Origin of the sequence: Gordonia sihwensis NBRC 108236 (assembly GCF_000333035.1) — a bacterium.
In the GTDB taxonomy this organism is placed as follows: domain Bacteria; phylum Actinomycetota; class Actinomycetes; order Mycobacteriales; family Mycobacteriaceae; genus Gordonia; species Gordonia sihwensis.
In genome coordinates this window covers 1-41875 of the sequence record NZ_BANU01000031.1, presented here as the reverse complement: position 1 = coordinate 41875, position 41875 = coordinate 1, and the positions used below count along the sequence as shown (strand labels likewise).

The following is a 41875-nucleotide window of genomic DNA, read 5'->3' as shown; positions in this document are numbered from 1 at the left end:
CGGCCTTGGGGGTGACGTCGGCCTGCTCGGCGGGCCTAGAGGTGGCGTGGACCTACTCGACGAACGTGAGCTGTGACGACAACGCTCAACCCATTCCGACCTTCTGCACCGTCGGTTCGATCACCGCGACCACCCTCGGGTCCTCGCGCGGGTAGGGTACCGGGATGTACTTGGCCGCGACGCGGTCGACGATCTCCCAGCCGGCGTCGCCGTCGATCCAGTCCACCACTCGACCGCGGACCGTCACCGGCGTGAACGGATCGTCGGCGGTGGCGATTGAGAGCGCGACGCGCGGATCGCGCCGCAGGTTGCGCGCCTTCACCGAGCCAGGGCCGGTGAAGACGACGATGCGATCGCCGTCGGTCCCGACGAAGACCGGGACGACGTGCGGTGAGCCGTCGGGAGAGACGGTGGCGACGTGGGCGATCGGGGCGCCGTCGAGGACGCGCCGGAGGTCCGAGGTGAGCATGGCTGGTCCTTTCACTCTGCCCTGGACGCTAGTCGCCGCGGAGCCCTGCTGAAATCAGTTCGCACAACCAATGCCGAGGGAGAATTCACCCCGCGCGGCACTGTGCGGACTGATTTCAGCAGGGCCCCGTGATTACTCCGAGGTAACAAGGGCGGCGTTTCGGCCGGTGGACCGTCTCCGGCCCTGCGATAGTCGAACCATGCGCCCGACATGCAGCTTGTACATAGACACCGGATACCTCCTCGCGTCGGCCGCCACCCGCGTCGCCGGAACATCGTTGCGCGGCAGCATCAACGTCGAGTACTCGCGTCTGATCGACACACTGGTCGACACCGCCGAACACCTCTCCGGCCTCCCGACGCTGCGGGTGCACTGGTACGACTCCGCCGACAACGGCGTTCCCAATGCCACACAGCAACGCATCGGCGAACTGGCCAAGGTGAAGCTCCGACTCGGCCGCTTCGGCGTCAACGGCGAGCAGAAGGGCGTCGACCTCCGCATCGGCCTCGATCTCGTCGCGCACGCCCGCAACAGCACCTCCGACGTCTTCTTCCTCGTGTCCGGCGACGACGACCTCACCGAGGCCGTCGAAGAAGCACAGGTACACGGCGTGCAGGTGATCCTGCTGGCGGTGCCGAACGCCGACGGCAAGTCGCACGGCGTCAGCAGGCACCTGATCCGCGCCGCGGACGACCTGCACCGGATCGACGGACCCGCGATCGACCGTTCCGTTCTCAGCGTGGATCGCCAGCCCGCCCCGAAGCCGTCGGCGCCGGTCACCGCCAAACCCGGGCCGGTCGCACCCAAACCCGCCGCGCGCACACCGCTCGACGCCGCCGCCGCGTCGGTGGCCGCACGCGCCACTCCCCCGCCCGCACCGACCGGCGTGCTGGCCTACAGTTCCACCACCGGATCGGTGGCACACGTGATGCCGGAGTTCGACGACGCCGAGCAGGAGCAGATCATCGGCGACGTCGTCGGCCGCGTGCTGGCGGCCTTCCGCAAGAGCGCCACCCCGCAGGAGACCGCGGAGCTCGAGCGCGCACGACCCTCCATCCCGCGCGACATCGATCGCGCCCTCCTGCTCGACGCCTCCGAGGCGATGGAGCGCTACACCGTCGACGAGCCCGTCCGCTTTCGCCTCCGTCAGCGATTCTGGGACGAGTACGACGCCGGCTGACCCACCCTCCGACAGCTCACCGTGAGCGCATGAGGTGCTTCTGGATCTTGCCGGTCGCCGTCTTGGGGAGAGCGTCCACCACGACCACGCTCTTGGGCGCCTTGAATCCGGCGAGGCGCTCGCGCGCCCACGACTGAATCTCCTCCGACCGCGCCTCACCGGAGTCGGCCGGCTCACCGAGCACGACGAACGCGGTCACCGCCTCACCCCAGTGTTCGTCGGGCACGCCGACCACCGCGACTTCGGCGACCGACTCGTGTCCGAGCAGCACCCGTTCCACTTCCACCGACGAGACGTTCTCGCCGCCGGATTTGATGATGTCCTTGGCGCGGTCGGTGAACCACACGACGGCCTCGTCGTCAAGATAGCCGATGTCGCCGCCGTGGAACCAGCCATGCGCGAAGGCTTCAGTGTTCGCGTCGCGGTTGTTCCAGTAACCCTCCATGAGTTGCGGTGCGCGATAGACGATCTCGCCCTCCCGACCGGTCGGCAGGAGGGTGCCGTCGCCGCCCATGATGGCGATGTCGGTGCTGACCGTCGGCGGCCCCCACGAGGCGTCCTTGACACCCTGGTGGCCCGACCACTGCAGCTCCGAGGCCGGCGTGGTCTCGGTCTGCCCCGAGCCGAGGATGATCGCGGCGTTGGGGAACCTCGACCGCAGCGCCGCGAGCAGTTCGGCGGGCATCGGCGCCATCGCGTACAGCCCGGTGACGAGGCTGTCGGTGTCCCCCTCCGCCAGCGCGGGCTGCTGCAGGAGAGCGGCCCACATCATCGGGAGCATCGTCAGGTGCGTCACCGCACGCCGGGTGAACACCTCGGCGAGCGCGGCGGGGTCGAAGCCGCGCAGCAGCACCACCGTCGCGCCGACGGTCAACGACGGCAGCAGCAGCGCATCCAGGGCCGTGACGTGGAACAGCGGCAGCACGATGGGCTGCACCGCGGGGCGGGTGTCCGGCCGCAGACCGAGGCCAAGTGCCGAACTCAGCACCGAGATCTGCACGGCCACATGCGAAGTCACCACGCCCTTGGGCCGCGACGTGGTTCCGGAGGTGTAGAGGCAGTGCAGGATGTCGCGGTCGTCGACGATCGTCTCGACGACGGACCGGTCGGCGGCGAAGATCTCGTCGAAGGCCACCGACCGCAACCCGGCCACCGTGTCGGGTGCCGTGCCGGCCACGATCACCTCACCGAGGCGATCCGATGAGGCCTCCGCGACCGCCGGCTCGAGCACTCCGAGGAACACATCCTCGGTGACGATGGCGCGGACGCCGCTGTCGGCGAGTTGGTAGGCGATGTCGGACGGCGAGAGCAGCAGATTGAGCGGCATCGCCACCACGCCGATCTTGGCGAGTGCGAAGAACGACGTGACGAACTGCCAGCTGTTCTGCAACTGCAGCGCGATGGCGTCACCCCGCTCGTAACCGCGTTCGAGCAGCCCCCGCGCCAGCGCGTTGGCACGTGCCTCGAGTTCGGCGTACGAGAGTTCGAGGTCGCCGTCCACCAGGGCTGTGCGCGTGCCGTAGTGGGCGGCGCTGCGAGTCAACAGGTCGCCGACGCAGACGCGATGCGTCAGGTTGACGGTCAGCGGGTCGACACCGGACAGGTCGGGGCGCATTCCGGACATCAAGAACTCCTTGCAGTGGATCGCGGGGACACGCGGTCGGCGTGAGGCGACCGTAGCGCAAAAACAATCGTTCGTGACTGTTTTCCGCGGATGTGCTGGTCACACACGTCGAAGCACCGTCGCCGCGGCACGCCGCCGATCCCGACTACGCTGGATCCGATGACCTCCCCCGACTGGACCGACGAGCAGGTCGACGCCGTCCTCGGCGCCTTCGACACTCGGACGCTGCAGCGTGCGCGGTCGTACGCCACCAACGGCATGATCACCGGTATCGACTGGTCCGACGGCGTCCTCACCGGCGTCTCACTCGGCTCCGGTGAGCAGCGCTACCGGTGCAAGGTCACCGCCGTCTGGGAGGGCCCGAAGCCGCGGGTGTCCGCGAGCTGCACCTGCCCGGTCGCGATCCGCTGCAAGCATTGCGCGGCGCTGGTCATGGCCGCGACCGCCGAAGGCACGGCCGTCGCCCGGCGATCGTCGTCGGCGCAGTCGGCCCTCCCGCTCTCACGATGGCGCACTCTGATCGACGAGATCTCGAAGTCGTCGCAGTCCGTCGAGCACACCCCGGACGGTCCGGAACTGCCACTGGCACTTCAGTTCTCCGTACACCGCAGCTATCGCGACGCCGACTCCGTCCGTCTCCGGCCGCTCACCATGAGCGAGCAGGGGCGGTGGGTCAAGACGCGCGTCACCTGGAAGACGATCCTGTCCGGAAAGACCGCCGACCGCCATCCGGAGAAGGCCCTCGACGTCCTGACCCGATTGGCCTCGGCGCTGGCGATCAGCGGACAGAGCGCCTCCATCGGTGACGAGATGTCGCTGCTGATGGCTCCGCCGAGCATCTGGGTCCTGCTCGACGAGGCCCGCGACGCGGGCGTGGAGTTCGTCAACGCGCGGTCGTCGAAGAGCACGACCGTCGAGTACGGCGATCACCTCAGCACCCGACTGCACGTCACCGCTCAGCGTGCCGGCGTCCATGTGGCGCTCGAGGTGCTGGTGGACGGTCGGCCCGTTCCGCCGGACGCCTTCCAGTTCCCGATCGGCAGGCCCCGCGCGCACGGCATCGCGCAGGAGGTGGGCGACGTCCTGTACATCGGCCCGCTGCGCAGGCTGACCACCACCGAATCGATGCTGCTGGTTAGCCGGGTCCCACTGGAAGTGAGCGACGACGAACTCGGCGACTTCCGCGAGGCGCTGCCGACCCTGCAGGCCGACCGCGCCGTGGTGGTGGAACCCGGAGCGTTCCCGGCCGCCGACCTCGCCGGTCCGTTCCCGGTACTGCGCATCGAGACCGGTGAGCACCCGTGCGCCACCTGGTCGACGGCGTACGAGACCGACGGCGAGGTCCACGAGTTCCCGGCGCAGGGCACCGAGACCGGCCGGTTCCGCAACGCGGCGGCCGAGCGCGCGATGTGGGACGAGGTGCGTCCCGAGCTGGAGATGGTCGCCCGCAGCAGCGCCCACTGGGTGGCAGCCGCCGCCGATCTCCTCGAACGTCGGCTGCCGAAGTACCGCTCCGACTACCGTCGCTTCAATCGGGTGTACGCCGTCCTGCGTCAGCTCCGCGGCGGCTGCACGGTCGCGGCGGCGTTCGATTCTCTTCCCGACTTCCGCACCGTTCCGGTGCCGCTGTCACAGCTCGAAGTGGCGATCCTGTGCGCGGAGACGGTCCCGAAGATCACCGAGCTCGGCCGGGTGCGCGTCGACGTGGTCGGCACGCCGCCCGACTACCGTCCTGCCGAGGCGCCGCCGGTCCTGAGCTTCTCCGGCGACGGCGACGCGCGCAGCGACTGGTTCGACCTCCGCGTGGCACTCGACGTGGACGGCCACAAGATTCCGATCACCACGATCATCTCCGCCCTCGCGTCCGGCGAGACGCACATGGTGCTCGACGACGGTACGTACTTCGCCCTCGACATCCCCGCGCTGCAGACCCTGCGCGACCGGCTCGACGAGGCCCGGGAGATGGGCGAGCTCGACGACGACCGCGTCAGCACGCACACCCTCAACGCATCACTGTGGGACGAACTGCTCGAACTCGGCGTGGTCGACGAGCAGCTCCGCCGATGGCGTGAACGCATCACCCGTCTGGCCGCGGCCAGGCCGCCGCACTCGGTACCGCCGCCCGCGGGTCTCGACGCCCGGCTGCGGCCGTACCAGCAGGAGGGCCTGGATTGGCTCACGTTCCTCTGGGACAACGAGCTCGGCGGCGTGCTCGCCGACGACATGGGGCTCGGCAAGACGGTGCAGACTCTCGCGCTGATCCAGCGCGTAGTGGACGAGCGACCCGACGCCCGGTTCCTGGTGGTCGCGCCCACCAGCGTGATCGCCAACTGGGCCGCCGAGATCCACCGGTTCGTACCCGGCCTCGAGATGCTGACCGTTCCCGCCACCGAGAAGCGGGTCGGGACGCCGCTGGCCGATCGGATCGCCGACGCCCGGATCGTCGTCACCTCCTACGCGTTGCTGCGGATCGACTACGACGCCTTCGCCCGGGTGCCGTGGACGGGTGCGATCTTCGATGAGGCGCAGTTCCTCAAGAACCACAACTCCAAGACCTACCAGGCCGCACGGCGGCTGCAGGCCCCGTTCAAGCTCGCGATCACCGGAACCCCGATGGAGAACCGCGTGATGGAACTGTGGTCGCTGGTGTCGGTGGTGGCGCCGGGACTCTACAGTTCACCGAAACTGTTCAAGGAGCACTTCGCCGACGCCATCGAAAGCGGGCAGGCTCCCGAGCGGCTGGCGATTCTCCGACGCCGGCTGCGGCCGATCATGTTGCGCCGCACCAAGGATCAAGTGCTCGTCGACCTGCCCGAGAAGCAGGAACAGTTGCTGCCGATCGAGCTCGAGCCCAAGCATCGAAAGGTGTACGACACCTATCTGGCCCGCGACCGCCAGCAACTCCTCGGGCTCCTGGAGGACTTCGACGGCAACCGCATCCAGGTGCTGCGTGCGCTCACGCGGCTACGGCAGTTGAGTCTGCATCCGGCGCTGGTGGACGACGAGCACGCCGCGGTGAACTCGGCGAAGATCGAGTACCTGTCCGAGCAGCTCCCGATCCTCATCGACGAGGGCCACAGTGCGTTGGTCTTCAGCAGCTTCACCGGCTTCCTGAAACTGATCGCCGCCCGGCTCGACGCGGCCGGGATCGCCTACAGCTATCTGGACGGCTCCACCGCGATCACCCGGCGCGGCGAGCAGATCGAGCAGTTCACCCACGGCCGCACCCGGGTGTTCCTCATCAGCTTGAAGGCCGGCGGCTTCGGATTGAACCTCACCGCCGCCGACTACTGCTTCATGACCGATCCCTGGTGGAATCCCGCCGCCGAGAATCAGGCCGTCGACCGCGCGCACCGCATCGGCCAGCACCGCGCGGTGACCGTCTATCGAATGGTGTCCACCGGCACTATCGAGGAGAAGGTGATCGACCTGCAGAACCGCAAACGCGAACTGTTCGACGCGCTGCTCGACGACGGCGCCGCGTTCTCCGGCGCAATCACCGCCGAGGACGTCCGCGGTCTGCTCGGATAGGCACGATGCCACACTGGTGAGCGACCGCTCACCGACCACGAGGAACCGCATCGCCGATGACGACGACAGCCGACCGCCGAAACCTCTGGACCGTGCTCGCGCTCCTGTTCACCACCGGCTGGGCCACCAACCATTTCGTCGCGATGATGCCGGTCCTTCACGACCGCAACGGAATCGGCGACGCGGCTCTCGAAGGGGCGTTCGGTGTCTACGCGATCGGTCTGCTCCCCGGGCTGCTGACCGGCGGCGGGATCTCCGACCGCGTCGGACGCAAACCCGTGGTCCTCGTCGGCGCGACCGGAGCCGCACTCGGCAATCTGCTGATGCTCCTGTGGCACACCGAGCCCGGCGTCTTCGTCGGACGGTTCGCGGTGGGACTCGGCGTCGGGCTGGCCGTCAGCGCAGGGACCGCGTGGAGCGCCGACGTCGGCGGTTCTCGCGGCACGGTGTTCGCAGGCGCAGTCCTCACCAGCGGCTTCACCGTCGGTCCACTCGCGTCGGGACTCATTGCTCAGTTCACCGACGGCGCCGCGCTGATCGCCCCCTTCGCGGTCACCGTCACCGGCTCGCTTCTGGCGGTCGTCGCGGGCCTCGCCGTGCCGAACTCGCGGCGCACCGTCGCGGAGAGCACCGTCATGGAGAGCACCGACGCCGAGAGCCCCGACACGGAGAGCACCGACGTCACCGACTCGACCGTGCGCGGACCGCGGAGCCTGTCCCGCGCGCTGGTCACGAGCCTTCCGATGTCGCTGTGGGTGTTCGCATCGGTCACCATCAGTGTGGTGACGATGGCCGGGCGGATGTCGAGCTTCAGCGGTCCGTGGGTGCCGGGCGTCGCCGCCGTGCTCGCGCTGGGATCCGGCGTGGCCGTGCAGGTGATCGCGCGCCGAAACTCCTGGGGTGCGCGCGCCGGAGTGTGCGGCGCCTTGCTGTCGGCCGTCGGATTCGTGATCGTCGCGGCGTCCGGGTCCGACCCGGCGCCGGTCGCCTTCGTCGCCGCATCCATCGTTCTCGGCAGCGGCTACGGGCTCTGCCTCCGCGAAGGCCTGCTCGACGTCGAGACCTTCGCTCCCGCCGACCGGATCGGGCTGGCCACCGGGATCTTCTACGTCGGCACGTACCTCGGGTTCGGGTTGCCGGTCTTGCTGCGGGTGATCGCACCCACGGTGGGGATCGTCGCACCGATCGTCGTGCTGGCGGTGATGGCCGCCGGCTGTGCGGGGATTCGCGGGATGCAGTTGCGGAGTGGGGTGCTGGCCGGCCGGTGATGCGGGGGTGGGTGGGGGTTTGCTTGGTCTCGATGCGCGGAGTCGCTACGCTCCCCCGCTTACTCGACGAGCCTGCCCGGGTGGAGATCACTCGACGAGCCTGACAGGGAAGACGTGCGAGACTGCGGTCTCGATGCGCGGGGTCGCTGCGCTCCCCCGCTTACTCGACGAGCCTGACAGGAGAAGCGTGGCGGGAGTTCGACGGGCTAGCCCAGGTGTGCCTGGACTTCGGCGCTGGACTTGTCGAGGCGCTCGAGGCGGCCCTCGGTCATGGAGGCGATCTGGTCGATCACCACGCGCATCCGGGCGTCGTCGTCGGCCGCGGCATTCCACGCGGCGGCGAAGATCGGGTCGAGGCCGCCCGGGGCGGTCACCAGGAGCATCTCGGCGACGCGGTGGATGCGCTCGCGCTGACGGTCCTGCTTGGCGCGGTGACTCGGGTCGGAGAAGATGAACCGCAGGGCGAGCGTCTTCAGCACGGCGACCTCGGCCGCCACATCGGCCGGCACCGAGAGATCCGCGTCGTACCGGCGCAGCGGACGTGCGCCCTCCACCCTGCGCGTCCGGGTGATCGCGGCCGAAGCGAAACGCCCGATGAGCTCGCTCGTGAGTCGCTTGAGCCGCGTGTACGCCTCCAACGAACCGTCGAACTCGCCGAGCGAGGCGAAGATCTCCATCTCCGACAACCGCTGCGCCGCCCCGACCAGCGGATCGGCGGTGAGCCCGTCGAAGTACTGCATGCCTAGCTGCGCCAGATCGTGCTGATCGGTGGGCGAACTCAACTGGCGCAGATCGATCCGCCCGCCGATCACTCCGTCTTCGAGGTCGTGCACCGAGTATGCGACATCGTCGGACCAGTCCATCACCTGGGCCTCCAGACAGCGCCGGCCGTCGGGCGCACCGTCACGCACCCAGTCGAGCGCGGGGCGGTCTTCGACGTACGCGCCGTACTTGGTGCCGGGCGCCGTGCGCGACCACGGGTACTTGAGCGTTGCGTCGAGCGCCGCCCGGGTGAGGTTGAGACCGGCGCTGACCCCGTCCGGGCCGACGATCTTCGGTTCCAGCGCCGTCAGGATGCGCAAATTCTGCGCATTGCCTTCGAATCCGCCACGGTCGCGGGCCACTTCTTCAAGAGCCCGCTCGCCGTTGTGCCCGTAGGGCGGGTGGCCGATGTCGTGGGCGAGTCCGGCGAGTTCGACCAGATCCGGGTCGCAGCCCAGACCGACCGCGATACCGCGGCCGATCTGGCCGACCTCGAGCGAATGGGTCAGACGAGTCCGCGGGTTATCGCCCTCCCGCGGACCCACCACCTGCGTCTTGTCCGCGAGTCGCCGCAGGGCCGCGCTATGCAACACCCGGGCGCGGTCGCGGGCGAAGTCGCTGCGATGGTCGGTCGCGGGATTCGCGCCCGCGGCGATCTTGGGCGCCTCGACGACCATCCGTTCCAGGTCGTGAGCGTCGTACATCGCCACGGGCGGGCCGCCCGCGGACCGATCGGCGTCGGTCAAACTACTCCGACCAGCCGCGCTGGGATGCCATGTCCAGAAGACCGGATCGGATCGCGACGATCTGACGAGCGGTCAGGTCCGGCGAGGCGTCGAGCAGCAGCTCGGTGATCTCGTTGAACAGACGGCCGCCGCCCCGATTGCCGAAGCGTCGCGGTCCGCGGTCATCACGGCCGCCGCGCCGGTCGTCACGGCGGTCGCCGCGATCGTGCCGGTCGCCGAAGCGGCCGCGGCCCTCGTCACGGCGCTGGGCGCGCTCGGCGGCGGGCGACTCGCCCTCCGGAGCCTCCTTGGTCACCTTCACGTTCAGTGCCTTCGCGCCACGATCGGTGCTCTCGACGTCGAACTCGACCTCGGCGCCGGGGCGCAGCAGGGTCTCATCGATGCCCACGTCGTTGATGTGCAGGAAGACGTCGTCTCCGCCCTCCGCGGGCGCCAGGAATCCAAAACCACGATTGGTGTCGAAATGCACGACCTTGCCGTTGACAGCCACCACAAACTCTCTCTCCAAAGCACGCCCACACCGCGAACCCCTTGCCCGCGCGACGCACTCCCCTACTACTATGCCTCAAAACCGTCAGCCGACCGAGCTGAAATGCCTGGTAGTGATCGGAATGTCAACCGGTCGACGACCACCGCGGCTCCTACTGACGCGTCGCATTCGTCCCGAGGCTCACCTCGACCACCGTGCCGGTGATGACGCCGGGGTCGTCGACCAGATACATCACCGCGCGGGTGACGTCGGCCGGTGCCAGCCACGGCACGCCCAGCGGACTCCAACCGGCGAAGACCTGAGCGAGATCGTCCTGCGTCGGATGCTCGATCGTCGGACAGAATCTCTTCATCGTCGCGGTGTTCAGCACCATCGGCGTCGCCACCGACGCCGGGCACACCACGTTCGCGGTGATGCCGTACGCACCCACTTCCAGGGCCAACGACTTGATGAATCCGATGATCCCCCACTTGCTCGCGGCGTAATGACTCAGATGCAGCATGCCGCCGCGGCCGGCTCCCGAGGAGATCCCGACGATGCGACCGAACCGGTTCTCCTTCATCAGCGTGAGAACGGCCTGCGCGCAGTTGAACGTACCGGTGAGATTGGTGTCGATGACGTCGGCCCATTGTTGGTGGGTCAGCGACTCGACCGGTTCGAACGAGCAGACGCCGGCATTGCACACGAGGATGTCGAGGCGTCTGCGTTCGTCGCGGATCCGCGAGACGAGCCCGTTCACCGCGGCCCGGTCGCGAACGTCCACCTGCGCCGATGTCACCGAGCCGCCGGTCGACTTGATCTCTCTCGCCGTCTCCGCGAGGTCGTTCGGATCGCTCATCGGGTAGGCGATCGTGTCGACCGGCGCCGCGATGTCGGTGACGACGACGTGCGCGCCCGCCGCCGCCAGGGCCAGTGCGTGCGATCGTCCCTGCCCGCGCGCCGCACCGGTCACCCAGGCCACTTTTCCGGTGAGATCAGTCATTGCCCGCCTCCTCGAATCGTCGACTCCATTGTCTCGCTTCGGCGGAGGGGTGTGCACGCGATCGGGAGACCTTTTCCCGACCGGCTACTTCACGGTCGCGATTCCCAGCGACGGGAAGAAGTAGCACGTGACCGGCGCGTCCTCGCTGCCGCCGGCCTTCTGCATCGTGCCGTAGATCGCCGAGAGAACCGTGCCCGAGCCGGTCTTGACGATGCCGCCTCGAGCGCCGTTGGCCGGAATCGCCGCGACGACCGAGCCGAGCGTCTTCCGGGCGAGGGTCCGCACCAAGGCGCTGGCATCCGCTTCCTTCAGGCGTGCGTCCACGGCGTCGACGATCGAGTCGCCGAGCCCCTTCATGGGCTCGCCGAACCCGCCGTCGAGGGTGTTGACGTTGAACCACGCGACACGCATGCCGCTCTTGTCCTTGGTGTCGGAGAACTTGTCGACCGGCACGAAGCCGTAGAGCACCTCGCCCTTCTGAATCGCGTTGATGTCCTTGTCCTTGACGCGAAGCGACTTGTTCAGGTCACCGAGGAGCGGAGTGATCGATCCGGGCATCGCGCCGCCGACCGCCGACGGCATCGACAGATCGGTGCACAGTCCCTTGGTCGGCGTGAACGGAGTGATGCCGAGCTTCTTGAGGACCGCGTTGGCCTCGTCGATCGAGTCGATCACCGATGCGGCGTCGTTCGGCTGAGCGGCGACCTCGTGGAGTGCGGCACGGGCGGCAGCCGCGTCGCGGGAGGTGTCGGCGTGTGCGGCGGGTGCGGCGACCGCGCCTCCGACGAGTGCGGCCGACGCGGCGACCGACGCGATCGTGAAACGAAATGACCTGGACAATGTGACCTCCGGGGCTGAAGTGACTGGTGTTTCGACTGAGTATGGGGCCACTTCGCTCCGAAACAGCGCCCTGAGACCGAGTTGAGACCCGCAGATCAGCGCACGAGAACGGCGGCGGGTCCCCGACCGAAGCCGAGGACCCGCCGCCGTTGCGAACTGGCGTTCAACTGCCCGAACTGCCGCGCACCTTCTCCACGATCCACAGCAGGATCACCGAACCGAGCACTGCCGTCAGGAGGGTGAACCACCAGCCGCCGGACGCGGTGTCCAGGAAGAAACTCAAGAGAAAACCGCCGATCAGCGCGCCGATGACGCCGATGACGATGTTCATCAGGATCCCGGCACCGCCGCCCTTGACGATCTTTCCGGCGATCCAGCCCGCGATCGCGCCGATGACCAGATAGCCGATCCATCCGACATTGGTGGTCGTACTCGAGCGCGCCAGGATCTCACTCACTGCAATTGCGTCCATTTGCCCATCCTTTGTGTCGACTGCTGTGCCTCCACGCTACGAGACAAGGGATAACGGTCGCTCCGATGACATGAAGCGTTATCTGGATGTCATCTGCGCACCACTTCCGAGAAGTGACGGCGCTCGGATGACCGGCCACCGACACCTCATGGCATAGTGATCGCAAATGCAACATGTTCTAGTTCCTGGGGCTCCGGGAACGAAGGGGCGACCTATGAATCCTGCTCGACGAGACCTGACCGCCGCGCGCGCACCGCGAGTCCGGCTGCCGAGAGTCGACATCCCCGCGGGCCGTCTGATCGAACTGCCCGGCCGGGGCTCCACCTACGTCACCGACACCGCCGGTCCCACCGCCGACGCACCGGCGATCGTTCTTCTGCACGCGCTGACGACCACCGGCCTGCTGACCTGGTTTCCGAGCATCCCGGAACTGTCGAAGCGGTTCCGGGTGATCACTCTCGACCTGCGCTGGCACGGTCAGGGCATCAAATCACCCGAGTTCAGCCTCCGCGACTGCGCCGACGACGCCGTGGCACTGCTGGACGTCCTCGGAATCGATGAAGCGATGTTCGCCGGCTTCTCGATGGGATCGCTGGTCGCTCAGCGTGTCTGGCGGCAGCATCCCGACCGGGCGGGCGGGCTGGTGCTCTGCGCCTCCACCGACGCCTTTCAGATGACCGCGACCGAACGGGTCTTCCACAACGGGATGGCGGGCATCACCTCACGCGTTCCCGGATCCGGTTCCCCGCGCCGCGCCGGCCGAGTTCAGGCGTCGCAGGTCGACCCGGCCGTCGACATCAACCGGTGGGCGCTCAACGAGTTCCGCTCCACGTCGCCGATCGCCGTCGGCAAGGCGGTCGGCGCCATCGGCAGGCACCATACGCGACCGTGGATCAGCCAGATCGATGTGCCGACCGCCGTCGTGGTGCCCCTGCGCGACCGCGCGATACCGCCGGCCCGGCAGATCGCGATGGCCCGCCGCATCCCGGGCGCCACGGTGCACGAGGTGGACGGCGGTCACTCGTGCTGCGTGATCGATGCCGACAAATTCGTGCCGGTATTCGCGCACGCCTGCAGCGTGGTGCGGGCGCGGTGGCGCGAGCGCGCCGAGTCGTGATGCCCGCCGCGCCATTCGCCCACTTCGCGCCTACCCCGCGGGCGCGACCTGTTCTTTGAGCCGCCCGAGTTCCTCCGGGAAGTGGGCGACGAGCTTCTCCGGGCTGCGCATGCTGTCCTCACACGCGATGACGCCCACGTGGACGACGCCGTTGTTCGACAGCACCGTGATGTTGACGCCCGCTCCGTGGAAGACCGGGCCCAGCGGGTACATCCCGTCCATCCGTGCCCCCATGAAGTACAGCGGGATCGGCGGACCGGGGACGTTCGAGATGACCAGGTTGTGCACCACCGGATGCCGGTCGGCCAGGCGCAGTCCCGCATATGCGCGCACGGCGAGCCCGAACGTGCGCGGCGCGGCGAACTCGGCCCAGTCCTGCAGGGTGTCCGCGGAGATCGCGTTGTGATGGTCCTTCGCGTGCTTGTTCGCCTCGGTCATCGCGGTCAGCCGCTCGAGCGGGTCGGCGATGTCGGTCCCGAGCCGGGTGAACAGCGCCGAGACCTTGTTCGCCCCCTCGTCACGCTTGGACTCTCCGCGCACCGAGACCGGCACGGTGGCCAGCAGCGACGAGTCGGGCAGCTCGTCGCGTTCCAGGAGATAGTCGCGCAGAGCGCCGCCGGCGATGCTCAGCACGATGTCGTTGACCGTCGCACCGGTCGCGCGCCGGACCGCCTTGACGTCCTCGAGGTCCATATCGCCCACCGCGATGGTGCGGTGACCGGTGATGGTGCCGTTGAACGAGGTCCGCGGCGCGGTGAGCGGAGGCGCCATCGCGGTGCCGTGCTGGGCGCGGCTCACCGTCTCGGTGATCAGCCCCAGGGTCGGACTCAGCATCTTCGGGATCGACAGCGGTCGCGACAGCGTGCTCACGATGCCGCGGCCGAAGAGTTCGAGCGACCCCGGCGACCGTCCGTCCATGGGGATCTCGTCGGTGGCCAGCGGTGGCGCATCCGGTTCGAGACTGCACAGGTATGAGATCAGATTGGCGCCCGACGCGCCGTCGACCGTGGCGTGATGCATCTTCGTGAAGACGACCAGTTTCTCCTCGCCGTCCTCGCCGCGGTATCCCTCGATGACGTTCATCTCCCACAGCGGGCGGCCGCGGTCCATCGGGAGTCCGGCCAGATGACCGCACATCTCCATGAGTTCGGCGTGGCCGGCGGGTGCGGGCAGTGCCATCCGGTGCAGGTGGTGGTCGATAGCGAAGTGCTCGTCCTTGACCCACACGGGGTGGCCGAGATCGAGCGGAACGCGTCGCACCCGCCGAGTGAACTGGGGAACTCGGCGCACACGCTCGTCGAGTGTGGCTCGGAAGGTCGCGAACGAATACCCGCCGGGAACCGTGGACTTGTCCATGACCATCACCGAGCAGACGTGCATCAACTGCTCGGGTGTCTCGAGGTAGAGGAAGCTGGCATCCAGGCCGCTCAATCGTTCCATGACCATGGAGAATAGCGGAGAATTAGAACCTGTTCTAATTACTGGCGAGTATCGGATGACGCGGTTCCGGTGGCCCCGCCTAGCCTGGAGACCGTGGGAGATCGGTATCAGCACATCGCGTTCGGCGACGCAGCCGTTGCGCGGCAACGCATCACCGGCAGCGTGGTGGCCTACGGCGCGGGTCTCGACACACCCGATTCGGGCCCGCAGCGGGTGACGCCGCGGGAGGTTCGGATGCTCACCGGGGTGTTCGCCTTCCACATGGCGACGGTGACCCCCTCGGGGTGGCCTTACGTCCAGTACCGCAGCGGGCCGACCGGATTCGTCCACCACCTCGGCGGCAATCGCTTCGGATTCGCCGATTTCCGCGGCAATCAGCAGTTCGTGTCGGTCGGCAACCTGGAGACAGACGGTCGTGTCGCGCTCTTCGTCGCCGATCATCCGAAGAAGATGCGGCTCAAGGTCTTCGGGCGTGCCACTGTGATCGACGGCGACGCCGATCCCGAACTGCTCGAGCGCCTGTCCCAGGTCGCGGACGGCCGGATCGCCGCACGATGCGAGCGCAGCATCGTCATCGACGTCGAGGCCTTCGACTGGAACTGTGCGCGGTCGATGGTGCCCTTGTACACCTCCGAACAGGTCCGTGAACGGGTGCAGCCGTATATCGATCAGATCCACCAGTTGCAGGACCGGGTCGACGAACTGGAACGGCGACTGTGGTGATATCGCGGAGGTTCTCGACTCGCCGGTACCGCGACCGCGCGCACGCCGGGCGGGTCCTGGCCGAGAGGCTGTCGTCCGATCTCCGCGGGCGCGACGACACGATCGTGCTCGCACTCCCCCGCGGCGGAGTGGACGTGGCCGCACCGATCGCCGAGGACCTGCGGGCGCCGTTGGACGTCTACCTGGTGCACAAGATCGGCGTGCCGTGGGAGCCGGAAGTGGCGGCCGGCGCCATCGGCGCCGACGATTCGGTGGTGATGAACGACGACGTCCTGCGCGCCACCGGCCTGACCCCGGCGAGGCTGGCCGAGGCCGTCGACGCGGCTCGCACCGAACTCCGGCGACGTGACGCCGCCTATCGGGACCGACGCCCGCAACCCGTCGTGGCCGGCCGCACCGTGGTGCTCGTCGACGACGGTGTCGCCACCGGCGCGACGATGAACGTGGCCGTCCGCGCGCTCCGAAGCCGCGGGGCCGGACGGATCGTGGTGGCAGTGCCCGCCGGCCCGGTCGGCACCGCGGACATGTTTCCCGAGGCCGACTCCGTCGTCTGTCCGTACACGCCGGAGGACTTCATCGGAGTCGGCGGCGCGTACGACGATTTCGCACAGCTCACCGACGCCCGCGTGCGTTCGGTTCTGGATCAGTTCACGGACCGCTGAGCCGGAAGCCCGGTGTGGGGTATGAGGATCGAGGCACTACCGACTCCGCTGGCGATGCCACCACACGCCGAGGATGATCAGCCAGATCGGCAGGACCACGGCGAGCATCACCCACTGCTTCTGCCCCACCATCAACCCCAACGCGATGATCATCAGGACACCGCTGAACAACATGATGAGCCTCGGGTTCACTGCGGTCCTCTCGTCGGGGGTTGCACTACAGATACCCGATGGCGCGGACATCCATCACGCGACCCACCGGAACAGGACTTCCCGCCCACGTCGATCGCCGACGGCGCGAGACAGTCCGCACATCGCGCACTAGGGTCGTCACATGGCACTCGTTCACCAGGCGACCCTCTCGCCCACCAAGCTCGAACTGGTCACCGCCTACCTCGACAGCGTCCCGTGGGGCGGGACCGGAGAGGTGGAGATGATCGGCGGCTACCGCTTCGACGATCCTGCGGGCGAGGTCGGTGTCGAAGCTCTGCTGGTCTCGCGCGACGACCGCAGCCTGCACATCCCGCTGACCTACCGTGGCGCTCCGCTGCCGGAGGCCGACGAGTTCCTCGTCTCCACGATGACTCACTCGGTGCTCGGCGATCGCTGGATCTACGAGGCCGCCGCCGATCCCGTCGCCGTCGACTGCTTCGTGCGGGCATTGCGCGGGCGACAGGAACAGGCACGTCTCGAGATCCAGAGCAGCGACGGGTCCGTGACGATCCAGGAACCGCCGGTGCGCATCCGCCTCGAAGGCGCACCGGCCGACGCGACGGCGCTCGCCCTCAGCGACGACCTCGCCTCCCCGGTGTCGGGTGCGGCGTGGCTCGTCGCCGAATGGGACGGCGGCGCCGGCGTCGTGGCGGCACTGCGGTAGCGCCGCCCGCGCCCGTCAGACGCCGATCAGTTTGCCGCCGAGGTACTCCACGACCTTGTCGAGCGCGACCCGCTCCTGGCTCATGCTGTCGCGCTCGCGGATGGTGACCGCCTGATCGTCGAGGGTGTCGAAATCGACCGTGACGCAGAACGGCGTGCCGATCTCGTCCTGGCGGCGGTAGCGCTTGCCGATACCCTGCGCGTCGTCGAACTCGATGTTCCAGTGCTTGCGCAGGTCCGCGGCGAGGTCGCGCGCCTTCGGGGACAGCTTCTCGTTGCGGGACAGCGGGAGCACCGCCGCCTTCACCGGCGCGAGCCGACGGTCGAGCTTGAGCATGGTTCGGGTGTCGGTGCCGCCCTTCGCGTTGGGCACCTCCTCCTCGGTGTAGGCATCGCACAGGAAGGCCATCATCGACCGGCCCAGTCCCGCCGCGGGCTCGATGACGTACGGGGTGTATCGCTCACCCGAGGCCTGGTCGAAGAACGACAGGTCCTCACCCGAAGCCTTGCTGTGGGTCGACAGATCGTAGTCCGTGCGGTTCGCGACGCCCTCGAGCTCACCCCACGGGTTGCCGCCGAAGCCGAACTTGTACTCGACGTCCACCGTGCTCTTGGAGTAGTGCGAGAGCTTCTCCTTGGGGTGCTCGTACAGCCGCAGGTTCTCGGGATCGATCCCGAGGTCGATGTACCAGTTGTGCCGCGCGTCGATCCAGTACTTGTGCCACTGCTCGTCCTCGCCGGGCTTGACGAAGAACTCCATCTCCATCTGCTCGAACTCGCGGGTGCGGAAGATGAAGTTGCCGGGCGTGATCTCGTTGCGGAAGCTCTTGCCGATCTGCGCGATGCCGAACGGGGGCTTGCGGCGCGCCGTGGTCATCACGTTCTTGAAGTTGATGAAGATGCCCTGCGCGGTCTCGGGACGGAGGTAGTGCAGCCCCTCCTGGTCGTCGACCGGCCCGAGGAAGGTCTTGAGCAGCCCGGAGAAGGCCTTGGGCTCGGTCCACTGCCCCTTCGCGCCGCACTCGGGGCACGCGATCTCCGACATCGGGACCGAGTCGGGATCGTCGATCCCCTTCTTGAGCGCGTACGCCTCCTGCAGGTGATCCTGGCGCTGACGCTTGTGGCAGTTGGTGCACTCCACCAGCGGATCGGTGAAGACCTCGACGTGCCCGGAGGCCTCCCACACCCGCCGCGGCAGAATCACCGACGAGTCCAGTCCGACGACGTCCTCGCGCGAGGTCACCATCGTCCGCCACCACTGCCTCTTGATGTTGTCCTTCAGCTCCACGCCGAGCGGACCGTAGTCCCATGCGGAGCGTGTTCCGCCGTAGATCTCACCGCAGGGATACACCAGACCCCGCCGCTTGGCGAGGTTGACGACGGCATCGACTTTGGACTGCACAGCCACGGTTTTCTGATCTCCACGACGTAGGGGGTCGGACTTCTGTCACGGTGCTCGACGGTGGTCGTGCACGTCGCAGTACAGCGTAGTCGGTGCCGGGACGAGTGCGCCGGTCACCCGCACGGGGAGGCTCGGCGCGGGACTGCGCCGGAACCACCGCGGTATCGCCGGGTCAGTCGCACTGGCCGGAATTGTCGTAGGTGCCGCGTACGTTCGCAGCACCCGATGAGGCGCAGCGCCTCGTCGCCGACTACGAGGAGCAACCATGAAACTCACCAAGCGAAGCGCCGTCGCCGGAGCCGTCGTGGCCGCCGCGGCCACCGCCTGTGCGATCGCTGCCGGCCCGGCCGCCGCCGATTCGGCGGATCCGACCGTCGGCGACACCGTGAGGTACGTCTTCTTCAGCGACACGCATGTGAATGAGTCGCTGGCCTGGTACGACGCCTACGACGACATGCAGACCATGTCGCGCCCGTCGCTCCCGACCCGATCCAAGGACCGGAAGACGTGGTCCGGGAGCATCACCGTCACGTCGCGGTCGACGTATCAGTTCACCGGCAGTTCTTTCCAGACCAGCGGCCACTACGCCGCCTGCCGCACCTATGTGAACGGGGTCCTCGTCTCCGAGGACAGCAGCACCGGCCGATACGCGATGGCCTTCTGCTGATCGTCAGCGATCCAGGGTCAGTTCGAGATAGGGGATCTGGTCGATCGGCAGACCGGTCGACTCCTCTATCACTCCCGCCAGTTCCGCGTACGCCTTCGGGTGCTCGCGGCGGTAGCGGTCCAGGACCGCGACCGACTCCTGCGGGGTGAGAACTCGCGCGGTCGCCGGTCGATCGCGGTCGAAACCGATCCAGACGCGGCACCGCGGATCGGCCTGAAGGTTGCGGAACCACTGGGAGCTACGACCGAAGCCCGACGCGATGATCACTCGGTTCAGGTCCGGCCGCTCCACTGTTTCCAGGGCGACGTATCGAGGCTCACCGGACTTGCGGCCCGTGTGCTGCAACAGCAGCAGCCGACCGCCGAAGAGGAACCCGAGTCCCGCGCGGAAGAGCGGTATCGGTGAACGCACGAACCACCGGGTCCGCAGCGCCCGCGCACCGATGCTGGTCATACCCAGGCACGCTACGCTGCGCCGGCCGAGGCCACAGGCAAATGAAAATCAGTTCCTTTAGGATGGAGGTGTTGAATCCCTTTCGAAGGAGCAGTCATGAGTCAGTCGGTGATGTCGCCGGCACTGACCGCCGACCGCCGGGCGCACGGCGCCGCCAGCGAGTTGCTGCGGGCGCTGGCCTCGCCCGCCCGGGTGTCGATCGTCATGACACTGCGCGACCGGCCGATGTGTGTCCACGAACTGGTCGACGCCCTCGCACTGAACCAGCCGCAGGTGAGCCAGCACCTCCGCGTCCTGAAGCAGTCGGGCGTGGTGGTCGGAAGCCGGCGCGGCCGGGAGGTCGAGTACTCGCTGGCCGACGATCACGTCGCACACATCGTGGTCGACGCAGTCCTGCACGCCGCTGAACATCGGACGGAGGCGCAGACATGAGCGACACGGCGAACAAGCCGGTCACCGGCCAGCGGTCCACCAAGCAGCGGGCGGCGATCGCCGATGTGCTGTCGGACACCGACGACTTCCTGTCGGCCCAGCAGCTCCACGACAAACTGCGTGAGCGGGGCGAGTCGATCGGACTGACCACGGTGTACCGCAACCTCCAGGCGCTCACCGCAGCCAGGCAGATCGACGCGATCTGGGACGGATCAGGCGAGACCCGCTATCGGCACTGCTCCACCGGACACCACCATCACCTGGTATGCCGCGAGTGCGGAACCACCGTGGAGATCAAAGCCGACAAGGTGGAGCGATGGGCCGACTCGGTGGCCTCGGAGAACGGCTTCGCCGACATCTCGCACACCGTCGAGATCTTCGGGACGTGCAGAGACTGCACAGCAGCGTCAACCAACCGTTGACGAGAGCGCCTGCGTCAACTTAAGGTTGACTCATGGCTGAGAAGACCTCCCTGACTCCCACCGTCCGACTCGACGACCTGATCGACACGATCAAGAAGGTGCACGACGATCCGCTCGATCAACTGTCCGACGCGGTGCTGGCCGCCGACCACCTCGGCGAGGTGGCCGACCACCTGATCGGCCACTTCGTCGATCAGGCACGCCGCAGCGGTGCGTCCTGGACCCAGATCGGGACCAGCATGGGCGTCAGCAAACAGGCCGTGCAGAAGCGGTTCACACCGAAGGACCCGGGTACGGCGGCCGATCTGAACCCGGCTCAGGGGTTCAATCAGTTCACCCCTCGTGCGCGCAATGTCGCGGCCGCCGCACACAACGCCGCCGAAGCTGCGGGCAACAGCGAGGTATCCCCCGCGCATCTGCTGCTCGGGCTGCTCGACGACCGCGAGTCGCTGGCGGTGACGCTGCTGGCGGCGCTGCGCGTCGACGTCGACGCGCTGGCCGCCGGGGCGTCCGAGGCCCTGCCCGAACCGGGTGAGGCACCGGAGGTGATTCCGTACGACGCCGCCGCACGCAAGGTGCTGGAACTGACTTTCCGCCATGCGCTGCGTCTGGGGCACAACTACATCGGCACCGAGCACATCGTGCTCGCTCTGCTGGAGGTGGAGGACGGTCGCGGTCCGCTCAGCGACGCCGGTGTGACGCCCGAAGCCTTTGAAGAGCGGCTGACGGAGGCACTCGCGCAGTTCACACCGGCGACGCCGGACTGACGTCGCGGCCTCAGGCGCTCCCGAATCGTCGGTCGCGCTTGGCATACTCCAGGCAGGCGGCCCAGAGGTCCCGGCGGTCGAAGTCGGGAAACAGCTTCTCCTGATAGACCATCTCGGCGTACGCGCTCTGCCACAGCAGGAAGTTCGACAGCCGCTGCTCCCCCGACGGACGGAGGAACAGGTCCACGTCGGGCATGTCGGGCTCGTCGAGGTACTTGGCGAAACTCGCCTCGGTGATCCGTTCGGGATCGATCTCCCCCCGCGCCGCCCGGCGGGCGATCTCCCTCGCCGCATCGGCGATCTCGGCCCGGCCGCCGTAATTGACGCACATGGTCAAGGTCATGACGGTGTTGTTCCGGGTGAGTTCCTCGGCGACCTCGAGTTCTTTGATCACGCTGCGCCACAGCTTCGGCCGTCGCCCGGCCCACCGCACGCGGACCCCCATCTCGTTCATCTCGTCGCGGCGGCGCCGGATCACATCGCGGTTGAAACCCATGAGGAATTTGACCTCTTCCGGGCTGCGCGACCAGTTCTCTGTGGAGAACGCGTAGGCGGACAGATGGGTGACGCCCAGCTCGATGCAGCCGCAGACGCTGTCCATCAACACGGCCTCACCGCGCTTGTGCCCCTCGGTGCGCGGCAGGCCGCGTTCCTTGGCCCACCGGCCGTTGCCGTCCATCACCAGCGCGATGTGTCTCGGTATCAGCTCGGCGGGGATCTCCGGCGGTGTGGCTCCGGACGGATGCGGATCGGGCGGGCGCACCTCGACGGGTGCGGACGCCTGGGCGCGGCGGGTGAGACGAGCCATCAGCTCCGGCCTTTCATGCGGTTTCGGTGACTGCGACGCCGGCGCCCGGGACGTCGGTCCGGGCGGCGCCTTCGCTCGCGGGTCGCTCGATCAGACTATGCGGCGCCTGCCGTTCGATGAGCGGCAAGGTGCGCAGTTGCCGTTCCAGATGCCACTGCAGATGCGCGGCGGTGAGACCGGTCGCCTGACGGCGTTGCGACGGCGTCGCGAGCAGGACGTGATCCCACTCTCCGCGCGCCAGCGCCTCCATCAGATCGAGCACCCCGACCGACGGGGTGGCCGCACCGGCCGGGCGGCAATGCACGCACACCGCGCCACCGGCCGCGACGTGGAACGCGCGGTGCGGTCCCGGTGAAGCGCACCGCGCACACACCGACAGCGCGGGCATCCAGCCCGCCGACGACATCGCACGCAGGAGGAAGGCGTCCAGAATGAGCTGACGGTCTCGGCGGTCCTCGGCGAGCGCTTCGAGGGCGCCGACGGTGAGCCGGTGCAGATGCTGTGCCGGCGCCCGCTCCTCACCGGCCAGACGCTCGGCGGTCTCCAGTACCGCGCACGCGGTGGTGTACCGGCCGTAATCGGCGACGATGAGATCGCTGAAAGCGTTCAGGCTGTGCACCTGGGTGATGACGTCGAGATTGCGACCGGGATAGAAATGGACGTCGACGTGTGCGAACGGCTCGAGCCGCGCACCGAATTTCGAGCGCGTGCGCCGCACGCCCTTCGCGACCGCGCGCACCAGACCATGCTCGGCGGTGAGAAAGGTGATGATGCGATCGGCTTCGCCCAGCTTGTGCTGGCGCAGCACGACGGCCTCATCCTGGTAGAACCTCACCCGACCATTGTGTCACCGGGCACCGACGAATTCGCGCAGCGCCGCGGCGACCTGCTCCGGCTGGTCCTCGGGCAGCAGAGTCCAGGAGTCGGCGATCTCCACCAGCCGCGCATCGGGGAACTCGTCGACCATCCGGCGGGCGTGCTCCACCGGCATCATCCGATCTTCGGTGGCCCAGAGCAGCAGCACGGGTCGATCGAAGGACACCACCTTGCGGTGCCAGTCGAGCAGTACCTGCTTGGGCGGTGTACCCGTGACGAACTTGCGCAGATCACGGCGGACGCCGGGATCGGCCAGCGCATGGCCGAACCAGTCGTCCATCACCGCGTCGGGTATCCGGTTCTTGGCCAGCCCGCCGTAGCCCGCCCGCCCGTGCCGGAACACCGACAACTGAGTCAGCCGGGTCAGCAGCCACGTCCCGCCGGGCACGCGGCACAGCTGGGCGGCCGGCCGGGCCGGCCGCGGCGGAAAGTTGTCGTACGCCTCGCACGAGGCGAGGACCAGCCGCGCCAGCCGTTCGTCGCGGCCCTCCGAGATGATGAACTGCCCACCGCCCCAGTCGTTCAGCACGAGGGTGACCGCGCGCAGATCGAGTGCTTCGAGGAAATCGGCGATGATGTTCGCCTGCCCCGACTGCGTCAGATCGGCGGAAGCGTTCATCGGCTGCCGCTGGGCGCCGAGCGGCCACGTCGGCGCGATGCACCGGAAGTCGTCGAGAAGGGGGATCACCCGGCGCCACTGAGTCCGGTTCATCAGGAGCCCGTGGCCGAAGAGCAGCACCGGCCCGTCACCTCCGGTGTCGAGGTAGTCGATGGGTCCGGCAGGCAGATCGATGCTCCCCATTCCTCGACGGTCCCGCAGCCCGCGCGGGATGTCAACGGCTCAGCCGCCAGCGGCGCCGGGATTCGGCGTCTACTCTCGGAACCGACCCGGCGAGAAGGAGACTCATGACCGCACTGCTGGCACTCGGACTCGCCACCCGCACCATCTTCCGCGTCGACGTCGCCGACGGCCGGACGAGCGTCGTCCACAAGGACACCGCGTACTCACCGGACGGCGTGGTCGTCGTCGGCGACACCGTCTACTGGACGACGATGGGCCGTCCCGAACGGATCCCCGGCGTCGACGGCGAGGCGGCGTTCGACTACACGGCACCGACCGGTGGCCTGCACGCCATGCGCCTCGACGGGACCGACCGACGCGACCTGCTGCCACCCGGAGCGCTGACCACCGGGAAACAACTCGCGACCGACGGCCGCGAGCGGCTGTACTGGGGTGATCGGGAGGGGCTGCGCGTGTCCTCGTGCAGACTCGACGGCTCCGACCGGATCGACCTGGTGGTCAACGCGCAGACCGGGGACGGCACCGCCGAATGCGTCGGCGTCGCCGTCGACCGCGATCACCTGTACTGGTCCCAGAAGGGGCCGTCGAAAGGCGGTCTCGGACGGATCTTCCGGGCCGGACTGTCCGTTCCCGAGGGCGAGTCCGCCGACCGTCGCTCCGATGTCGAGACGCTGTGGAGCGGACTTCCCGAGCCCATCGATCTCGAGGTGGTCGACGGCGTCCTGTACTGGACCGACCGCGGCGCCGAACCCGACGGCAACACGCTCAACCGGGCGCCGCTGCCCGGTCCCGGCGAGCCCGGAACGCCCCCGGAGATCCTGGCCCGCGGACTGCACGAGGCGGTCGGCATCGCCGTCGACACGCGGGCCGGCCTGGCGTACGTGTCCGATCTGGGCGGCACCATCCTGGCCGTCGCCCTGGACGGCACGGGCGATCGCGTCGTGGCCGACATGGGGCAGATGATCACGGGTCTGGCACTGGTGCGGTGAGCCGGGCCGACTCGCGATCAACCGCCCGTGCGCTGCTCAGAAGCCGAGGCGTCCGAGCTGCTTCGGGTCGCGCTGCCAGTCCTTCGCGACCTTGACGTGCAGGTCGAGATAGATGCGGGTGCCGAGGAGCCGCTCGATCTGGGCGCGCGCGGCGATGCCGACCTCCTTCAGTCGGGACCCCTTGTGGCCGATCACGATCCCCTTCTGGGAATCGCGTTCGACGTAGAGGATGGCGTGCACGTCGACGACCTCGGAGTCCTCGCGGGGAATCACCTCTTCGATGACCACCGCCAGCGAATGCGGAAGCTCGTCCCGGACTCCTTCCAGCGCGGCCTCGCGGATGAACTCCGCCATCAGCACCTGCTCCGGTTCGTCGGTGAGCTCGCCGTCCGGGTAGAACGCCGGGCCCTCCTCGCAGAGCGAGACGAGGACGTCGCCCAGCACGTCGAGTTGCTTGCCCGACTTCGCCGAGCACGGCACCACCTCGGCGTCGGGGCCCATCAGCTTCGACAGCTCCATCAACTGCATGGCCACCTTCTCGGGCCCCACGCGGTCGATCTTGGTCACGATGCCGACCTTGCGCGTACGCGGCGAGGTCGCCTTGATCTCGTCGATGATGCGCCGGTCGCCGGGTCCGATCGCCTCGTCGGCGGGGATGCACACGCAGATGATGTCGACGTCGGCGTAGGTCTCCCGGACGAGGTCGTTGAGCCGCTGGCCGAGCAGGGTGCGAGGACGGTGCAGGCCGGGGGTGTCGACCAGGATCAGCTGCGCATCGGGCCGGTTCACGATGCCGCGGATGGTGTGCCGCGTGGTCTGCGGACGATTGGAGGTGATCGCCACCTTGTCACCGACGAGCGCGTTGGTGAGCGTCGACTTGCCGGTGTTCGGCCTTCCGACGAAACACACGAAGCCGGATCGGAATTCGGTCACTGTCAGTTCTCCTTCAGGTCGTTCGTCTCGCCGGACCCCTCGCTCGCCGGGACGGCGGGAGCTGACTTCTTGGACCGCCGTACGACGACGGAGGTGATGCGCTGGCGGCCGAGCCGGTTGGGACCGCCTTCGGCGATCATCCGCAGTCCGTCGACCTTCACCTTGGCGCCGGGCAGCGGCACCCGGCCCAGGCGCAGGGCCAGCAGCCCGCCCACGGTGTCGACGTCGTCGAGATCGAGGTCGATCTCGGTGCCGAACAGTTCTTCGAGATCCTCCACCGGCAGCCGCGAGGACACTCGGTACACGTCGTCCCCCAGCTTCTCGATGGGGGCGACCTCGTCCGTGTCGTACTCGTCGGTGATCTCGCCGACGATCTCCTCCAGGACGTCCTCGATCGTGACGAGCCCGGCGATGCCGCCGTACTCGTCCACCAGCAGCGCCATGTGATTCCGGTTGGCCTGCATGTCCGAGAGGACGTCGTCGAGCGGTTTGGAGTCCGGCACGAACTCGGCGTCGCGCATCACCTCCTCGACGGAGACTCCGCGCGCCGCGCTCGACAGCTGCGGCAGCAGGCGTTCGACGACGTCCTTGAGATACACCACACCGAGGACGTCGTCGGGGTTCTCACCGATCACCGGGATCCGCGAGTGGCCCGACCGGACCGCGAGACTCATCGCCTGAGCCGCCGACTTGTCGTGCTCGATCCACACCATCTCGGGGCGGGGCACCATCACCTCGCGGGCGTCGGTGTCGCCGAACTCGAACACGGACTGGATCATGCGTCGCTCGTCGGCGTCGACCACGCCCCGCTGCTGAGCCATGTCGACCACCTCGCGCACCTCGACCTCCGTCGCGAACGGCCCGTTCCGGTAGCCCTTGCCGGGGGTCAGCGCGTTGCCCATGAGGATCAGCAGCCGGGTCACCGGACGCAGCAGGACTCCGACCGCCGTCAGGATCGGTCCGGCGACGAGCGAGATGGAGTACGCGTTCTGACGGCCCAGGGTGCGGGGGCCCACGCCGACGGCCACGTACGAGACGACCGTCATCGCGGCGACGGTGACGGCGATGCCCCATCCGGTGCCGAGCGCGTCGACCGCGACCACCGCGACCATCGTCGTCGCGGCCACCTCGCAGAGAACGCGCAGCAGAACCGCGAGTCCCACGTAGGTGCCGCGCTGTTCCACCACGGTGTGCAGGCGCCGGGCCCCCGCCCGACCCTCTTTCACCAGGTCGTCGACGCGTGCGACCGAGACGGTCGCCAGCGCGGCGTCGGTGGCGGCGAAGCCGCCCGCAAGCACGGTCAGCAGCGCGGCAACGCACAGAAAGACGATGTCGCTGAGCAGAGGAGACACCCGTCAGCGCCCTTCCGGGCCGGCGAATCCGATGTCGTTGAGAAGCCGGGCGTCGCGCTGCGCCTGCTGAAGCAGCCGCGCGCGGTCGTCGCGGGCCGAGTACCAATCGGTGATGATCTGGCCCTGCAGCCCGAACATCTCGCGCTCCTCGTCCGGCTCGGCGTGGTCGAATCCGAGCAGGTGCAGCACGCCGTGAACGGTGAGTACGGCGAGTTCGTGCTCGAAGCTGTGGTGCTGCGACTTGGCCTGCTCGGCGGCGAACTCCGGACACAGCACGATGTCGCCGAGCATCGCCGGGCCGGGCTCGTCCGCGTCGGGGCGCCCGCCGGGCGTCAGCTCATCCATCGGGAAGCTCATCACGTCGGTAGGCCCCGGCAGATCCATCCACTGCATGTGCAGTTCGGCCATCGAATCGGAGTCGATCAGCTGAATCGACAGTTCAGCACCCGGATGCACCTCCATCCGGCGCATCGCGAACCGTGCCGCCTCGATGATCAGCTGCTCGGGTACGTCGACGCCCGACTCGTTGAACAGTTCGACGCTCACCGGCGACGCCCTCCGCTCGTGTGGCGCAGCCCTTCGCGTCGGGCCGCGCGATTGCCCTCGTGAGCCTCGGCCCTGCCGTACGCGTCGACGATGTCGGCCACCAACCGGTGCCGCACCACGTCCGCGCTGGTCAGGTTCGCGAAATGGATGTCGTCGATGCCGTCGAGGATGCGGGCCGCAGCGCGCAGGCCCGACTGGGCCCCGCCCGGGAGGTCGATCTGCGTCGTATCGCCGGTGACGACGATCTTGGCGCCGAAGCCCAGGCGGGTGAGGAACATCTTCATCTGCTCGCCCGTGGTGTTCTGAGCCTCGTCGAGAATGATGAAGGCGTCGTTGATCGTCCGGCCGCGCATGTAGGCCAGCGGCGCCACCTCGATGACACCGGCCTCCATCAGCTTGGGGATGGCCTCCGGATCCATCATGTCGTGGAGCGCGTCGTAGAGCGGGCGCAGGTACGGGTCGATCTTCTGATGGAGCGTGCCGGGCAGGAAGCCGAGCCGTTCTCCCGCCTCCACCGCGGGACGGGTCAGGATGATGCGACTGACCTGCTTGGTCTGCAGTGCCTGCACCGCCTTGGCCATCGCGAGGTAGGTCTTGCCCGTGCCCGCGGGTCCGATTCCGAAGACGATCGTGTTCTCGTCGATCGCGTCGACGTACCGCTTCTGATTGAGCGTCTTGGGGCGGATCACCTTGCCGCGCCGCGAGATGATGTCGAGGCTCAGCACATCGGCGGGGGTCTCCGAATCGCTCGTGGCCAGGATCGACAGGCTCTGACGCACCAGGTCGGGGGTGAGTGTGGTCCCTCCGCGCACCACGCGGACCAGTTCGGCGATCACCCGTTCGGACGCGGCCACGTCGGCGGGTACGCCGGTGAGCGTGATCAGATTGCCGCGGACGTGGATGTCGGCGGGCAGCTGCACCTCCAGGGTGCGGAGGTTGACGTCGGCCGCACCGAGCAGCCCCACCGCCAGGTCCTGGGGAACCTCGATATTCGAACTGGTCACCGCCGCGGCCGTCGGGTCGTCGCGGTTGTCGTCAGTCACTGAGTTTCGTCTCCCCGGGGTCGGTCGGCGGGCGGTCGCACGCTTGTGTGGATTCGCTCAAGTCTATCGCCGGTGATCGCCGGGTGCGAGCGAGTACGCCCGCGGCCGCCGTCGCCGGTCAGATGCCGAGCACCCGCAGGGTCTGCCGGTGCGCCGCGCTGCGCGGATCGACGAAGGCGTCGTGCCCCTCCCCCGGCACCTCGTAGAGCACCGCCCGCTGACCGCGCGCGGCGGCCCCCTCCACGTAGCGGCGGCTCAGCTCGATCGGCACCGAGGCGTCGTCGGCCGTGTGCACGGCGGCCACCAGCGCGTCGAAGGGCGGCTGGCAGGCGGGCGACGCCGCCGCGTAGCGGTCCGGCGCCTCCTCGAACGAGACGCCCATCAACCGACGGACCGACGGGCGGTCGGAGGCGCCGCCGGTGAAGTCGAGGACCGCGGACTGCGGCACCACCGTCGCGATGCGGAAGCCGCCCGCTCTCGCGTCGGTCTGCGCGACCGCCCAGACCGCGAGTTGTCCGCCCGCCGAGTGTCCGACGACGGCGACGTTCTTGCGATCGACCTTGACGCCGTCGATCGCCAACTGTTCGGCGACCGGACCGTCGAGGGCACGGATCGCCGCGACCACATCGCGCCCGGTACCCGGCCAGCCGCCGCCGGTCTCTTCCACCCTGCGGTACTCGATGTTCCAGACCGCCGCCCCGCGCTGCGCCAGGTCGCGGGCGACCGGTGTGTTGATCACCAGCGAGTACTCGGTGGACCAGTATCCGCCGTGCACCAGGACGACGAGCGGCGCGCACTCGGCCGGCCCCCGTTCCGGAAGATACAGGTGGCCGAACTGGCTTGGCTGATCGCCATAGTGAATCTTCTTGCGACGCAACAGATGTCCTTTTATCGAGTCCAGCGGTCGGTGACCGCGCCGAGAGCGCCGAGCGCCACCGCTCCGGCGGCGACGGTACGCAGCACCTCCGGACCCAGCACCACCGGCACCGCACCCAGGGCGGTGAGGTCGGCGATCTCCGCCTCCGCCAGTCCGCCTTCGGGCCCCACCACGAGAAGCACCTCGGGCACCTCGGCGAAATCCAGCGAACGGAACGCGACCGCGCCGTCCTCATGAAGCAGCGCGACGATCCCTCCGTCGGCGGCCACCCGTGCCGCCAGCTCGCGCACGTCGGTGGTGCCGGCCAGATCGGCGACCTCGGGGATCCACGCCCGGCGCGCCTGCTTGGCCGCGGTGGCCGCGGTGGCACGCCACTTCTCCACACCCTTGACGGCCTTCACGCCGCTCCAGCGGGCGATGGTGCGAGCCGACTGCCACGGCACGATCGCGTCGACCCCGGCCTCCGTCATCAGGTCGACGGCGAGATCGCTGCGCTCAGCCTTCGGCAGCGCCTGCACGACCGTCACCAGCGGCTTGGGACGGGGGTGGACCTGTACCCGGCCGACGCGGACGGTGAGCCGGTCCTTTCCGCCGACCTCGATCACCTCGCACTCGGCGGTGGTTCCGCGTCCGTCGCCGAGGGTCACCGTCTCACCGGCACCGATCCGCGTGACGGTCACCGCATGTCTGCCCTCCGGGCCGGACAGCACCGTGGTGTCGCCGGCGCGCGGCACCTCGTCGACCCAGAAGAGCGGCGGCGTCATCGGCCGGCGAAGGCGTTACGCAGCTTGGAGAAGAGTCCGCCGTTGGCGGCGGCCTTGGAGGTGGCGGTCACAAGTTCCACTTCCTCGCCGGAGACCTCGCGCAGTTCGCGGAGCAGGTCGCTCTGGCGTCCGTCGATCCGCTTCGGCACCACCACGTCCAGATGTGCGTGCAGGTCGCCGCGCACACCGGAGTTCAGATGCGGCAGACCCTGGCCGCGCACCCGGACGACGGTGCCGGGCTGGGTGCCGGGTTCGACGGTGAGGGTCGCGGAGCCGCCGAGCACGGTGTCGACGGTGAGTTCGGTGCCCAGCGCCGCGTCGACCATCGGCACCCGGACGGTGCAGTGCAGATCGTCGCCGTCACGGACGAAGACGTCGTCGGCCTGCTCGGAGACCTCCACGTAGAGATCGCCCGCCGGGCCTCCGCCGGGGCCCACCTCGCCCTGCCCGGCCAGTCGCACGCGCATGCCGTCCTGGACGCCGGCCGGGATCTTCACGGTCATCGTGCGGCGCGAACGGACGCGGCCGTCGCCGCCGCACTTGAGGCACGGATCGGGGATGGTCTCTCCGACCCCGTGACACTCCGGGCATTCGCGCACCGTCATCACCTGGCCGAGGAAGGACCGCTGCACGGCCTGGATCTCACCGGCGCCCTTGCACGTCGCGCAGGTCACCGGCTTCGAATCGTCGCGGGTGCCCGATCCCTTGCACGTATCGCACAGGACCGCGGTGTCGACCGTGATCTCCTTGCGTGCGCCCGCCGCGATCTCCTCCAGGGTCAGACTGACGCCCACCAGTGCGGGTTCACCGGGGCGCACCCGTCCCCGGGGACCGCGGCCGCCCCCGAAGCCGCCAGTGGCCCCACCGAAGAAAGTCTGGAAGATGTCGCCGAGCCCGCCCGCACCGAACGGATCGCCTCCGAAGCCGCCGCTCGGGCCCGCCAGGGGGTCGCCGCCCGCGTCGACGATGCGCCGGCGCTCGGGATCGGAGAGCACCTCGTAGGCGGTCGTGACCTCTTTGAACTTATCCTCGGCGTCGGGGTTGACGTCGGGGTGCAGTTCGCGAGCCAGCTTGCGGTACGCACGCTTGATCTCCTGGTCCGACGCGCCTGCAGACACGCCCAGAATTCCGTAGTAGTCACGAGCCACGGTGAATTAGGTCCTTCGCAATCAAGACATCAACTAACGGTCGGCGAGGACTTCGCCGACGTATTTCGCAACCGCCGCCACCGATGCGATTGTTCCCGGATAGTCCATTCGGGTGGGTCCAACCACACCGACACTGCCGAAGACGGTGCCCGAAGCACCGTACCCGGTCGAGACCACCGAGGTGCTCCGGAGGTTCTCGGTGTTGGTCTCCTCGCCGATCTGGACGGTGACCTTTCCGGTCCGCTGCGTGTGCGCGAGCAGCTTGAGGACCACCACCTGCTCTTCGAGCGCGTCGAGCACGATGTCCATGCCGCCCATGTTCGAGGAGAAGTCGGCCGCCGACCGCGCGAGGTTCGACGTGCCGCCGAGGACGAGCCGGTCGTCTCCGCGTTCCACGAGGGTCTCGACCAACACGGTGGCGATGGTGATGACCGCCTCGCGCAGGTCCGCGGGCGCGGTGGTCGCCAGTTCGGCGACCGCCACCGAGGCGTCTTCGAGCCGCTTGCCGTCCAGGGCCGTGGAGAACATGTCGCGCACCCGCACCAGGTTGTCCTCGTCGATCTCCTCGGAGAGGGTCACCATCCGCTGCTCCACCCGGCCGGTGTCGGTGATGACCACCAGCAGCAATCGGGTGGGCGAGAGTGAGACGACTTCGAGGTGCCGCACGCGGGCGGTGGAGAGCACCGGATACTGGATCACGGCGACCTGGCGAGTGAGTTGCGCGAGCAGGCGGACCGAGCGGCGCAGTACGTCGTCGAGGTCGACCCCGTTGTCGAGCACCGACAGGATCGCGCGGCGTTCGGCGGCCGACAGCGGTTTGATCTCGCTGATGCGGTCGACGAACATCCGGTAGCCCTTGTCGGTCGGGATCCGACCCGAGCTGGTGTGCGGCTGGGCGATGTACCCCTCGGCTTCGAGCGCCGCCATATCGTTGCGGACGGTCGCGCTGGAGACTCCCAGGTGGTGGCGCTCCACGAGCGCTTTCGACCCGATCGGCTCCTGCGTGGAGACGTAGTCGGTGACGATCGCACGCAAGATCTCGAAACGCCGGTCATCCGTCGACGACGACAAGTCCGTACCTCCCGATGCCACGACTTTGCCTACAGTGGATACGACCATTCTACGTAACCGACGGAAAGACCAGGACCCGATGATCTTCAAGGGCGTGCGCGAGGGCAGACCCTACGTCGATCACGGTCTCACCGCGCGCGAGTGGGCGCAGATCCCGCCGCGCCAGTTCCGGCTCGATCAGCTCACCACCGTCACCACCGTCCTCGCACTCGACAAGCTGCTGTCGGAGGATTCGACTTTCTACGGCGACCTGTTCGCCCACGTGGTGCTGTTCGAAGGAAACCTGTATCTCGAGGACGGGCTGCACCGGGCCGTGCGCTCGGCGTTGCGGAACCGCACGATCATCCACGCCCGGATGCTCGATCTGGACGAGCGCATCGCCGCGGGCCGCGTCGCACCCGAGTCCGGCGAGCTGGAGATCACTGCGCCGATCGCCCCGGTCACCGGCAGGCGCCGCCGCTCGGTCGGCGCGCATCGGCTGCCCGACTGATCCGGCCGACGCACCGGCGACCGGATCGATCAACGCGCGAGCGGGTTCAATGCCATCGGAACGCGCGCGCCGGCGCGCCACAGCACTGCCGCGCTCGAGTGCGGTCGCAGTCTCGCCTCGGTTCTCATCGCAGTCGTGAACACCTCGCCGAACCCGGCGCGCGGATGCGCGCTCTCGGTGGCCGTGACGAGCCCTCCGTCGACCTCCCTCAGCCGGTATCCGACGACGTCGAGTTCGACCGCCGAGTGCAGGCATCGCGCGACCGGCTCCGCCGGAACGGCCGGGTGGAAGTGTCCGGCGATCGCCGCGCGCACCACCTCGGCCTGCGCCTGGCCTCGGTGTGCCGCGACGAGTCGGGCCGCATGATCGGCGCCGAGCGCGGCGAAACAGCCGTAGTCGGGGTGATCGGGCGCACCGAGCGCCAGATCGTGCAGCATCGTCGCCGCCCACAACTGCTCGGCATCGACGTCCAGGCCGTCGACCTCGGCGAACGCGTTCGCCCACTGCCAGCATCGGAGGCTGTGCTGATGCACCGGGCCGGAGAGTTCGTCGGCTGCACGCTCAGCCACCTCGCGAGCGAACCGGGAGTCAGGCGGCGGGGTCAGGTGTTCGCCCGCCCTCATCGCGCGCCGATCCGGTGCGCGCCGTCGACACGGTCGGCCAGCTCACCGCGGACCGACGCGAGCAAGGCGTCGAACTCGGCCGCGTCGGTGAACCCCTGTGCACGCAGGGAGATCATGCCGTTCGCCGTACCCCAGAGCCGCAGCGCCTCGAGTCTCGCCGCGCGGGGCGGCAGGGCCGACGCTCCGACCACCTGCTCGACGAGCCCGCCGAGCAGCCCGCGGATCATCGCCCGCGCCTGGTCGACGAGCTCGGAATCGTCCGGACCGACGTCGACCAGTCCCAGCGCCCGGAAGGCCAGCGGATTGTCGGCGTGGAAGAGCAGGTACTCGTCGAGGACGGCGAGTTCCACGGCCTCTTCCGCGGAAGCGATCGCCGCCTCCATCCGCTCCACGTGGTCGCGGGCGATTCGGCATGCCAGCGCCACATACACGTCGGCTTTGCCGCCCGGGAAGTTCGAGTAGATAGAGCTCAGCGCCACGTCGGCCGCGTGGGCGAGTTGGTCGACGGACGTGCGGCGGAACCCCTGGTCGGCGAAGAGTTCTGCGGCTGCGTCGAGCACCGCGTCATGTGTTCGGCGGCGTCGCTTGTCGGACGGCGGGGTCAAGGGAACTGTCATATCAATAACGTAGTAACACTACGATTTCGTAGTCAAATTATGGTTTCATAGTAATACTACGAAAAGGAGCATTCAGATGACGACCACCGCCGACCGACAGCCGGCCACCGGCTCGGACGCCATGCGCGCGTTCTTCCCCACATCACCGTTCATCGACACACTCGGCGTCGAGTTGATCGACATCGGCGAGGGCACCGCACACCTGCGCCTCCCGTTCGCCGAGTCCAACACCACGGTCGGGCCGATGGTCCACGGCGGAGCCATCGGAGCATGCGTGGATCTGGGCATCATGGCGGCCGCATGGGCGGGTGACGACCCGGTACCCGAGAAGCTGCGCGGGGTCACCGTCAGCATGTCCGTCAGCTTCATCGCACCCGCCATGAACGACGACATCGAGATCGTCGCGACCCGGCTTCGCAAGGGCCGGAGACTCAACCATTGCGCGGTCGAGATCCGGACCCGGGCCGACGACGGGCTCGTCGCGACGGGCAGCGGGGTCTACCAGACGGGATGACCGCCCTTCTCAGCCGCGACCGCACGGCCGAGGTCCGCTACTGCGCGACGAGGATGTCGCGGACCACGCCGTCGGCGAGCAGGCGTCCGCGATCGGTCAGCACATAGGCGCCCGCGACCGTCCGCAGCAGCCCCTGGGCCACCGCGGCGTCGGCTCGAATCCGTTCCGCGCCCGAGAGCACGTTCACGTCGAGCCCCTGGTGCATGCGCAGACGCAGCATCACCGCCTCGGTGTGCCGGTCGTCCGCGGTGAGGATCTCGTGGCCGCCGATCGGGAGCGAGCCGGAGGCCAGCGACGCCGAATAGGTGGCCGGATGCTTCTGATTCCACCAGCGCACCCCGTCCACATGCGAGTGCGCACCCGGGCCGATCCCCCACCAGTCGTCGCTGCGCCAATACGCCTCGTTGTGGCGGCACACCGAATCCGGGTCGGGCGACGCATCCGGGCGAGCGCGCGCCCAGTTCGACACCTCGTACCAGGCCATTCCCGCGGCGCGCAGACGCGAGTCGATCATCTCGTAGCGCGCCGCGAGCACATCGTCGTCGGGCATGGGGATCTCCCCGCGGCGCACCTTGCGGGCGAACCGCGTTCCATCCTCCACGATCAGCGCGTAGGCCGAGACGTGGTCGACGGGGACCGACAGGACGGCGTCGAGCGAGGCGTCGAGATCCTCGTCGCGCTCACCCGGTGTCCCGTAGATCAGATCCAGATTGAGGTGCTCGAAGCCCGCCGCCGCGGCCTCGCGCGCGGCGTCGAGGGCACGGCCGGGCGTGTGCGTGCGTTCGAGTACCGCGAGTACGTGCCGCGCGGCCGACTGCATCCCGAGCGAGACGCGGGTGAACCCCGCGGCCCGCAGCCCTTCGAAGAACTCCGGCGACGTCGACTCCGGATTCGACTCCGTCGTCACCTCGGCGCCGGGCGCGAGGACGAACGAGTCGCGCACGGCCCCCAGCAGGTCGGCGAGCCCGTCGGCGCCGAGCAGCGACGGGGTGCCGCCGCCGACGAACACGGTGCCGACGCGCCGGCCCGGGGCCAGGAGCGCGGCGGCCTGATCGAGTTCGGCGCGCACCCCCTCCATCCAGCTCTGCGGGGACGACGACGAACCGAGTTCACCGGCCGTATACGTGTTGAAATCGCAGTATCCGCAGCGCGTGGCGCAGAACGGCACATGGAGGTAGAGGCTCAGCGGCCGACTGGGGTCGGCGGTCGCCACTGTGGTGCGTGCCTGTGCGGAGAGTGCCTCCGGAGCACGTCGGTCAATCACCTATCCATCATGACTCACGCCGTGTCAAGGATATTAATCTCACGCTGAGGAAAAATAACCCCAAGTAGACTGACCTCGTCGGACGTGGCACTATGGCAGTCGTGACTTCCTCAGGAGTGTGGCTCGCCGAACGGCGGCACATCGATCTCAAGCGCGTCTGCAGCGCTTTCTGTCGGCACTAGCCGACGTCTCGGCCTTTCGAGAAGTCCCGACCCGCCAGCCCATCGCGGGTCTCTGAGGATGCCGATCTTCGTCACATTCTGATTTCAGCCCAATCGTCGTGCCGTGCTGTGCGCTGCACGCTCAGGAGAACTGATGACGCTCACGTCCCCCACCACCGCGGAGCCGACGGAGACGCCCACCGAGGCGCCCCGCAAGCGCGCGCGTCCCACCAAGCGCCGATCCGAAGGCCAGTGGGCCCTCGGCTATCGCACCCCGCTCAACGCGAACGAGCAGAGCAAGCGCGACGACAACCCGCTCAATGTGCGGCGTCGCATCATCGACAGCTACCAGTACGTCGGCTTCGACGGCATCGACAAGGCCGACCTGCGGGGCCGTTTCCGCTGGATGGGCCTCTACACCCAGCGGGCCGAAGGATTCGACGGAACGTACTCGGGCGAAGCCCACATCGACGAGATCGAGGCGCCGTACTTCATGATGCGGGTCCGCACCGACGGCGGACAGCTGAACCTGGCGCAGGTGCGCACGCTGGCGTCGATCTCTCGCGACTTCGCCCGCGGTACCGCCGACGTCACCGACCGCCAGAACCTGCAATACCACTGGATCGAGATCGAGAACGTCCCGGAGATCTGGCGCCGGCTCGAAGAGGTCGGCCTGGAGACCACCGAGGCCTGTGGCGACTGCCCGCGCGGCATGCTCGGCTCTCCCCTGGCAGGGCTCTCCACCGACGAGGTCCTCGACGCCAGTCCGGCCCTCGCCGAGATCAAGCGCCGCTACATCGGCAACCCCGAGTACTCGAACCTGCCGCGCAAGTTCAAGACCGCCGTCTCGGGTCTGCAGGACGTGGTGCACGAGATCAACGACGTCTCGTTCGTCGGCGTCGAGCATCCCGAACACGGCCCCGGACTGGACCTCTGGGTCGGCGGCGGGCTCTCGACCAACCCGATGCTGGCCAAGCGGCTCGGTGTCTGGGTGCCGCTCGACGAGGTCCCCGACGTCTGGGAGGGCGTGGTCGCGATCTTCCGCGACTACGGCTACCGACGCCTGCGTTCCAAGGCCCGGCTGAAGTTCCTGATGAAGGACTGGGGGCCGGAGAAGTTCCGCCAGGTCCTCGAAGACGAGTACCTGCACGGCAAGCTCATCGACGGCCCGGCGCCGACTCCGCCGAAGCAGCCGATCGACCACGTCGGCGTCACCAAGCAGAAGAACGGCCTGTACGCGGTCGGGTTCTCCGCCGTCTCCGGCCGACTGTCGGACGACGTGCTGTACGCGATCGCCGATGCCGCGGAGAAGGCAGGCAGCGACAGCGTCCGCTTCACGCCGTACCAGAAGCTGGTCGTGGTGAACGTCCCCGAGGACCGGATCGCCCAACTCGACGCGGACCTGACCGCCGTCGGACTGCAGTCGAAGCCGTCGGTGTGGCGCCGGAACCTGATCGCGTGCACCGGTCTGGAGTACTGCAAGCTCTCGTTCACCGAGACCCGCAGCCGGTCGCAAGCTCTGGTTCCGGAGTTGGAGAAGCGTCTGGCCGAACTCAACGAGCAGCTCGACGTGCCGATCACCATCAACTTCAACGGCTGCCCCAACTCCTGCGCCCGCGTGCAGGTCGCCGACATCGGCCTCAAGGGTCAGCTGATCGACGACGACGGCACCCCGGTGGAGGGCTTCCAGGTGCATCTCGGCGGAAGCCTGGGCTTCGACAGCGGCTTCGGCCGAAAGCTGCGCCAGCACAAGATCTACGCCAGTGAGGCCACCGAGTACATCGAACGTCTCGTCCGCAATTTCATCGCAGGCCGCAACCCCGGCGAACGCTTCGCCGAATGGGCGGTCCGCGCCGACGACGCCGAACTGCAGTGAGGGAAAGACGATGACCGTCACCACAGATGATCTGGACGAACTGAAGGCGATCGCGGAGGCCGGTGCCGAGCAGCTCGGACCCGACGCCACCGCCGAGGAACTGCTGCGCTGGACCGCCGAGACCTTCGGCCCGCACTTCGTCATCGCGGCGAACATGCAGGACGCCGTACTGATCGACGTCGCCGACAAGGCGATCGAGGACAAGGAGGCCGTCGGCGGCAGGCTCAAGGCGCTGTTCCTCGACACCGGCTACCACTTCGCCGAGACCCTCGGCACCCGGGACGCCGTCGAGCAGGTCTACGACCTCGAACTGCTCAACATCACGCCCGAGCAGACGGTGCAGGAGCAGGACGAGCTGGTCGGCAGAAATCTGTTCGCCACCGACGCGGCCGAATGCTGCCGGCTGCGCAAGGTGGTCCCGCTGCGCGGTGCCCTGGCACCCTTCCGCGCATGGGTCACCGGTATCCGCCGAGTGGAGGCGCCCACCCGCGCGAACGCACCGTTGATCTCCTTCGACGAGGGCTTCGGCCTGGTCAAGATCAATCCGCTCGCCGCATGGAGCGACGAGCAGTTCCAGGACTACATCGACAGCCACGGCGTCCTGGTGAATCCGCTGGTCGACGAGGGCTATCCCTCGATCGGGTGCGAACCGTGCACCGTCAAACCAGCCGCCGGAGCCGATCCGCGCAGCGGCCGTTGGGCCGGCAGCGCCAAGACAGAATGCGGGTTGCACGCATGAGCATCATCGAATCGACAGACGTCCAGTCCGCCGTCGCGGACCGTGACGAACACCGTCCTGAGCGAGCGCAGCGAGACGAGGGATTCACCACGCTCGACGCCCTCGAGTCCGAGGCCATCCACATCTTCCGCGAGGTGGCGGGCGAGTTCGAGCGGCCGGTGATCCTGTTCTCCGGCGGCAAGGACTCGACGTTGCTGCTGCACCTGGCGCTCAAGGCCTTCTGGCCCGCGCCGCTGCCGTTCTCGCTGCTGCACGTGGACACCGGCCACAACCTGCCGGAGATCATCGAGTTCCGCGACGAGATCGTCGAACGTCACGGCCTGCGCCTGCACGTCGCGAGCGTCGACGAGTATCTGGCCGACGGCCGTCTCACCGAGCGGCCGGACGGCATCCGCAACCCGCTGCAGACCATCCCGCTGCTGGACGGCATCAGCGAGAACCGCTTCGACGCCGTGTTCGGCGGCGCCCGGCGCGACGAAGAGCGGGCCCGCGCGAAGGAACGCATCTTCTCGCTGCGCAACGCCTTCGGCCAGTGGGACCCGAAGCGTCAGCGTCCCGAACTGTGGAACCTCTACAACGGCAGGCACGCTCCGGGCGAGCACGTGCGCGTGTTCCCGCTGAGCAACTGGACCGAGCTGGACGTGTGGCGTTACATCGCCCGCGAGCAGGTGCTGCTGGCGCCGCTGTACTACGCGCATGAGCGCGAGGTGTACCAGCGCGACGGCATGTGGATGACCGCCGGGCCGTGGGGAGGACCGCGCGAGGACGAGACCGTCGAGACCCGGATGGTGCGCTACCGCACCGTCGGCGACGGCTCCACCACCGGTGCGGTGCTGTCCGAGGCCACCGACAACGAAGCCGTTCTGGCCGAGGTCGCCGCATCGCGGCTGACCGAACGCGGAGCCACCCGCGGCGACGACCGCGTCTCCGAGGCCGCCATGGAAGACCGCAAGCGCGAAGGATATTTCTGATGAAGCACTCCCCCGACCTTCTGCGCATCGCCACGGCCGGTTCCGTGGACGACGGCAAGTCGACCCTCGTCGGCCGCCTGCTGTACGACACCAAGTCGGTGCTCGCCGACCAGATCGACGCCGTCACCAAGGCCTCGGTGGACCGCGGCATGGACACCCCGGACCTGTCGCTCCTGGTCGACGGCCTGCGCGCCGAGCGCGAGCAGGGCATCACCATCGACGTCGCGTACCGCTACTTCGCGACCCCCGCCCGGTCGTTCGTCCTCGCCGACACCCCCGGCCACGTGCAGTACACGCGCAACACCGTCTCCGGAGCGTCTACCGCGCAGCTGGTGATCCTGCTGGTCGACGCCCGCAGCGGCGTCGTCGCCCAGACGCGTCGGCACGCCGCCGTGATGGCCCTGCTCGGCGTTCCGCGGCTGGTGCTCGCAGTCAACAAGATCGACCTCGTGGAGAACGCCGCCGAGGTGTTCGCCGAGATCTCGGCCGAGTTCAACCAGATCACCGCTTCGCTCGGCTACTCGCCCGAGCAGGTCCAGGAGATCCCGGTCTCGGCGCTCCACGGCGACAATGTCGCGATCCGCTCGGAGAACACGCCGTACTACGACGGTCCGACTCTGATCGAGCATCTGGAGACGGTGCCGAACGAGCTCGACCGCGGGCAGGTCGGACTCCGGTTCCCCGTGCAGTACGTGATCCGGCCGCGCACCCCCGAGTACCCGGATTACCGCGGCTACGCCGGTCTGGTGGCCGCGGGAAGCGTGTCGGTCGGCGACGAGATCGTCGTCCAGCCGTCCGGTCTGCGCTCGACGATCGCGAAGATCGACACCCCCGACGGCGAGCTGGACACGGCGCACGCCGGCCGGAGCGTCACGCTGCTGTTGACCGACGACATCGACATCTCGCGCGGCGATCTGATCGCCTCGGCGGCCGATGCGCCGGAGCCCGCGCAGCAGTTCACCACCACGGTGTGCTGGCTGTCGGAGAAGCCGCTGCGTGCCGGTGCCCGCCTGCTGTTGAAGCACGGCGCCAAGACCACGCAGGTGATCGTCGGCGGCCTCGACGCGCTCTTCGACGAGCAGAACCTCGCCCTGGTCGAGGCACCGGAGTCGATCGAGTTGAACCAGATCGGACGGGTCTCGCTGATGACCGCCGAGCCGATCCCGGCCGACGACTACTCGCGCAGCCGCGAGTCGGGCAGCTTCCTGTTGATCGATCCGCAGGGCGGCAACACCCTCGGTGCCGGCCTGGTCGGCGACGCGCTGGCGGCGCTCGAGCTGCCGTCGCCGGCCTTGGCGTGACCGCCCGGTCCGGATGACCACGCTCGTTCTCGCCGCGCACGGCAGTCGTGATCCGCGCTTCAGCGTCACCGCGCGCCGGGTGGCCGATGCGGTGCGCATCGCGCTGCCCGGCGTGACGGTGGAGCTGGCATACCTCGACCTGACCGCTCCGCTGCTCACCGATGTTCTCGGGTCCGTGTCCGGCGAGGTGGTGGTCGTTCCGTTGCTGTTCGGCGACGGCTACCACAGCAAGGTGGATCTGCCCGCGCTGATCGACGCGGCCCACGCCGCGAATCCCGCCGCGACCATCGTCCAGACTCCGGTCGTGGGCCGGCACTCCCCGGTTCCGGCGCTGGTCGAGCGGCTGTCGGAGGCCGGTGCCGGCCCTCGCGACGGCGTGCTGATGCTCGCCGTCGGATCGTCGGACGCCGGCAGCGACGCTTCGGTGATCGGACGCGGCCGCGAGCTCTCCGCAGCGCTCGGCCGGCCGGTACGCACGCTCTTCGCCACCCGTCTGGGCCGTGACGGCGCCGCCGTTCGGGAGACGGTCGACGCACTCCTGGCCGACGGCGCCGACCGCGTCGCGGTCAGTCCGTTGTTCCTATCGGCGGGCCTGTTGACCGATCGGGTGGAGCGGTATCTCGACGCGATGGACGTACCGATGGTCGTGGCCGGTCCTGTCGCCGACCACCCGTGTCTGGTGGACGCAGTCGCTCGCCTGTACACAGCCGCCGCGGTCGTCGTCGCGAGCTGACTCCCGAGTTCGCTTCCTCCGGGCCCCGGGAGTCTCGACACGCACACTCACT

At 68.4% G+C, this 41875-nt stretch carries 44 protein-coding genes; 19 read left to right on the top strand and 25 right to left on the bottom strand.

The window, feature by feature from the left end:
• Window positions 1-85: 85 nt before the first annotated feature.
• Window positions 86-469, bottom strand: coding sequence for a TIGR03618 family F420-dependent PPOX class oxidoreductase (locus GSI01S_RS16100; RefSeq protein WP_006897673.1), 384 nt, complete (start codon window positions 467-469; stop codon window positions 86-88).
• Between the two features lie 199 nt (window positions 470-668).
• Between GSI01S_RS16100 and GSI01S_RS16095 the strand changes: the two genes are divergently transcribed.
• Window positions 669-1649 (top strand): NYN domain-containing protein, encoded by a 981-nt coding sequence (locus tag GSI01S_RS16095; RefSeq protein ID WP_006897672.1) that lies wholly within the window; start codon window positions 669-671, stop codon window positions 1647-1649.
• 16 nt (window positions 1650-1665) lie between these two features.
• Here GSI01S_RS16095 and GSI01S_RS16090 read toward each other — a convergent pair whose 3' ends face one another.
• Complete coding sequence (locus GSI01S_RS16090; protein ID WP_006897671.1) at window positions 1666-3273, bottom strand: class I adenylate-forming enzyme family protein; 1608 nt, start codon at window positions 3271-3273, stop codon at window positions 1666-1668.
• Between the two features lie 159 nt (window positions 3274-3432).
• Here GSI01S_RS16090 and GSI01S_RS16085 point away from each other — a divergent pair, with 159 nt between their 5' ends.
• Window positions 3433-6804 carry a DEAD/DEAH box helicase gene (locus tag GSI01S_RS16085; protein ID WP_006897670.1) on the top strand — a complete coding sequence of 1124 codons (3372 nt, stop codon included), beginning with the start codon at window positions 3433-3435 and terminating at the stop codon, window positions 6802-6804.
• 56 nt (window positions 6805-6860) lie between these two features.
• On the top strand, window positions 6861-8072 hold the full coding sequence (locus GSI01S_RS16080; RefSeq protein ID WP_006897669.1) for an MFS transporter: 1212 nt from the start codon (window positions 6861-6863) through the stop codon (window positions 8070-8072).
• 206 nt (window positions 8073-8278) lie between these two features.
• On the opposite strand, the gene GSI01S_RS16075 is transcribed toward GSI01S_RS16080, so the two are convergent.
• From GSI01S_RS16075 to GSI01S_RS16055, 5 genes are all read right to left on the bottom strand, one after another.
• A complete protein-coding gene (locus GSI01S_RS16075) occupies window positions 8279-9538 on the bottom strand; it encodes a deoxyguanosinetriphosphate triphosphohydrolase (RefSeq protein WP_051999682.1) in 1260 nt (419 codons plus the stop codon).
• A gap of 43 nt (window positions 9539-9581) precedes the next feature.
• On the bottom strand, window positions 9582-10070 hold the full coding sequence (locus GSI01S_RS16070; protein ID WP_039867897.1) for a cold-shock protein: 489 nt from the start codon (window positions 10068-10070) through the stop codon (window positions 9582-9584).
• A 151-nt stretch (window positions 10071-10221) separates the two neighbouring features.
• Complete coding sequence (locus GSI01S_RS16065; RefSeq protein WP_006897666.1) at window positions 10222-11052, bottom strand: mycofactocin-coupled SDR family oxidoreductase; 831 nt, start codon at window positions 11050-11052, stop codon at window positions 10222-10224.
• A gap of 84 nt (window positions 11053-11136) precedes the next feature.
• Window positions 11137-11892 (bottom strand): hypothetical protein, encoded by a 756-nt coding sequence (locus tag GSI01S_RS16060; RefSeq protein WP_006897665.1) that lies wholly within the window; start codon window positions 11890-11892, stop codon window positions 11137-11139.
• Window positions 11893-12055: 163 nt separating this feature from the next.
• On the bottom strand, window positions 12056-12364 hold the full coding sequence (locus GSI01S_RS16055) for a GlsB/YeaQ/YmgE family stress response membrane protein (RefSeq protein WP_006897664.1): 309 nt from the start codon (window positions 12362-12364) through the stop codon (window positions 12056-12058).
• A 214-nt stretch (window positions 12365-12578) separates the two neighbouring features.
• Here GSI01S_RS16055 and GSI01S_RS16050 point away from each other — a divergent pair, with 214 nt between their 5' ends.
• On the top strand, window positions 12579-13481 hold the full coding sequence (locus tag GSI01S_RS16050; RefSeq protein ID WP_006897663.1) for an alpha/beta fold hydrolase: 903 nt from the start codon (window positions 12579-12581) through the stop codon (window positions 13479-13481).
• Window positions 13482-13511: 30 nt separating this feature from the next.
• Here GSI01S_RS16050 and GSI01S_RS16045 read toward each other — a convergent pair whose 3' ends face one another.
• Window positions 13512-14921 carry a WS/DGAT/MGAT family O-acyltransferase gene (locus tag GSI01S_RS16045; protein ID WP_039867894.1) on the bottom strand — a complete coding sequence of 470 codons (1410 nt, stop codon included), beginning with the start codon at window positions 14919-14921 and terminating at the stop codon, window positions 13512-13514.
• A 93-nt stretch (window positions 14922-15014) separates the two neighbouring features.
• Between GSI01S_RS16045 and GSI01S_RS16040 the strand changes: the two genes are divergently transcribed.
• Both GSI01S_RS16040 and GSI01S_RS16035 read left to right on the top strand, forming a co-directional pair.
• The gene (locus GSI01S_RS16040) at window positions 15015-15644 is read left to right on the top strand and encodes a pyridoxamine 5'-phosphate oxidase family protein (RefSeq protein WP_045538851.1); all 630 of its coding nucleotides are present in this window, start codon (window positions 15015-15017) and stop codon (window positions 15642-15644) included.
• A complete protein-coding gene (locus GSI01S_RS16035) occupies window positions 15638-16306 on the top strand; it encodes a phosphoribosyltransferase (protein ID WP_006897660.1) in 669 nt (222 codons plus the stop codon). Before GSI01S_RS16040 ends, GSI01S_RS16035 begins: the two co-directional genes overlap by 7 nt.
• A 36-nt stretch (window positions 16307-16342) precedes the next feature.
• Here GSI01S_RS16035 and GSI01S_RS20355 read toward each other — a convergent pair whose 3' ends face one another.
• Complete coding sequence (locus tag GSI01S_RS20355) at window positions 16343-16498, bottom strand: hypothetical protein (RefSeq protein ID WP_006897658.1); 156 nt, start codon at window positions 16496-16498, stop codon at window positions 16343-16345.
• A gap of 142 nt (window positions 16499-16640) precedes the next feature.
• On the opposite strand from GSI01S_RS20355, the gene GSI01S_RS16030 reads away from it, so the two are divergent.
• Window positions 16641-17183, top strand: coding sequence for a CG0192-related protein (locus GSI01S_RS16030; RefSeq protein ID WP_006897657.1), 543 nt, complete (start codon window positions 16641-16643; stop codon window positions 17181-17183).
• A gap of 15 nt (window positions 17184-17198) precedes the next feature.
• On the opposite strand, the gene GSI01S_RS16025 is transcribed toward GSI01S_RS16030, so the two are convergent.
• Complete coding sequence (locus GSI01S_RS16025; RefSeq protein WP_006897656.1) at window positions 17199-18590, bottom strand: glycine--tRNA ligase; 1392 nt, start codon at window positions 18588-18590, stop codon at window positions 17199-17201.
• A gap of 259 nt (window positions 18591-18849) precedes the next feature.
• Between GSI01S_RS16025 and GSI01S_RS16020 the strand changes: the two genes are divergently transcribed.
• Window positions 18850-19251, top strand: coding sequence for a hypothetical protein (locus GSI01S_RS16020; RefSeq protein WP_006897655.1), 402 nt, complete (start codon window positions 18850-18852; stop codon window positions 19249-19251).
• Between the two features lie 3 nt (window positions 19252-19254).
• Here GSI01S_RS16020 and GSI01S_RS16015 read toward each other — a convergent pair whose 3' ends face one another.
• Window positions 19255-19704, bottom strand: coding sequence for a nitroreductase family deazaflavin-dependent oxidoreductase (locus GSI01S_RS16015; RefSeq protein ID WP_006897654.1), 450 nt, complete (start codon window positions 19702-19704; stop codon window positions 19255-19257).
• A gap of 96 nt (window positions 19705-19800) precedes the next feature.
• On the opposite strand from GSI01S_RS16015, the gene GSI01S_RS16010 reads away from it, so the two are divergent.
• From GSI01S_RS16010 to GSI01S_RS16000, 3 genes are read left to right on the top strand one after another with little or no spacing between them, the layout of a single operon-like run.
• A complete protein-coding gene (locus tag GSI01S_RS16010) occupies window positions 19801-20136 on the top strand; it encodes an ArsR/SmtB family transcription factor (protein ID WP_006897653.1) in 336 nt (111 codons plus the stop codon).
• Entirely contained in the window at window positions 20133-20558 is a 426-nt protein-coding gene (locus GSI01S_RS16005; protein ID WP_006897652.1) for a Fur family transcriptional regulator, read from the top strand. Before GSI01S_RS16010 ends, GSI01S_RS16005 begins: the two co-directional genes overlap by 4 nt.
• A gap of 32 nt (window positions 20559-20590) precedes the next feature.
• Entirely contained in the window at window positions 20591-21325 is a 735-nt protein-coding gene (locus GSI01S_RS16000; protein ID WP_006897651.1) for a Clp protease N-terminal domain-containing protein, read from the top strand.
• Between the two features lie 10 nt (window positions 21326-21335).
• On the opposite strand, the gene GSI01S_RS15995 is transcribed toward GSI01S_RS16000, so the two are convergent.
• From GSI01S_RS15995 to GSI01S_RS15985, 3 genes are read right to left on the bottom strand one after another with little or no spacing between them, the layout of a single operon-like run.
• Window positions 21336-22133, bottom strand: coding sequence for an isoprenyl transferase (locus tag GSI01S_RS15995; protein ID WP_006897650.1), 798 nt, complete (start codon window positions 22131-22133; stop codon window positions 21336-21338).
• 13 nt (window positions 22134-22146) lie between these two features.
• Window positions 22147-22968, bottom strand: coding sequence for a DNA repair protein RecO (gene recO / locus GSI01S_RS15990; protein WP_006897649.1), 822 nt, complete (start codon window positions 22966-22968; stop codon window positions 22147-22149).
• 12 nt (window positions 22969-22980) lie between these two features.
• Window positions 22981-23811: an alpha/beta fold hydrolase gene (locus tag GSI01S_RS15985; protein ID WP_006897648.1), complete on the bottom strand. Its 831-nt coding sequence runs from the start codon at window positions 23809-23811 to the stop codon at window positions 22981-22983.
• Window positions 23812-23915: 104 nt separating this feature from the next.
• On the opposite strand from GSI01S_RS15985, the gene GSI01S_RS15980 reads away from it, so the two are divergent.
• Entirely contained in the window at window positions 23916-24800 is an 885-nt protein-coding gene (locus tag GSI01S_RS15980) for a hypothetical protein (protein WP_006897647.1), read from the top strand.
• A gap of 36 nt (window positions 24801-24836) precedes the next feature.
• On the opposite strand, the gene era is transcribed toward GSI01S_RS15980, so the two are convergent.
• From era to hrcA, 8 genes are all read right to left on the bottom strand, one after another.
• The gene (gene era / locus GSI01S_RS15975; RefSeq protein WP_006897646.1) at window positions 24837-25733 is read right to left on the bottom strand and encodes a GTPase Era; all 897 of its coding nucleotides are present in this window, start codon (window positions 25731-25733) and stop codon (window positions 24837-24839) included.
• A 2-nt stretch (window positions 25734-25735) separates the two neighbouring features.
• Complete coding sequence (locus GSI01S_RS15970; RefSeq protein ID WP_039867904.1) at window positions 25736-27076, bottom strand: hemolysin family protein; 1341 nt, start codon at window positions 27074-27076, stop codon at window positions 25736-25738.
• Window positions 27077-27088: 12 nt separating this feature from the next.
• A complete protein-coding gene (ybeY, locus tag GSI01S_RS15965) occupies window positions 27089-27631 on the bottom strand; it encodes an rRNA maturation RNase YbeY (protein WP_006897644.1) in 543 nt (180 codons plus the stop codon).
• A complete protein-coding gene (locus GSI01S_RS15960) occupies window positions 27628-28674 on the bottom strand; it encodes a PhoH family protein (protein WP_006897643.1) in 1047 nt (348 codons plus the stop codon). Before GSI01S_RS15960 ends, ybeY begins: the two co-directional genes overlap by 4 nt.
• Window positions 28675-28792: 118 nt before the next feature.
• The gene (locus GSI01S_RS15955) at window positions 28793-29551 is read right to left on the bottom strand and encodes an alpha/beta hydrolase family protein (protein ID WP_006897642.1); all 759 of its coding nucleotides are present in this window, start codon (window positions 29549-29551) and stop codon (window positions 28793-28795) included.
• An 11-nt stretch (window positions 29552-29562) separates the two neighbouring features.
• Window positions 29563-30315, bottom strand: coding sequence for a 16S rRNA (uracil(1498)-N(3))-methyltransferase (locus tag GSI01S_RS15950; RefSeq protein ID WP_006897641.1), 753 nt, complete (start codon window positions 30313-30315; stop codon window positions 29563-29565).
• Window positions 30312-31463 carry a molecular chaperone DnaJ gene (dnaJ, locus tag GSI01S_RS15945; RefSeq protein WP_006897640.1) on the bottom strand — a complete coding sequence of 384 codons (1152 nt, stop codon included), beginning with the start codon at window positions 31461-31463 and terminating at the stop codon, window positions 30312-30314. The genes GSI01S_RS15950 and dnaJ overlap by 4 nt, the downstream gene beginning before the upstream one ends.
• Window positions 31464-31496: 33 nt before the next feature.
• Complete coding sequence (gene hrcA / locus GSI01S_RS15940) at window positions 31497-32582, bottom strand: heat-inducible transcriptional repressor HrcA (RefSeq protein WP_045540250.1); 1086 nt, start codon at window positions 32580-32582, stop codon at window positions 31497-31499.
• Window positions 32583-32613: 31 nt separating this feature from the next.
• Between hrcA and GSI01S_RS15935 the strand changes: the two genes are divergently transcribed.
• A complete protein-coding gene (locus tag GSI01S_RS15935) occupies window positions 32614-33024 on the top strand; it encodes a type II toxin-antitoxin system VapB family antitoxin (protein ID WP_006897638.1) in 411 nt (136 codons plus the stop codon).
• Between the two features lie 29 nt (window positions 33025-33053).
• On the opposite strand, the gene GSI01S_RS15930 is transcribed toward GSI01S_RS15935, so the two are convergent.
• Window positions 33054-33593, bottom strand: a complete 540-nt coding sequence (locus GSI01S_RS15930) for an HD domain-containing protein (protein ID WP_233500175.1) — start codon at window positions 33591-33593, stop codon at window positions 33054-33056.
• Window positions 33594-33643: 50 nt separating this feature from the next.
• On the bottom strand, window positions 33644-34264 hold the full coding sequence (locus tag GSI01S_RS15925; RefSeq protein WP_039867888.1) for a TetR/AcrR family transcriptional regulator: 621 nt from the start codon (window positions 34262-34264) through the stop codon (window positions 33644-33646).
• A 76-nt stretch (window positions 34265-34340) separates the two neighbouring features.
• Between GSI01S_RS15925 and GSI01S_RS15920 the strand changes: the two genes are divergently transcribed.
• The gene (locus GSI01S_RS15920) at window positions 34341-34778 is read left to right on the top strand and encodes a PaaI family thioesterase (protein ID WP_006897635.1); all 438 of its coding nucleotides are present in this window, start codon (window positions 34341-34343) and stop codon (window positions 34776-34778) included.
• A 37-nt stretch (window positions 34779-34815) separates the two neighbouring features.
• Here the strand turns inward: GSI01S_RS15920 and hemW are convergent, their stop codons facing one another.
• The gene (gene hemW, locus GSI01S_RS15915; RefSeq protein ID WP_006897634.1) at window positions 34816-36042 is read right to left on the bottom strand and encodes a radical SAM family heme chaperone HemW; all 1227 of its coding nucleotides are present in this window, start codon (window positions 36040-36042) and stop codon (window positions 34816-34818) included.
• Window positions 36043-36357: 315 nt separating this feature from the next.
• Between hemW and GSI01S_RS15910 the strand changes: the two genes are divergently transcribed.
• From GSI01S_RS15910 to GSI01S_RS15890, 5 genes are read left to right on the top strand one after another with little or no spacing between them, the layout of a single operon-like run.
• The gene (locus GSI01S_RS15910; protein WP_006897633.1) at window positions 36358-38079 is read left to right on the top strand and encodes a nitrite/sulfite reductase; all 1722 of its coding nucleotides are present in this window, start codon (window positions 36358-36360) and stop codon (window positions 38077-38079) included.
• Between the two features lie 10 nt (window positions 38080-38089).
• Window positions 38090-38818, top strand: a complete 729-nt coding sequence (locus GSI01S_RS15905; protein ID WP_006897632.1) for a phosphoadenylyl-sulfate reductase — start codon at window positions 38090-38092, stop codon at window positions 38816-38818.
• Window positions 38815-39789 carry a sulfate adenylyltransferase subunit CysD gene (gene cysD / locus GSI01S_RS15900; RefSeq protein ID WP_039867885.1) on the top strand — a complete coding sequence of 325 codons (975 nt, stop codon included), beginning with the start codon at window positions 38815-38817 and terminating at the stop codon, window positions 39787-39789. Before GSI01S_RS15905 ends, cysD begins: the two co-directional genes overlap by 4 nt.
• Window positions 39789-41090, top strand: coding sequence for a sulfate adenylyltransferase subunit 1 (locus GSI01S_RS15895; RefSeq protein ID WP_006897630.1), 1302 nt, complete (start codon window positions 39789-39791; stop codon window positions 41088-41090). Before cysD ends, GSI01S_RS15895 begins: the two co-directional genes overlap by 1 nt.
• Before the next feature lie 13 nt (window positions 41091-41103).
• Window positions 41104-41823, top strand: a complete 720-nt coding sequence (locus tag GSI01S_RS15890) for a sirohydrochlorin chelatase (RefSeq protein WP_006897629.1) — start codon at window positions 41104-41106, stop codon at window positions 41821-41823.
• The last annotated feature ends 52 nt before the right edge of the window (window positions 41824-41875 follow it).

Bases quoted from the DNA above. Each gene is read 5' to 3' on its own strand.
- GSI01S_RS15905 (WP_006897632.1), top strand. From the start codon at position 38,090: ATGACCGTCACCACAGATGATCTGGACGAACTGAAGGCGATCGCGGAG.
- GSI01S_RS16100 (WP_006897673.1), bottom strand. From the start codon at position 469: ATGCTCACCTCGGACCTCCGGCGCGTCCTCGACGGCGCCCCGATCGCC.
- GSI01S_RS15950 (WP_006897641.1), bottom strand. From the start codon at position 30,315: ATGACGCCGCCGCTCTTCTGGGTCGACGAGGTGCCGCGCGCCGGCGAC.
- cysD (WP_039867885.1), top strand. From the start codon at position 38,815: ATGAGCATCATCGAATCGACAGACGTCCAGTCCGCCGTCGCGGACCGT.
- GSI01S_RS15985 (WP_006897648.1), bottom strand. From the start codon at position 23,811: ATGGGGAGCATCGATCTGCCTGCCGGACCCATCGACTACCTCGACACC.
- GSI01S_RS16085 (WP_006897670.1), top strand. From the start codon at position 3,433: ATGACCTCCCCCGACTGGACCGACGAGCAGGTCGACGCCGTCCTCGGC.
- GSI01S_RS16005 (WP_006897652.1), top strand. From the start codon at position 20,133: ATGAGCGACACGGCGAACAAGCCGGTCACCGGCCAGCGGTCCACCAAG.
- GSI01S_RS15995 (WP_006897650.1), bottom strand. From the start codon at position 22,133: ATGGCTCGTCTCACCCGCCGCGCCCAGGCGTCCGCACCCGTCGAGGTG.
- GSI01S_RS16080 (WP_006897669.1), top strand. From the start codon at position 6,861: ATGACGACGACAGCCGACCGCCGAAACCTCTGGACCGTGCTCGCGCTC.
- hrcA (WP_045540250.1), bottom strand. From the start codon at position 32,582: ATGGTCGTATCCACTGTAGGCAAAGTCGTGGCATCGGGAGGTACGGAC.
- GSI01S_RS16020 (WP_006897655.1), top strand. From the start codon at position 18,850: ATGAAACTCACCAAGCGAAGCGCCGTCGCCGGAGCCGTCGTGGCCGCC.
- GSI01S_RS16015 (WP_006897654.1), bottom strand. From the start codon at position 19,704: ATGACCAGCATCGGTGCGCGGGCGCTGCGGACCCGGTGGTTCGTGCGT.
- GSI01S_RS15980 (WP_006897647.1), top strand. From the start codon at position 23,916: ATGACCGCACTGCTGGCACTCGGACTCGCCACCCGCACCATCTTCCGC.
- GSI01S_RS15925 (WP_039867888.1), bottom strand. From the start codon at position 34,264: ATGACAGTTCCCTTGACCCCGCCGTCCGACAAGCGACGCCGCCGAACA.
- GSI01S_RS16000 (WP_006897651.1), top strand. From the start codon at position 20,591: ATGGCTGAGAAGACCTCCCTGACTCCCACCGTCCGACTCGACGACCTG.
- GSI01S_RS16010 (WP_006897653.1), top strand. From the start codon at position 19,801: ATGAGTCAGTCGGTGATGTCGCCGGCACTGACCGCCGACCGCCGGGCG.
- GSI01S_RS15890 (WP_006897629.1), top strand. From the start codon at position 41,104: ATGACCACGCTCGTTCTCGCCGCGCACGGCAGTCGTGATCCGCGCTTC.
- GSI01S_RS16075 (WP_051999682.1), bottom strand. From the start codon at position 9,538: ATGTACGACGCTCACGACCTGGAACGGATGGTCGTCGAGGCGCCCAAG.
- GSI01S_RS15910 (WP_006897633.1), top strand. From the start codon at position 36,358: ATGACGCTCACGTCCCCCACCACCGCGGAGCCGACGGAGACGCCCACC.
- GSI01S_RS16090 (WP_006897671.1), bottom strand. From the start codon at position 3,273: ATGTCCGGAATGCGCCCCGACCTGTCCGGTGTCGACCCGCTGACCGTC.
- GSI01S_RS16045 (WP_039867894.1), bottom strand. From the start codon at position 14,921: ATGGAACGATTGAGCGGCCTGGATGCCAGCTTCCTCTACCTCGAGACA.
- GSI01S_RS16030 (WP_006897657.1), top strand. From the start codon at position 16,641: ATGGCACTCGTTCACCAGGCGACCCTCTCGCCCACCAAGCTCGAACTG.
- GSI01S_RS15895 (WP_006897630.1), top strand. From the start codon at position 39,789: ATGAAGCACTCCCCCGACCTTCTGCGCATCGCCACGGCCGGTTCCGTG.
- GSI01S_RS16050 (WP_006897663.1), top strand. From the start codon at position 12,579: ATGAATCCTGCTCGACGAGACCTGACCGCCGCGCGCGCACCGCGAGTC.
- GSI01S_RS15935 (WP_006897638.1), top strand. From the start codon at position 32,614: ATGATCTTCAAGGGCGTGCGCGAGGGCAGACCCTACGTCGATCACGGT.
- GSI01S_RS16095 (WP_006897672.1), top strand. From the start codon at position 669: ATGCGCCCGACATGCAGCTTGTACATAGACACCGGATACCTCCTCGCG.
- GSI01S_RS16065 (WP_006897666.1), bottom strand. From the start codon at position 11,052: ATGACTGATCTCACCGGAAAAGTGGCCTGGGTGACCGGTGCGGCGCGC.
- GSI01S_RS15920 (WP_006897635.1), top strand. From the start codon at position 34,341: ATGACGACCACCGCCGACCGACAGCCGGCCACCGGCTCGGACGCCATG.
- GSI01S_RS16055 (WP_006897664.1), bottom strand. From the start codon at position 12,364: ATGGACGCAATTGCAGTGAGTGAGATCCTGGCGCGCTCGAGTACGACC.